We start from the raw sequence: 56,499 nt of genomic DNA, 5'->3' as shown, positions 1-56,499 counted from the left end.
CAGGCGCTCGCACCCGCCTTATCCTCCTACGACACGGTCTTCCTCGGCTTCCCGATTTGGGGGACGACGGCGCCTTCGATCATCCGGTCGTTCCTGTCGAACCACGATCTCTCGGGAAAGACCTTGGTGCCGTTCATCACGCATGGCGGATACGGGCTTGGCAGCAGCCTCGACGTGGTCGCCGAACACGCGCCGGGCGCCCGCATCATCGAGGCGTTCTCCAAGGCGTGCGACCAGGAGCGCGAGACCCTTGCGGAAGTGACGCAGTGGCTCGAGACCACTGGAGTGCCACGTTGATCGAGGCATAGGTTTCCATCCAAACAACCGCGAGAACCGACATGGACATCAAGCGCAACGGCAGCCAGCCCTCGTCGCCGGGGCCAGCCGATTACTTCACGGGCACGGTGCGCCTGGACCAGCCGTTCAAGGGAAGCGAACCCGCGCGCGTCGCCGGCGCCATCGTCACCTTCGAACCCGGCGCCCGAACGGCCTGGCACACCCATCCCCTCGGTCAAACGCTGATCGTCACCGCCGGTCTCGGTTGGGCGCAGCGCGAGGGCGGTCCCGTCGAGGAGATCCGCCCCGGAGACATCGTCTGGTTCCCATCCGGCGAGAAGCATTGGCACGGGGCAACGGCATCGACGGCCATGACCCACATCGCCATAGCGGAAGCCGAGGGCGGCAAGAGCGTCGACTGGCTCGAGAAGGTGGCGGACGACCAGTACCGCGCTCCGGAGAGCGGTGGCTGAAGCCGCGTCAGGAAGGGCGAGAAGCGTCAGGAACTTCGAGGACGCTGACCGGTTGGGTATCGAAATCGGCAGGTCGCCGGCGCTGTGGTGTGGCATCGGGACGAGAAGCGAGGTGCTGGCGTGGCTCCAAGGGCGAACTGGAAGGGCGTGTTGAAGGTGGGCGAGGTCGCCTGTCCCGTTGCCCTCTACACGGCGGCTTCGACCTCCGACCGCATCGCGTTCCACACGATCAACCGCGCTACGGGCCATCGCATCCACCGCCAGTTCGTCGATGGTGAGACGGGAAAACCGGTGGAGAAGGACGATCAGGTCAAGGGCTACGAGGTGAGTTCGGGCGACTACGTCGTGCTCGAACCCGAGGAAGTGGCAGCCGCCGTGCCGGGCAGCGACAAGGTGCTGGACGTGTCGGCCTTCATACCGGCCGCCGAGATCGACAACGTCTATTTCGACAAGCCCTACTATCTGGCGCCCTCGGACGAGCATGCGCACGAGGCCTTCGTCCTCATCCGGGAGGGTCTGCGCGCCAAGAAGGTCGTCGCGATCGCGCAGACGGTGCTGTTCCGGCGCGTGCGCACGGTGCTGATCCGCGTCTACGGCTCCGGCCTGATCGCGACCACGCTGAACTTCGACTACGAGGTTCGCTCCGCCGACAAGGCCTTCGGCGACATGCCGGAGCTGACGGTCAAGGGCGAGATGCTGGATCTGGCCGAGCACATCATCAAGACGAAGAGGGGCAAGTTCGATCCCTCGGCGTTCGAGGACCGCTACGAGGCGGCGCTCGCCGAAGTGGTGAAGGCAAAGGTCGAGGGGCGCAAGATCAAGGCTCCCGAATACGAGAAGACCGACAAGGTCATCGACCTCATGGCGGCGCTGCGCGAAAGCGCGGGCGCTGCGAAGAAGAAGCCGTCCGAGACGAAGGCAAAGCCGAAATCGAAGGCCGCGCCGCGCCGCGCGAAGGCTGAGCCGGCGAGACGCAAGGCAAGCTGATGGCCGCTGCGCTCGAGCCCTACCGCAAGAAGCGCAACTTCGCCGCGACGTCGGAGCCCGAAGGCGGCGATGTCCGGAGCGGCGGCCAGAGCTTCGTGATCCAGAAGCACGATGCCACGCGCCTGCACTACGATTTCCGGCTCGAACTGGATGGCGTTCTGAAAAGCTGGGCCGTCACGAAGGGTCCGAGCCTCGTGCCCGGCGAAAAGCGCCTTGCCGTGCATGTCGAGGATCATCCGCTCGAATATGGCGACTTCGAAGGCACGATCCCGAAGGGCGAGTATGGCGGCGGAACGGTCATCGTCTGGGACCGCGGGACCTGGGCGCCCCTTCACGACGCAGCCAAAGGTTACGCGAAGGGGCATCTGGAGTTCGAGCTTTCGGGCGAGAAACTCTCGGGGCATTGGCATCTCGTGCGGATGCACGGCAAGCCCGGCGAGAAGCGCGAGAACTGGCTCCTGATCAAGGGCGAGGATGCGGCCGCGCGCGAGGCGGGCGATCTGGACATTCTCGAAGAGCGGCCGGAATCGGCCAAAACGGGCCGGATGTTGGACGAGGTCGCCGGCGAGGCACCCGGCTGGTCGTCGCGGACCGGCAAGATCGGCGCGAAGAAGCCCGCCACGAAGAAGGCGGCGAAGCCCCGTCGGGCCGCCTCGTCGCCTGCCGCGGACGAGCCGCCGGGCACCGCCCCGGATGCGTCCGGCATCGAGGGCGCCACTAAGGCGACTCTGCCCGATTTCGTCGAGCCCAGCCTCGCCACGCTCGTCGCCAAGCCGCCCGCCGGCAAGCGCTGGCTCCACGAGATCAAGTTCGACGGCTATCGCCTGCAGGCCCGGATCGAGGCCGGGCGCGTGAGGCTGTCGACGCGCAGCGGGCTCGAGTGGACGAAGAGGTTCGGCAAGCCGGTCGTCGAAGCTCTGCAAGCCTTGCCGGTCGGCACGGCCGTCATCGACGGGGAGCTGGTCGTGGAGACGAGCGCGGGAGCGTCGGACTTCTCGGCCCTCCAGTCCGACCTCAGCGAAGGGCGCTCCGACCGCTTCTCCTTCTATGCCTTCGACCTCCTTCATCTCGATGGATACGATCTGCGGCAGGTGCCGCTGGTGCAGCGCAAGGCGGTGCTGCAGGAGCTCGTCGGCCCCGACGGCGCAGTGCTGAAATATAGCGGCCACTTCGAAGAAAACGGTGCCACCGTGCTGCGCCACGCCTGCCGCCTCGGCCTCGAAGGCGTCATCTCCAAGCTTGCCGACGGCCCCTACCAGTCCGGCCGCGGAAAAGGCTGGGTGAAGTCCAAATGCTCGTCCCGCCAGGAGTTCGTCATCGGCGGCTACGTCCCCTCCTCCACATCCAGGAAGGCGATCGGCTCGCTGCTTCTCGGCCTCTACGACGGCGACCGGCTCGACCATGTCGGCCGCGTCGGCACCGGCTTTTCCGGGGCGGTCGCCGAGGATCTGTTCGAAAGGCTCAACCGGCTGAAGGCCGAGGCGAGTCCCTTCGGCGCCAAGCTCACGGCGGAGGAGGCGCGTCTGGCACGCTACGTCCGGCCGGATCTCGTGGCGGAGGTGGAGTTTCGCGCCTGGACGGCGGACGGCCATCTTCGGCACGCTTCGTTTCGCGGCCTTCGCGAGGACAAGTCGGCGCGGGAGATCGTGCGCGAGGTCGCGGCGACGCGCCCGAAGGCCGCGGCGTCGCCGAAGCCCTCCGTGGCGCTCACCCATGGCGATCGGGTCTACTGGCCGGATGTCGGGGTCACGAAGGAAGGGCTGGCGGACTATTACAGCGACCTCTGGCGCTACATGGCCCCCTTCATCGCAGACCGCCCCCTCGCCCTCCTGCGATGCCCGAGCGGGATCGCGGGTCCGTCCTTCTTTCAGAAACACGCCTGGAAAGGCCTCAGCAAAAGCATTCGGCTCGTGACGGACCCTTCGGCGGAGACGGAGGAGCCGTTCGTCGCCGTCGGGAATCTCGACGGCCTGATCGGGCTCGTTCAGGGGGCCGTCCTCGAGATCCACCCCTGGGGCTCGACGGTCGCGGACTGGGATCGGCCGGACACGATCACGATGGATCTCGACCCCGGCGACGGCGTCGACTGGACCGATGTCATCGCGGCCGCCGAAGAGGTGCGCGAACGCCTGAAGCTCGCGGGGCTCGAGCCTTTCGTGAAGACGTCGGGCGGCAAGGGGCTGCATGTCGTGGCGCCGGTGAAGCCGAGTGCCGACTGGCCGGCCGTGAAGGCCTTCACGAAGGCGATGGCCGACTCCATGGCCGCGGATGCTCCCGACCGCTACGTCTCGACGATCACCAAGTCGAAACGGCACGGCAAGATCCTCATCGACTACCTGCGCAACCAACGAGGCATGACGGCCGTCGCGCCCTATTCGACGCGGGCACGGCCGGGCGCGCCCGTCTCCATGCCGCTCGACTGGTCGGAGCTGAGCCCGGCGATCGGTCCGGCCTATTTCACCGTCGAGAACACGCCGACCCGCATGGCTGCCCTCGCCTCCGACCCTTGGGCGCATTTCAGGGCAGCGGAGGCCCCGATCGGGGATGCGCCGAAGAAGCGCCGCAAGCGGAGCTAAGGCGCCTTCCTCGGCGTCTTGTCGGAGGAGATGCTGCGGCGCAGGGCGTCCATGATGTTGACGACGTTGGAGGGCGCGGCGGGCTCGGCCGCCTTGGCCTTGGAAGGCCGCTTCCGACCCTTCTTCTTCGAGGCGATGAGATCGAGCAGGTTCGCCTGGACGGGGTCGTCGACCATTTTCGGGTCCCAGGGCTTCGACCGCTCCTCGATCAGCTTCTTGACGAGCGTCATCTGCTTGGCGTCCGGCTTTCCGGCCTTGATCTTGCCGAAGTAGAGATCCTCCGCCCGCACCTCGTCGCCGTAGCGCAGGGTCCAGAGGACGATTCCCTTGCTCCTCGGCTCCAGCATCACGGCCCGCTCCCGGCTGTACATGACGAGGCGGGAGATGCCGACCATGCCCGTCGAGGCCATGGCATCGCGGATGACGGAGAAGGCCTCCTCGCCGACGGAATCGTTCGGGGTGAGATAGTGGGGCTTGTCGTACCAGACCCATTCGATGCTGTCGGCGGGCACGAACATGTCGATATCGATCGTGCGGGTGCTTTCGAGGGCGACCGCTGCGATCTCATCGTCCTCCAGGAGGACGAAGTCGTCGTCGCCGCGCTCGTAGCCCTTCACCTCGTCGTCCTCTTCGACCGGCTCGTCGGTGACCGCATCGACGTTTCGCGTGACGATCCGGTTGCCGGTCTTGCGGTTGAGAGTGTGGAACTTGACCTTCTCGCTCTCGGAGGTCGCCGGCGACATCACCACCGGACAGGTCACCAGGGAGAGCTTCAGATAGCCTTTCCAGAACGAATGGGTCGCCATCTCGATCTCTCTCCTTCGACGAAAGACCGAACGGCCGGCCCGATGCCTGGTTCCTCATCGAGACGAAGCCTCGCCGGTGAGAGAGATCCAGACCGGCGCGTGGTCGCTCGCATGGTCCCATCCCCGGACATGGCGGTCGATCTCGGCCGCGGCGAGCCGTCCGGAAAGGTTCGGGCTGAGGAGGAGATGATCCAGGCGAAGGCCGGCGTCCCTCTCCCACGCCGTCCGCAGATAGTCCCAGAACGTGTAGAGGCGCTCGCCGGGATGGAGCGCGCGCACCGCATCCGTCCACCCCTGCCCGGTCAGACCCTCGAAGGCCTCGCGCACTTCGGGGCGAAACAGCGCGTCGTCGGTCCAGCGTTCGGGTCTGTGGACGTCGAGATCGGTCGGCATGGTGTTGTAGTCGCCGGCCAGGATCACCGGGGCGCCGGAGGCGAGAAGCGTGGCGGCATGTTCCGTGAAGCGCCGGAACCAGTCGAGCTTGCGCTCGAACTTCGGGCCGGGCGCCGGATTGCCGTTCGGCAGGTAGAGACAGCCGATCAGAACCCCTTTGACGGCCGCCTCGATGTAGCGGCTGTCGCTCTCGGCATCGTCGCCGGGAAGCCCCCGCCGCGTCTCGATCGGCTCCGACCCCCTCGACAGAATGGCGACGCCGTTCCAGCGGCTCTGGCCATGCCAGACCGCCCGGTAGCCGGCCGCCTCGATCGCGCCGAGCGGAAACTTGCCCTGGGGGGCCTTGAGCTCCTGCAGGCAGACGATGTCCGGTGTGGCCTCCTCCAGCCATCGCAGGAGCAAAGGCAGCCGGCCGTTGACGCCGTTGACGTTGAAGGTCGCGATCTTCACCGCGCCGGGGTCTCCGTCCTCCGGCTCCGCGCTCGGCCGCCCGCGGCTCGACGGTTTGGCACGGGTGGCCATCGATCACTCCGCGTCCGGCTGCACGTCAAGCCGCGGCTTCGAGGGTGCGGGACGAAGCGGTCTTGCCGGCCTTCGATATTTCCGCGGAAAGGCGGGCGCGCAGGAGGCCCATGACGGCCGCCTCTTCCGGCGTCAGTCCCGTCAGGCTCTCGCGCAGTTCGGCGTCCACCTCTTCCTTGATCTCCAGGAGCAGCGATCCGCTGAGATAGGTGTTGAGGATTTCCGGGTGGACGTAGCACTTGCGGCAGACCGTCGGCGTGTTGCCGAGACGGGCGGCGACACGCTCGATCGCCGCGCGCACGTTCTTCCGGGCCTTGGCGTCGGTATCGAACTCCTCGAACTCGCGCAGCGCCAGCGCGGCGAGGACCGTTCCGGCCCAGGTGCGAAAGTCCTTCGCCGTGATGTCCTTGCCCGTGATCTCCCGCAGATAGGCATTCACGTCGGCCGAGGTCACGTCGCGGGTCGCGCCGTCCTCGTCCACGTATTGGAGAAGTTCCTGGCCCGGCAGGTCCTGGCAGGCCTTGACGATCCGGGCGATCCGTTTGTCCTTCACGTCGAGGTTCCAGGTCTTGCCGCTCTTGCCCTTGAAGCGAAAGCGCAGCGCCGATCCCTCGATCTTCACATGCTTGTCCTGCAGCGTGGTCAGGCCGTAGCTCTGGTTCTGCTTGACGTAGTCGTCGTTGCCGACGCGGATCAGGGTCGTCTCCAGAAGGTGGACGGTCGTCGCGAGCACCTTGTCGCGCGGCAGGCCCTTCAGCGACATATGGTTCGACACGGTCTCCCGGATCTTCGGCAGGCAGTGCGCGAATTCCATGACATGCTCGAACTTCACCCCGTCCCGCACCTCCCGAAACTTGGGATGGTAGCGGTACTGTTTCCGGCCCTTGGCGTCGCGGCCCGTCGCCTGGATGTGGCCGGCGGGATCGGACGAGATCCAGACGTCGGTATAGGCGGGAGGAATGGCGAGGGACCGGATACGGGCGATCGTGTCCTTGTCCTTGATCGTCTTGCCATCCGGGGCGGCATAGCTGAACCCCTTGCCCGACTTGCGCCGCCGAATGCCCGGCTCCTCGTCGGAGACATAGACGAGGCCGGCGGACTCGGCGGCGTCGCGGGGGTCGACGACGGTCTGGACGTCGTCGTCTGCCGATGCTGCCATGGACCGCCTCCCGTGTTCGGTTTTGGGTCCTCAACCCGCTCCCTTCGGCCTGGTTCCTGAGGGCGGCGCGCTGCGTGCATGTGCCGCTGCTCGACCCGGCTGGCCCTCCTCGCAACGTCTCGACGATCATCCCGTTATGCTTCGTCGAGCAAGGAGGAGGCCGAGATGGCAAAGGATCAGACGAGCCGCGGACGGGCACAGGATCGAGCCCGGGTCGCCGGCGGGCAGGACCACGAAGTGCGCTACGAGGCGACCAAGGAGGGCGTCGGCGCAAAGGACGTGAAGGACGCCGTGAAAGCGGTGGGAAACAGCCGGAAGAAGGTCGAGGATCGGCTGGAGTCCGGCAAATAGCGGGACGTCAGGCGGCTGGCGCTTTCCGGAAGCGTCCGGCCGCCCGGTCGAACGATCGCCCGCACGCGACGCGGGAGGGCGTCGCGAACGAGAAAAGGGCAGACGCGATGTCGATCGCGCCTGCCCTTTGTTTTGCTTCGTCGGTTTCGTCGGACCGGTCAGCCCTCGTGCGCCAGCGGCTCTCGGGAGCCGGAGTCGCGATGGCCGAGGGCTGTCAGCCGCGTCCGTGGCGGACGGCGCGGCTGATGTCGCCACGGCTCACGCCGATGTCGGCGAGGGCGTGGTCGCTCATCCCGCGAAGGAGGTTGATCGACTTGCGCTGAGCGCGGAAGTTCTGGATTTCGGAGGTGAGGAAGCGGAACATTCGGGGTGGCCTTTGGGAAGCAATTCGATAAGCTATATTTAAAGGCATGACCTGCCTCTTAGTAGTGCACCTCATCGCACCTCTGCCGTGCGCATGACGCATGTCGGAAACTTCGAGCGCAGTTAGCGAATTCTTAATGGCGGTTTCGAGCACCGCAAATGCAGTAAGTTTCAGCGTTGCGCCGCTGGTGACGACGCCATTCTCGCGCTGAAATCCGATGCAACGGCTCCTGCGCGGCCCAGCCGCCCTGCATGCTCATTCGATAGGCACTGACCTTACCAAGACAGCTCCCCCGGCTTTTGGCGAGGTGGATTTCCTGCCGACCGTCCGACCCGCCGAGACGTCCGATCGATCGGATCGGGCTTCGTCGAGGCCCATTGCCTCCCGACCAGGAACCGGACATAGCCCGATCCGTTCGGGCTCCGTGCATTCGGGTCGTCGGACGAGCGCGACAGCACGCGCCGGTTTACACCGCTCGTTCGGCGCATCCCGAGGGCGACGCGCGGTTCGGACGTCCCTCTTCCCGCGCTGCGCACGCGGATGCGGGTCGGACGGATGAGACGGCATCGGAACGATCGCAGTAAAGGAGTTGGCATGACGGGACGTGAAGGACGGGACAAGCCTGAGACCGTGACCGATGCCGTCCCCTCGCCCCTCGTACCCGGCCGAAACTGCCAGCGGATCGAGCGCGCGACCCGGGCCTCCGTGATCGTCGACGCCGACGACTACTTCCGTTTCGCACGCGCCGCGATGCTGAAGGCCCGACGGCGGATCGTCCTCATCGGATGGGACTTCGACGGCCGGATCACGCTCGGTCGCGGCGGAGGGAAAGACGAAGCGCCGGAAAAGGTCGGGGACTTCATCTACTGGCTGGCGCGCAACCGGCCCGAACTCGAGGTCTATCTGCTGCGCTGGGATCTCGGAGCGCTGAAGACCCTGACGCGCGGCTCGACCATCTTCACCGTGCTCAAATGGATGAGCCATCCGCGCATCCACACCAAGCTCGACGGCGCCCATCCCTTCGCCGGCTCGCATCACCAGAAGATCGTCGTCATCGACGACAGCTTCGCCTTCTGCGGCGGCATCGACATGACCGAGGACCGCTGGGATACGCGCCAGCATGTCCACGAGGACGACCGCCGCCGCCGGCCGAACGGCACGCGCTACAAGCCCTGGCACGATGCGACGACGGCGGTGGAAGGGCCGATGGCGGAGGCGCTCGCGGCCGTCTCGCGCGACCGCTGGCACCACGCGGGCGGACGGAGAATGGAGCCGGTCGAGGCCATGCCCTCCTGCTGGCCCGACGACCTTCCCGTCCACTTCAACGACATCGACATGGCCGTCTCCCGCTCGGCCCCGGACATGCCGGGCGAAGAGGCCATCACGGAGATCGAGACGCTCTATCTCGACCAGATCGCCGGGGCGCGGCGGCTGATCTACGCCGAGAGCCAGTACTTCGCGTCGCGGCGCATCGCCGAGGCCATCGCCAAGCGGCTGGACGAGGAGGACGGGCCGGAGATCGTCGTCATCAATCCGCTGACCGCGCAAGGGTGGCTGGAGCCGATCGCCATGGACACGGCACGCGCGCGGCTGTTCGAGACGCTGCGGCGGCGCGACCGGCACGGGCGCTTCCGCATCTACCACCCGTTCACCGATGGCGGCGAGGCGATCTACGTCCACGCCAAGATCCTGATCGTCGACGACCGGAGCCTTCGCATCGGCTCCTCGAACATGAACAACCGGTCGCTTCGTCTGGATACCGAATGCGACGTGACGATCGACGCGGGTCTGCCGGGAAACGAGGGGCTGGGGGCGACCATCCTCGACATCCGCGACGATCTCCTGGCCGAGCATCTCGGCGTCGATGTCGAGACGGTGACACGCTCGATCGCATCGACCGGGTCGCTCATCCGGACCATCGAGGCGCTGCGGGGGCCGGGCAAGAGCCTTCGCCCCTACGAGACGCCCGATCTCACCGCCGTCGAGGAATGGCTGGCCGACAACGAGGTGCTGGACCCCGAAGGGCCCGACGAGATGTTCGAGGCGCTCAGCGAGCGGGGCCTGTTCCGGCGGCTTCGGTCGCGGCTGCGAAAGGCACCCTGAAGCTCGCGGGGTAAGGCGGCGGACGAAATGCTTCGGCGCGGCGGCGGATCGATACCGCGGGCGGGCAGTTCCCTGCCATGGACTTCGCCCTTAACCTCAGCCCCGACCCTTATATCCTTGTTCTGACAGGCGCCGGGCTGCTCATCGCGCTCGTCGCCTGGCTGCCTCTGGCGCTGCGGCGGCTGCCGCTTTCGCTGCCGATCGTCTGCATCGGCATCGGGGCCGCGATCTTCTCGCTGCCGCAGATGACGCTTCGGCCCCTGCCCGCCCTCTATCCCGAGATCACCGAGCGCTTTTCCGAGTTCGTGGTCATCATCGCGCTCATGGGCGCAGGCCTGAAGCTCGACCGGGTTTTCAGCTTCCGCAAGTGGGCGATCACCTGGCGCCTCATCGCGATCACCATGCCGCTCAGCATCGCGGCGATCACGCTCATCGCGGGATGGTGGATGGGCCTGTCCTGGACGCTCGCGCTGCTTCTGGGAGCCGCGCTCGCCCCGACCGACCCGGTTCTGGCCGCCGACGTTCAGGTCGGCCCGCCGAAGTCCGGCGAGGAGGACGAGGTGCGGTTCGGGCTGACCTCGGAGGCCGGCATGAACGACGGCTTTGCCTTCCCCTTCGTCCACCTCGCCATCGTCCTCGCCGCCGCAGCATCCACGGGCGAGGCTTGGTTCACGAAGTGGCTGACCTACAACGTTCTCTGGGAGATCGGGGCCGGCGTCGCCGGCGGCTACGCGATCGGTCGCGCCTTCGGCTGGCTCACCTTCCACGTTCCGGCGAAGACCAAGCTCGCCAAGACCGGCGACGGCCTCATCGCGCTCTCCGCGACCTTCGTTTCCTATGGCCTCACCGAACTCATCCACTGCTACGGCTTCCTTGCCGTCTTCGTGACCGCGCTGACCTTCCGCCATGCCCATCGCGACCACGACTTCCAGCTGGAAATGCACGAGCTGACCGAGCAGGTCGAGCGCATCGCCATGATGGTGCTGCTCATCCTCTTCGGCGGTGCCCTCGTCGGCGGCCTGCTGGCGGCGCTTCAGTGGATCGACGTCGCCGCCGCGCTCGTTATCCTCCTCGTCGTGCGGCCGGTCACGGGGCTGATCGGCCTCGTCGGGCATCGGGCGAACCTGCGGGAGAGACTGACGCTGGCCTTCTTCGGCATTCGGGGCGTCGGCTCGATCTACTATCTCGCCTATGGCCTCAACGAAATGGGGTCGGTCGAGTGCGGCGACCGCCTCTGGGCGATCGTCGGGCTGATCATCCTTGTCTCGATCCTGATGCACGGCATCACCGTTACGCCCATCATGCGCGAACTCGACCGAAGCCAGGGCCGCGACCCCGATGCGGAGGACGCGGCCCCGCCGCCGGGGCTGCTGGGACCGGCCTCCAGTGCCCCTCCCACGTCATAGCCTCCCAGCCGCCGCGAGACCGGGCCGGCGACGAACGGGACCGGCCGTCGCGGGCTGGACGATCAGGATGCGAGCATCAGGTCCATGTTCTGCACGGCCGCGCCGGACGCGCCCTTGCCGAGATTGTCGAGGAGGGCGACGAGGTTGACATGGCCCGCCTCGGGATTGGCGAAGACGAAGAGCTTCATCGTGTCCTTGCCGGCCAGCTCCGTCGCGTCGATGCGCGGCGCCGACCGCGTCTCTTCCTCGGATGCGACGGTGACGATGTCCTGGCCGGCATAATGGGCGGTCAGGGCCTCGCGAATGGCCCCGACGGTCGCGCCTTCGGCCAGACGATCGAGATGAAGCGGGACCTGCACGATCATGCCCTGCGCAAAGAGCCCGACGGAGGGCGAGAAGATCGGCGCCTTTTCGAGAAGGCCATGGATCTTCATTTCCGGCACATGCTTGTGGCTGAGCGTCAGCCCATAGAGGAAATGCGGCGCGGAGATCGCGTCGGGGCGGCTTTGATCCTCCATCTGCCCGATCAGCTGCTTGCCGCCGCCGGTGTAGCCGGACACGGCATTGACGGTGACGGGATAGTCGCCCGGCAGAAGCCCGGCCTGCCGGAGCGGGCGCAGGAGCGCGACGGCGCCCGTCGGGAAGCAGCCGGGATTGGACACGAAACGCGACGCACGAATGGCCTCGCGCTGGGCCGCATCCAGCTCGGCGAACCCGTATGCCCAGCCCGCATCCGTGCGATAGGCGGTGGAGGTGTCGATGATGCGCACCTTGTTGTTGCCGGCGACCATCGCGACGGCCTCGCGGGACGCGTCGTCGGGAAGGCAGAGGATGGCGACATCGGCCTCGTTCAGCATGTCCTCGCGAAGCGCGGCGTTGCGGCGCTCCGCTTCCGGCAGCGACAGGAGCTCGACGTCTCGGCGCCCTTCCATCCGCATGCGGATCTGCAGGCCGGTCGTGCCGTGCTCGCCGTCGATGAAGATTTTCGGAGCCATCTCTCTGCCTCGCTCGTCCAGGGTCGCGCCGGCGCGCGAACTCGCTCCGGCTGCCGTCCACATCTCGCCTCATCCGGTCGGCCTGCATCGAGGATGCCCGCGCGCCGGATCGAGGTCCCTTCCCGAATGTCAGCGAACGGCCGGGTCTGCAAGCGCTATCCCGCGCCGCACGCAGGAAAGAAGCGAGGTGCGCCGGCTGGACGGCACAGGGTGCGGCGACGCGGGTGAAAGCGACCGGCCATGTCAGCGTTTGGCCCGGCACAAGGCTTGCCCGGGGCGCCTATTGTGCAATGCAGCTATGCGTCGGACGCGATAGCTCGACGGCGAAGACCATCCTATCTTCTTCTCGGCGCCGCAGACGTGGCGCTAAAGAATTTTAAAGTTTCGCAGTGGCCATCCTCCTCCCAAAGGCCATTGCGGATCGTCCGCGACATCCTCCTCCCAAAGTCGCAGGGCACCCAAACGACGCCCGCCGGTCCTCCCCCGGCGGGCGTTGTCATTTCCACCGATCGAAGACACTGCCGCTTCGGCCGTCTATGCGCACGGGGAAAGCGAGGAGCACAAAACTCCCTGCACGGAAGCGCGAGTTCGGTCGCACCGGCCGGTCGAGGCGCGCGAAACACCCGTTCCGTCATTTCAGGTCAAGCCCCGGCGCCGCAGGGCGATGTCGTCCCGCTTATCAGCCGAGCTGCGAACGCGGGCCGAGCACCGAGACGGCGTCGAGGGTCGCGCCGTCCCAGTGGCGCCGAGGTGCCGGGGATCGGTCGATCCGCCCGCGTAGGCCGTCGGCGATCGTCCGCGCGTCGTCCCAGGGGCCGTAGCCGCTGGCAATGTTGACGTGGCCGGCCTCTCCAAGATCGACGAGGGCCGATCCCCAGCGGGCCGCGAGCCGCGCCGCGCCCGCGTAAGGCATGAAGGGATCGTTGCGGCTGGCGACGAGGATCGAGGCGAAGGGCAGAACCTCGTCCCGCGCGGCAGCTTGCGCCACGGCGAACTCGCGGATGGTCGGGTGAAGCTCCGCCAGCGAGCCAAGATCGGCGGGAGCCACGAGAAGCGCGCCGCCCACATGCGACGCGGCGGGGCGGCCGGCCAGGATGCCGACGAGCGCACAGCCGAGACTATGGGCGACGAGGATGACGCCGGGTGCGCTGGCCTCGATCCGGGCCTCCAGTGTGTGAAGCCAATCGGTGAACCGGGGCTTGGACCACTCCTCCTGCTCCACGAGCTCGGACGAAGCGTCGCGATGCGCCCAATGGCGCTGCCAGTGCCCTTCGGGCGAGCCGTTCAGGCCGGGAACGATCAGCGTTTCGATCATGTGTGCCTCGGGTTCGGGTCCGAGGAGACGCTAGGCGGCGCGGTGCCGGGGGTGAAAACACAAAAAACTAAATTCGGGGACCGCCGGGGAAGACGATTCCGAACGGTCCGCAAGGCTTCCCCGGTCGACGGACGACCCTTGCCGTGCCAGCCGCCTTGAGACGCTTCCCTGGCCCCTCACGCTGCCACGGCCGCGGCGGTCTCGCCCCGGTGTCGATCCTGAGCCGGCGGCATTCCGTCCACCCCCGGACGCGCCGGGCGCCCGATCAGGTAGCCCTGCACGGCATCGCAGCCGAGCGAGCGCAGGAGGCTGAGTTCGCCTTCGCTCTCGACGCCTTCCGCCAGGGTCTGGATGCCCAGCGTCTTGCCGATCTGCGTGATCGCCACGAGGAGGGCCATGGAATGGCGGTCGCCCTCCGCTCCCGCCACGAAGCTGCGATCGATCTTGATGCGGTCGAGCGGAAAGTCGCGGAGGTGGGCCAGGGACGAGTAGCCCGTGCCGAAATCGTCCATCGCGATCTTCACGCCGAGACGCCTCAGATCGGCGAGGATGCGCGCGACCTCCGCGCCATCGGCGACCATCGCCGTCTCCGTCAGTTCGAGCTCCAGGCGGCTGGGAAGAAGGCCGCTCTTGGAAAGGGCCGAGGTGACGTGGGAGACGAAGAGCGGCGAGCGCAGCTGCACGGGCGAGACGTTGACCGCGACATGCTGGTCCGGCGCCCAGCCGGCGGCCTGAAGGCAGGCCTCCTCCAGAACCCAGCGGCCGATCTCAAGGATCTGGCCGGTCTCCTCGGACAGGGGAACGAAGTCCACCGGCGAGACCATCCCGCGCTTGGGATGGTTCCAGCGGATCAAGGCTTCGTATCCGACGATCCGGTCGTCGGCGAGCGAGAGGAAGGGCTGGTAGACGAGGTGGAATCCGCCATTCGCGATGGCCTGTCCGATCTCCATTTCGAGGCGGTTGCGCTCCACGACGGCTTCGATCATGCCCGGCCGATAGAGCGAGGCCTGACCGCGACCGCTTCGCTTGGTCTCGTAGAGCGCGATGTCGGCCTGCTTCATCAGCTCGTCCGGATTCTCCGCGTCGTCCGTGGAGCAGATACCGATGCTGCAGCCGATCGTCAGCGAGATCGCGTCGATCTGAAACGGCTGGGAGAGCCGGAAGACGATCTCGCTCGCGCGGCTCTTGGCCAGATCGAGATCGCCGAAGACGAGGATCGCCATCTCGTCGCCGCCGATCCGGGCGACGAAACCCGCCTCGCCCACGATCCCGCGAAGTCGATTTGCGACCTCGACGAGCAGGCGGTCCCCGACGCCGTGTCCATGGGTGTCGTTGACGGACTTGAAGCGATCGAGATCGAGGAGAAGAAGCTTGTAGCCGGGCTTCAGGCTGAAGCCCTCTTCCATGCGCAGCTGCAAGGCGCGGCGATTGCCGAGGCCCGTCAGCGGGTCGTGGAAGGCGAGATGCGCGATGCGCCCTTGCGCCTCTCGGTCGCTGGTCACGTCGTCAAAGGTCAGGACCGCGCCGCCGCCGGGCACGGGCCGCACCTCGATGTCGAGGATGCGCCCATCCGCCGTCGCGCCGTCGCAGCGGGTCGAGCGGACGGATGTGACCGCATCCATGATGTCGCGGTGGATCCTGATCTGCAGCCGATCGTCCCAGCCGTTGACGCTGCCGACCGTCTGCAGCAGCGCATCGAGCGGCATTCCGTTGACGAGCTGCTCGCGCGTGACGGCGAACATTTCGAGATAGCGATCATTGAAGAGGCCGACGCGCCGGTGCTGGTCGATGAAGAGCAGGCCGTTCGACATGTTGTGGAGAGCGGTCGAGAGGATCGTGGAATGGGCCCTCTCCTGCGCCTCGAAGCGCTTGGCGGCGATCACGGTGAGGAAGGCGCCCATGAAGATCACGATCGCGCCGGCGGCCGTGAAGATGCTGAGCGTCACCGTGTCGCTCGATCCGGTCTCGAACCCGCCGATACGAACGAAGCGCGTGCCGGAAATGGCGATGAAATGCGTGCCGCAGACGCCGAGCGTGAAGAAGCCGCAGGTCATCCAATGCGAGTGCTTGGCCGTCGGAAGGCCGCGTGCCAGGGCAAGACAGGTTGCGCCGACCATGCAGGCCAGAAGGCTCGCGGTATGGGAATGGACCTGGAGGCAGCCCTGGATCGCGTCCATGCCGGTATAGTGCATCGCCCCGATGCCGAGGCCCGAAAGAGCGCCGAGGGCGGTACGCACCCGGCGCGACGAGACGACGGCCGAGATCGTGAGCGGCAGGCCGACGGCGAGGATGCCGAGCACGGCCGACCAGGCGGTCGTGACGACGCCGTAGTCGAGGATGATGTCGGACCTGTAGCCCAGCATGGCGATGAAATGCGTCGTCCAGACGCCGAGGCCCGCGACGACGGCGGTTCCCAGAAGCCACCAGCGGCGCGCCAGAATCGAAGAACTGCTCGACTGATCGATGAGCACCGAGAGGAGCCAGCCTGCGACGAGACAGATGATCAGCGCCGTCGCGACGAAGCCGAGAGAGTGATGCTGTGCAAGCTGCAGGATCGTGACGGTCATGCCGGCTTATCACTCGATTTCCCTCACCATTTGGCAAAAGGAGATAGTGAACATTTGGCAACCGAGCGCTCGGAGGCGTTCTGCCGGATGTTGCCGCCTTATCAAGGCGTTCACGGATCGGTGAGGTCGTCCGGAGGAAGGCTCGGAGGAGCCTTTCGCCCGCTCCCCGCGATAGCTGGATGAACGCGGGGGTCCGATCCTACTGCAGGCTGCCGACGAGCACGTCGCGGTTGTCCTCGATTCCGACCCAACGGCCGGCATTGGAGTCGGACTGGCGCTTCACGTAGGTGTAGGGCGTCTCGTCCCAGGGCAGGATGCGGTCGTCGAGATTGTCGAGGATCACGTCGCCCTTGTCGGTGCGCACGGTGAGCACGGCGTGGCCGCTGCCGTTCACCTGCCGGACAACGGTGATGAGGAGGGCGGAGGCGGGCAGACCGGCCTTCTCGAGTTCGCGCTGCTTCTCGAGGACGTAGTCCTCGCAGTCGCCCTCGCTGGTCGGGTAGGACCAGACCTCGGGAAGGCCGTACATGTCCTCGTCGGTGCGGGGCGAGATCGAGCCGTTAACGACCTCGTTGACGGCCATCATGCGCTTCCAGGCGATGTCGGTCAGCTTGACGACGGCCCGGCGGGCGTTCGCGCGGCACTCGCTCGGATAGCGTTTGCAGAAGTCGAAATGCCCGACCGGCTGGCTCGCGGCACCGGTGGTCGGCATGAACGAGCCGGCCAGAGCACCGGAGGTTCCCGCGAAGATCGTCGCGACGAAAGCCAGAACTGCAAGGTATTGAACGACATTTCGCACGATTGTCTGCCCTCTTTCCACCTGTCGGACCCGGTATGCGAACTAGATCAGCTCGTTCTTCGATACCGAGATCTGCGGCGGGGTGCCGGCTTCAGAGGCGAATGCTTGGCAGGCGTGGCGAAGACGATCGATCTGCATCGTTGTATTCGGCATCTGTCAAGCTCTCGACACAGTTCAGGACTGCTTCTGCCTCATTGTTGTAGCATTGCGGGACAGGCTGCGGGAGTCGGTTCCTTAAGAAAGGGTTAACGACGGTTTTTGTCCCGTTTTCGGACGGTCGGCGGGGCTGAGCTCCACCATGAGATGGCCGGATTGTCGGCCTTTGAAGAGGCCCGGTTCCCGTCGCCGCGACAGGGCGCCGGACCGACATGCGGGCGTGGCCATGTCCGCTCCAGCGTGCCGTCGCATAAAGGGCGTCCCGATCGCCCGCCCTGTTCAGCCGCCATCGATCCGAAGGACGTTTCGCGCATGCTGCCTCGACGCCTCGCCCTCGCCGCCCTTCTGGCTCTCGGCTCGCTGTCCGGCTGCGTCTCGATGACGGAGGACACCTACGACAAGCTCGTTCCGGCGGCGGCCAGCATGAAGGTGCGGCCACAGGGCTCGATCCTCGTGCGGATCTTCAAGGAGGAGAGCGAGCTGGAGGTCTGGAAACGCGGGGCGGACGGGCGCTACGCGCTCCTGAAGACGCATCCGATGTGCCGCTGGTCGGGCAAGCTCGGGCCGAAGAAGGCGCTCGGCGACCGGCAGGCGCCGGAGGGCTTCTATCGCGTGACGCCCGCGCTGATGAACCCGAACTCCAAGTATCACCGGTCCTTCAATCTCGGCTATCCGAACCCGCTGGAGGCGGCGCTCGGCTATAGCGGCGATGCGCTGATGGTGCACGGCGCCTGCTCGTCCGCCGGCTGCTTCGCGATGACGGACAAGGGTGTGGAGGAGGTCTTCGACGAAGCGATGCGAGCGTTCGGGCTCGGTCAGTCGGACTTCCAGGTCCAGGCCTATCCGTTCCGCATGACGGCCGAGCAGATGGCGCGGCACCGCTCCGATCCGAACTATGCCTTCTGGAAGAACCTGAAGCTCGGCTACGACATTTTCGACGTGACGCGCCGCGAGCCGGAGGTCGCCGCCTGCGGCGGACGCTACGTCTTCGACGCCAAGCCCGTCGTCGCCTCGGCCGAGCTGAAGCCCGACGCTGCCTGCCCCGCCCTTCGGACGAACACCGCGCCGGAGGTGGCCGAGCGGCGGGCCAAGGACGAGGTCAAGCTTCGCGCGCTTCTGGAAAGCGGTCAGGCGGGCAGCGAGCTGGCCTATCAGGACGGCGGCATGCATCCGCAGTTCCGCGAGATCCTCGGACGGCTCGGCGCGGACGCGCTGGCCAAGACGACCTCGGCCGACGCCGTTCAGATCAGCCGACCGGACGCGGCGCTCGCCGACCCCTATTCGCCGCCCGCGCCCACCCAGACCGCGACGCGCTGACGGCGCGAGGCCTCAGAAGCGTCCGCGCAGAGAGGTCATCTGAGCCAGCGCGCCCGATCGGAACCAGAGCGATTGCGCGAGGGCCCCGGCGACGTGCAGCCCGATGAGAACGAGAAGCGGCGTCCAGAGCAGCGTGTGGAGATCGGCTGACGTCTCGCTTCCGGTGATCCAGGCGAGGAGGCCGAGCGCCGGCATGGCGAGAAGGACGACGTAGAGCAACGCATGAGTCGCGCTCGCGAGCCAGCGCGCCCAGCCGGGCTCGGCGGCTCCATGGGGCGGGCGGCCGCAGGCGATGCGGTCGACGAGGCGGATCGCCATGGCGCCGAGGATCGCCGAGCCCACGGCGATATGCGTCCAGCCGAGCACCATGTCGAAGGTCTGGATCGACCGGCCCTCGAAGGTCGCGTCGAACAGCGTCTCCATCGATTCGCGATCGACGTACTGGACCGCGATCAGCACGACGACCAGCCAGTGCAGCACGACGTGGAGACGCGACCAGCCGCGGGGCCGAGTCCGGGTGGCGGGCGCATGGTCCTGAAGAAGGGCGTTCATGGGAGCGGCTTTCGCAAGGGGACGTTCCCTCGCCTCCTAGCCGCCGGACATCTCGGCCGGATGATCCCGCCTATACGGATCGTCCATCTACCGCCGCGACCGGCTGGAAACGCAGACGCACGCTGAGGCCGGGATCGGCATCGCCGACCTCGCGGCGGGCATCGTGCAGTTCGGCGATGGACGCGACGAGCGCGAGGCCGAGGCCGTTTCCGGGCGTCTCGCGGCTTCGGTCCAGCCGGTAGAGGCGGCGGAATACCTTCTCGCGCTCCGCTTCGGGAATGCCCGGCCCGTCGTCCGCCACCTCCAGCACGATGTCGCCGCCCTCGCGCGCAGCCACGAGACGGATCTCGCCAGGCGCGGGCACATGATGGATGGCGTTCTCGACCAGGTTGGCGAGCGCCTGGATCAGAAGATCGGCATCGCCGACGATAAAGAGACCGGGCTCGATCTTCGCGCGCAGCCGGTGGCCGGCATCGACGGCGACCTCGCCATAGGCATCCGCGATCCGCTCGGCAATGCCGGCGAGATCGAGCGGCGCGAAGCGCGATTTGCGGGCGCCCGCGTCGATCTGGGCGATGCGCAGAAGCGCGTCGAAGGCCGCCGCGATGGCGTCGCTTTCGGCCAAAGCCGCATCGACGGCCTTCTCCAGCGCTGCGCCGTTCTGCGCCTCCCCGATCCGCTCCAGCCCTTGGCGCAGGCGGGCGAGCGGCGTTCGAAGATCGTGCGCGATGTCGGTCGAGACCTGCCGGAGGCTGTCCACCAGCGTCTCGATCCGGCCGAGCATGTCGTTGATGTCGGAGGCGAGCCGGTCGAGCTCGTCGCCGCGGCGGGAGATGGGAAGGCGCAGGTCCAGCCGTCCGCCGACGATCGCCCGCGTCGTCGCCGCGATCGCGTCCACGCGCTTGGTGGGGCCGATGCCGACGAGATAGCCGCCGACGAGCGCGAGAATCAGCGTCACCACGCAGCCCGAGAAGAGCGCGGACAGGAGGATGCGTCTGATATCGTCGAGAATGTCGGAGCGGCGGGCGACGAGCAGCCGGTTGTCGCCCATCGTCACGCCTTCGGCATAGAGCCGCGAATGGCTCGACGGGGCGGCGCCCGCGCCCGCGCCGTCGCCCGCGACGGGATAGGGCTGGACCGTCGAGCCGGGCTTCCAGGCCTCGGCCGGCAGGTTGCCGCCGAGGCGGGCGCCGTCGGCCGCCAGAAGCAGGAAATGACGGTCGGAGGCCGCGCTTTCCGTCCGCTCCTCGACCTCCTCGATCAGCGTCGCATCGCCGCCCTCGGCAAAGGCCTGGCGGAAGAGCGTCATGTCCTCCGCGATCGAGGCCCGCACGATGCCGCGCATCTGGGAGAGCGTCGCGACATAGGTGACGCCCATGATGACGAGGACGGAGGCGACGAAGAGGAGGCCGTAGCCGACGGCAAGGCGGAACGAGGTCGTGCGGAAGCGATCAGGAAGCCGCATCGATCGAATATCCAGAGCCTCGCACGGTGCGGATCATCTCCGCGCCGAAGGGACGATCCACCTTGGCGCGCAGTCGGCTCACATGCGTTTCCACCACATTGGTCTTCGGATCGAAGTGAAACTCCCAGACCCGTTCGAGCAGCATGGTGCGCGTGAGGACGCGGCCCTTGTTGCGCATCAGGCATTCGAGCAGGCGAAACTCGCGCGGCTGGAGCTCGATCGGCTGGCCGGACCGCGAGACGGTGCGCGCGATGAGGTTCATCTCCAGTTCGCCGACGCGCAGCACGGTCTCCTCCCGGCGGCCGGGCGTCGCACGGCGGGCGAGAGCGTTCAGCCGCGCCATCAGCTCGGAAAAGGCGAAGGGCTTCAGAAGATAGTCGTCGGCACCCGCCTCCAGGCCCTCGACCCGGTCGTCCACGCCGCTGACCGCCGTCAGGAAAATGGCGGGCACGCGGTTTCCCCCGGCCCGGAGCGCCCGGAGCAGCGACAATCCGTCGAGCCCCGGCAGCATCCGGTCCACGACCATGACGTCGTAATGCCGGGTGAAGGCGAGTTCGAGCCCGATCGGGCCGCTGGAAGCATGATCGGCTTCGTGCCCCTCCTGCCGCAGGCCCGTCGCCACGAAGGAGGCGGTGGAGGCATCGTCCTCGATCAGCAGAACCTTCAACGGGCGTCCTTTCACGGATGAGGCGCCCTCCTGCCGGACGGACGAGGGCGCGTTCGGAACGACTATACCAAACCGTATAGGCGCGGCGACGTCTCTCCGAGACCGGCGCGATAGGAGATGCGTCTGCCGGAGCGTCCCGGCGTCCAGCTTGTGCGGCCCCCATGCGCCTGTTCCGACCGCGTCTCGGCACGATCCAGCTCGTGTCGATCGTCTCCGCCTATCTCGTCCTCCTCACCAACGAGACGTTCTGGCGCAAGGGCTTTGCCTATTTCGCCGGGCACGAGGTCCAGCTGGTCGGCCTCGGCCTCGCCCTCTTCCTTCTCTGCTTCGCGGCCCTGACGACGTTTTCGGTGAAGTATGTGGTGAAGCCGCTTCTCGTCTTCGCGATCGCCGTCTCGGCGCTCGCCTCCTACTTCGTCGACACGTTCGGCCTCGTCATCGACCGCGACATGATCACCAACGTCGTCCTGACCACCCCGGCGGAAGCCGGCCACCTCATGACCGGCAGCTTCTTCCTCCATCTTCTCCTCTTCGGCGCGCTCCCTTCGGTCCTCGTCGCCCTCGTGCGCGTCGAGCACCGATCCTTCCGGGCGAAGGTGAGGCGGCACAGCGCCTTCATCTTTCCGAGCCTCATCGCGGCGGCGGCGATCGTCTACGCCTTCTATCCCGGCTTCTCCTCGATCTTTCGCAGCCATGGCGACCTCATGGCGAGCTTTCATCCCGCCGCGCCCATCGTCGCGGGCGTGAAAGTGGCTCTCAGCGACATGGCCGAGCGCAACATCGTCGCCGCGCCGCTCGGAACCGACGCGAAGCGGGGCCCGATCGCCACCGCCTCGGCGAAGCCGATCGTGACCGTCGTCGTGGTCGGCGAGACCGCGCGGTCGATGAACTTCGGGCTGAACGGCTATCGGCGCGACACGACGCCGGAGCTGGCCGCCCGCGACGTCGTCTCCTTCCAGAACGTGACGAGCTGCGGCACCTCGACGGCAGTGTCCGTGCCCTGCATGTTCTCCAACCTCACCAAGGCGAACTATTCGAGCAAGGCGGGACGCTCGGTCGAGAACCTGACCGACGTGCTCGCCCATGCCGGCCTCGACGTGCGCTGGTTCGACAACGACACGGGCTCGATGCATGTGGCGGATCGCAGGGACTACGAGTTCCTGCCGGCAAGCAACGATCCGCGCTTCTGCGCGGGCGGCGAATGCCACGACGATATCCTGGTCGAGCGCCTGCGCCTGGCGCTCGACGACATCCACCGCGACACGGTGATCGTGCTACACCAGCTGGGCAGCCACGGACCGGCCTATCACGAGCGCTACCCGCAAGCCGCCGAGCGCTTCCAGCCGGCCTGCCGGAGCGCCGAGTTCACCGACTGCACGCGGGAGGAAATCGTGAATGCCTACGACAACACGATCCTCTACACCGATCACGTTCTGTCCGAGGTGATCGACCTCCTGGGAAGCCGCGAGGATCTGGCATCGTCGATGCTCTATGTCTCCGACCACGGCGAGTCGCTCGGTGAGAACGGGCTCTACCTGCACGGCATGCCCTACTTCCTCGCGCCCTCCACGCAGACGCATGTGCCGATGATCGCCTGGTTCTCCAAGCCCTACGAGGCCCTCACCGGCCTTCAGGCGGCCTGCCTCGAAGGGCGCAAGGGCGAGGCGCTCTCCCACGACAATCTCTTCCACACCGTGCTCGGGACGGCCGATGTCGTGACGAGCGTCTATCAGACGGGCCTCGACGCCTTCGCGCCGTGCCGCTCGCGGCAGAGCTCCACCCATCTCGCCGCCAACCCCGCCGAGCCGCACGAGGTGCTGAGATGACCCTCACCTCGACCGAGCCGGGTTTCGTGCCGCCGAAACATGCAGGGCTTCGCCATCTGGCGGAGGCCGCGGGCTACTCGCTCGGCGGGTTCAAGCGGCTCGTGCGCGAGCCGGCCTTCCGCCACGAGATCCTCTTCGGCGGCCTGCTTCTCGGGCTTCTGGCCGTGCTCGACGCGCCGCTTGCCGCCTTTCTGGTACAGGGCGGGCTCCTCCTGATGCTCGCGGCCTTCGAGGCCGTGAACACCGCGATCGAGCTGATCGTCGACCGCGTTTCGCCGGAATGGTCGGCCTTCGCCAAAAACGCCAAGGATCTCGGCTCGCTGTCGGTCGCCTGCGCGATCCTCGCCAATCTCGGCCCCCTCGCCTATGTCGCGGCTTCGCTCCTCGGCTACAGCTGAGAGACGCGCCGACCCCCGCGCAGCGCCGAGAGGCCGATCCTCTTCCCCCGCTCCCAGCCCGTGCGGACCGTCGGCTCAGAAAAGCGGCCGATGCTTAAAATGCCCGGCTGAAGATTCAGCAAGCCCGCAGACCGCGCATGCGAGCGTCCCGGCCTGGACGCATCGATGGAGCGGGCACGATGGCAGACGCAAAGATCACGGAAGAAGCGACATCCGAGCCGGCGGCGGAGGCAGACGCTCCCGATGCGGCGGCTCCGCCGAAGCGCTCCAAGATCAAGCTCCTCGCCATCGGCGGCGTCGCGCTGACAATCTGCCTTGGAAGCGGCGGCTACTTCGCCCTGCCGATGGCGATCGCCATGTTCGCGCCGGCCGGCGGGGCCGCGGCCCACGAGGCCGCCGCCGCCGAACCCGAAACCGCGACCGAAGAGGCCAGCGCGTCGGGCGGCCATGGCGGCGGCGCAGCCGCAGCGGCCTTGCCGGAGGCGCTTCCGGTGAAGATGCTGGTCATGCCCGACCGGGCGGCGTCCGACTATCAGATCGTCTCGATCTACGATGGCGAGGCGTTTCTGGCGACGAGCGACGCGGTGATCCGCGTTCAGGTGGGCTCCACGGCTCCGGGGCTCGGCGACATCCTGGCGATCGAGTCGACGGGAAGCGGCGGAATGGTCAAAGGCTCGCTGGCGACGCTGAAGACGTCCTGACCCGGCAGCGTCGCTTGATCGTTCGAAGGCCGCGGGGATCGCTCCCCGCGGCCTTCTTTTCTATCAGGCCTCGTCGAAACCGCCGAAATCCTCTTCGACCTCGGCGACCTCCGTCTCCACGGCCTCGCCCGCATCGGCGACCGCGCCCTCCACGGCCGCTGCGGGATCGCTGAAGGCATTCGACAGCATGGAGCCGAGCATCATGCCGCCGGCGACGCCCATCGCGGTCTGCGCGGCACCCGCGAGGAAGCCGCCGCCGCCACCTGGACGACCCGCAGCGTAGGCGCCGGCGCCGGGTGCATTGCCGCCCCAGGGGCCGGGGGCCTGGCCCTGCTGCGGCGCGCCCTGCCCTTGGGGCTGGCCGTAGGCGCCCTGCGGCGCATAGGGAGCCCGGGCTGGCTGGCGGGACGCCTGGGAGGCGCCGCCGCCGAAGAGCGAGCCGAAGAAGCCGCCGGAGCTCTGCGGCCGGCTGGTCTGCTGCTCCAGCTGCTGGATGCGGGCGCTGGCAGCTTCGAGCGCCTGCTCCTGCATGATAATGGTCTGCGCCATGTAGTAGGGCGCGCCGGGCTGGCGGCTGACGCTGTCGTTGATGAAGCGCTCGGCCTCGGCCTCGCGGGGCGGCGCATTGCGCTCGGCGTCCGAGAGCTTGCCGAAGAGATTCTGGATCAGGCTCTGTTCGTCGCGGTTCATGGGATCGCTTGTCCTTGGCTGGTTCGACGGAAGGAGCGAGGTCCCGCTCCCTCCAGGGCAGGTTCCGCTCTCCCCACGAGGGGAGAGGGGATCGCGGCTTTGAGGATTACTCCTCGCGCTGGCCGGTGAGGTTCAGCAGCAGCTGGAAGAGGTTGATGAAGTTCAGGTAGAGCGAGAGGGCGCTCATGACGGCCATCTTGCCGGCGGCCTCGGCGCCGTAGTGCTCGGAATACTCTTCCTTGATGCGCTGCGTGTCGTAGGCGGTGAGGCCCGTGAAGACGAGGACGCCGATGATCGAGATCGCGAACTGAAGCGCGCCCGACTGGAGGAAGAGGTTGACCAGACTCGCGATGACGACGCCGATGAGGCCCATCATCAGGAAGGAGCCCATGCCGGACAGGTCACGCTTGGTCGTGTAGCCGTAGAGGCTCATCGTGCCGAAGACGCTGGCCGTGATAAAGAAGGTCTGGGCGATGCTGGCGCCGGTGAAGACCAGGAAGATCGAGGCCATGGAGAGGCCCATGATCGCGCAGAAGCCGAAGAAGAGCATCTGTGCCGTCGCGAAGGAGACGCGCTCGATCCGGAACGACAGGAACATGATGAAGCCGAGCGGCGCCAGCATGACGACCCACTTCAGCGGCGAGGAGAAGATCGGCACGTAAAGCGCCGGCGTGTTCGCCACGAGGAAGGCGACGAGGCCGGTGATGACGAGGCCGATGCCCATGTAGTTGTAGACGCGCAGCATGTGCTTGCGCAGGCCCTCGTCGAAGAGAACCTGTGACTGGGCCGGCGCGGCGTTGACACCGAAGCCGCGGAAGGGTGTGTTCATCGATCTGTCTCCGTTGGGTTGATGGACGTCGGGACGCTTCAGGCGCCCGGTATCAGTGGAGGCTCGCCTCGATCGAGGCCGCCTCGCGTTCGAGCGCACGCCGGTCCGCGCCGGTAGAGACGAGCGCGTAGGCCACCTCGCCGACCTGCCAGTAGGCCGCCGTCGCCGCCCCTTGCGTCACCGCGCTCGCGCGGAGCACGTCGAAGGAGCCGGGCCGGACGGCGAAGAGCGACAGCGTGCCGAACTCCTTCGTCGCCAGCGACATTTCGAGGCTCGGCCCGAAGGTCGAGGGAAAGAGCTGCACGTCCGTCACCGTCCAACCCTTCGGCAGGCCGGGCACGCGGATCGCGGTCGCCGAGAGGATTTCGGCGGGATCGTAGCGCGCGGTCTCGGGCTGCGACCTCATGCCGGCCCGCAGCTCGCTCGTGCCATGCGCCCGCACGGCATCGGCGACGAAGGCCGGCGTCGGCGCGGAGGCGACGCTCTGGCGCACGCTCAAGGCGTTGAACTCCGCATGGGCGATCCAGCCGGCGCCGAGCATCAGGACGAGGGCGGCGGCGCGCGAGAAGCGGCGGGCGACGCCGCGTCGCTTCAGGCTGCGCTCCAGCCGGCCCGCAGCCTCGCTCGTCGCCACGCTGACCGGCAGCGGCTCGGTCGAGAGCGCGAGCCTCAGCTCGTCGCGGGCCCGCAGATCGGCCATGAGGCGCGCGGCCTCCTCCGGCCTCTCGGCCAGATGGGCCTCGACCTCGATGCGGCGGGCCGTGCCGAGCTCGCCGTCGATATAGGCGGCAAGATCCGCCTCGGTGATCGGATCAGGACTTGGGTGCATCCGAGCCTCCTTTCGCCCGCAGGCTCACGATGTTGGAGGAGCTACCCTCGTCCGCCTCGCCCTCGTCGATGGCGCGAAGGCGGGCGCGACCGCGCGACAGGCGCGAGACGAGCGTTCCGACGGGAATGCCGAGCGCAGCGGCCGCCTCCTCGTAGGACAGGCCCTCGACCGTCACGAGATGCAGCGCGGCGCGCTGCTCGTCAGGAAGCGCCATGAAGGCCCGGCGGACATCGGCAAGACGCGAGGCGCTTTCCTGCGAGGCGGCGGTGGACGGATCGACGCGAAGCCCGATCTCGGCATTGCGCACCGCCTCCGCCCGCTGCGTGCGCAGCCGGTCGACGAAGCCGTTGTGAAGAATGGACATAAGCCACGGACGAAGGCTCTTGCCAGAGCGGAACTGCTCCCGGCGCTCGAGGGCGCTGACCAGCGTATCGTGGACGAGGTCCTCGGCATCGGCGGAATTGCGCGTCAGGGACAGCGCATAGCGCCGCAAGGGCCCCAGCAGTCCGATGACGTCGATCTCGCGCTTCTGCTCGCTCATGCCCCGTATACGGACGACCCGCCGGTTTTCATCCATGCGCTGGCGAAAATTTTTGCGGAGTCCGAAACCGCGCCGACTTCAAGGCCCGCCGCCCCCGCGACGGACCGGCGCTTCCGGAGTCCACAAGGCGCGCGACTCCCACGCCGACCCAGGCAGCAAGAGGATGAAGGGATCACGAATACTGCAACTATTTTTATTTATGTGCGTCGCCATCATTGCTGCATAGCAGCAAAGCGTTCAGCCGGATTTGTTTTCGTCGCCTAGTCCAGGCTTTCGACTTCGAGAGGACGCTGCTTGACCTCGTCAACGGTTTTTTAGCTCCCGTTTGGGAAACTACTGGTCGCAGTCGTCTCCCGACGCCGAGGATGTCATGTTCAATCCCTTCCGCCAGAAAAAGACGTTTCGTGAGCAGTTCGCAGACGCCATCATGAAGCTCTCGCCCGATGGCTACTACGTCTTTCAGGACGGGGTGATCCGCGACTGCAATCCCGCGACCGAAGCGCTTTTGCGCGGTAGCTTCGAGCAGATCGTTGGACTGTCGCCGGAACAGATCGCCCCGGAATTCCAGGCCGACGGCTCGCGCAGCGCCGATCGGACCGTCGGCATCGCGGAGGAGATCAAGAAGAACGGCATCGCGCGCTTCGAGTGGACGATGAAGCGGCTGGACGGCACGACCTTCCCGAGCTTCGTCACGCTGATCGGGAGCCTCATCGACGAGAAGCCGGCCGTCCTCACCTTCATCGTCGACATGAGCGTGATGGTCGCCATGCGGGAAGAGGGCGACAAGGCTCGGCAGGCCGAGGAGCGCACCAAGCAGGCGCAGAGCCAGGCGATGGACGCGCTGGGTGGCGCTCTCAGCCGCCTCGCGAACGGCGATCTCACGGTGACGGTCGCCCATGCCATGCCGCCGGCCTTCGCCAAGGTCGGCGCCGATTTCGATCTCGCCATCGAAACGCTGTCCTCGGCCATGAGCGACGTCGCGACCACGGTCGGAAGCGTCGACGCGGCGACTCGCGGCATCGCGGATTCCTCCAACGACCTCGCCCAGCGCACCCAGCAACAGGCCGCCTCCCTCGAAGAGACCGTCGCCGCGCTCAGCGAAGTGACGCGGGCGGTCAACCAGACCGCCGAAAGCTCAAGCAACGCCCAGAAGGTCGCGACGTCCGCGCGCCAGAAGGCCGAAAAGGGCGGCGACGTCGTCTCCCAGGCCGTCGAGGCCATGAGCCGGATCGAGACCTCCTCGCAGAAGATCAGCCAGATCATCGGCGTGATCGACGAGATCGCCTTCCAGACCAATCTTCTGGCGCTCAACGCGGGCGTCGAGGCGGCGCGCGCCGGCGAGGCGGGCCGGGGCTTTGCGGTCGTCGCGCAGGAAGTCCGCGGTCTCGCGCAGCGGTCCGCGGAAGCGGCCAAGGAGATCAAGTCGCTGATCTCCACCTCGGCCGACGAGGTGCGGACCGGCGTCGATCTCGTCACCGCCTCCGGACGCAGCCTCAAGGACATCGTCGAAGAGGTCGAGACGATGACCGGCGTCATCGGCCGGATCGCCTCCTCCGCCAAGGAGCAGGCGGCGAGCCTCAAGAGCATTTCGAGCTCCGCCGACCAGATGGACAAGGCGACCCAGCACAATGCCGCGCTGGTGGAGGAGACGACCGCGGCCGTCCAGGCCCTCGCCTCCGACGCCGACCATCTCGCCCGCATCGTCGAGCGCTTCCGCACGGACGAGCGCTCGACCGGCTACGGTCATTCCACCGAGGCCTATCGCCGGGCCGCGTAAAGCTCGAAGGACAGAAGGAGCCCGGGCTCCCTGCCCGCTCGCTCGAGACACGAAAGGCCGGACGTCGGAGGACGCCCGGCCTTTCGCGTTCGGGATAAGTGGGAACCGGTTATCCCGAAAAGACAAACGACGACAAAGGAATCGAGGGCGTGTCTGGTTCAGCATGAACCAGACACGCCCTGAAAGATCACTTCATGACGGGCATCGAGAACTCGGCACCCGACTTGATGCCGGACGGCCAGCGCGAGGTGATCGTCTTCGTCCGCGTCCAGAACTTGATCGAGTCCGGGCCGTGCTGGTTCAGATCGCCGAAGGACGACTTCTTCCAGCCGCCGAAGGAGTGGTAGGCGAGCGGCGTCGGGATCGGCACGTTGATGCCGATCATGCCGATGTTGATGCGGCTGGCGAAGTCGCGCGCGGCATCGCCGTCCCGCGTGTAGATCGCGACGCCGTTGCCGTATTCGTGCTTCATCGGTAGGGCGATCGCGTCCTCGTAGGTCGCGGCGCGCACGACGGAGAGGACAGGGCCGAAGATCTCCTGCTTGTAGATTTCCATATCGGGCGTGACATGGTCGAAGAGCGAGGAGCCGACGAAATAGCCCTCCTCGTAGCCCTGCATCTTGAAGCCGCGGCCATCGACGACGAGTTCGGCGCCCTCGGCGACGCCCTGGTCGATCAGCCCGTTGATCTTGTCCTTCGCGGCCTTGGTGATGACCGGGCCGTAATCGGCGGAAAGGTCCGTCGCGGGTCCGATCTTCAGCGATTCGACCTTGGGGCTCAGCTTGGCGATCAGCGCGTCCGCGGTTTCCTTGCCGACCGGCACGGCGACCGAGATCGCCATGCAGCGCTCGCCCGCCGAGCCGTAGCCGGCGCCGATCAGCGCATCCACGGCCTGATCGAGATCGGCGTCGGGCATGATGATCATGTGGTTCTTGGCGCCGCCGAAGCACTGGGCGCGCTTCCCGTTGCGCGTCGCCTCGGCATAGACGTAGGAGGCGATCGGCGTCGAGCCGACGAAGGAGACGGCGCCGATATCGGGATGGGTCAGGATCGCGTCCACCATCTCCTTGTCGCCGTTGACGACCTGCAGGATGCCCTTGGGCAGGCCGGCCTCGATCATCAGCTCTGCAAGGCGCATGGGCACGGACGGATCGCGCTCGGACGGCTTCAGGATGAAGGCGTTGCCGCAGGCCACGGCCGGCGCGAACATCCACATCGGGATCATGGCGGGGAAATTGAACGGCGTGATGCCGGCGCCGATGCCGACCGGCTGGCGGATCGAATACATGTCGATGCCGGGGCCGGCGCCTTCCGTGAACTCGCTCTTCATCAGATGCGGGATGCCGATGACGAACTCGCAGACTTCGAGCCCGCGGACGATGTCGCCCTTGGAGTCCTCGACCGTCTTGCCGTGCTCGGCCGAGAGCATTTCGGCGAGTTCCTGCATGTTCTCGTTGAGGAGCGCGACGAACTTCATGAAGACGCGCGCCCGGCGCTGCGGGTTGGTCGCGGCCCAGGCGGGCTGGGCGGCCTTGGCGCGCTCGACCGCGATCTCCAGCTCCGGCAGACCGGCCAGCGACAGATGCGCCGACACCTGGCCCGTCGCGGGGTTGAAGACCTCGGCCTTGCGGCCGGACGTTCCGGCGACGCGCGCGCCGTCGATGAAGTGACCGATCTCGTTCATGTTCGCTCCCCTTGGTGGTTGCGGCGGACTTGAAGCCATTTCGGACTTTCGTTCAACGTGCGAGAATGCGTATCCGTTGTGCGCGGTTTATAGTCCTCGGAAAGCCTCACGATGAACTGGGACGATGTCCGCGTCTTTCTCGCCGTCGCGCGCAGCGGACAGATCCTGGGCGCGTCCCGGCGGCTCGGGCTGAACCACGCGACCGTCGCCCGGCGGCTCGACCAGCTGGAAGCCGGGCTCGGCGCCCGCCTTCTGGAGCGCCGGCCGAACGGCTGCACCCTGACGGACCAGGGCGTCGCCTTTCTCGACCGGGCCGAACGCATGGAGGCGGAGATGGACGCCGCGCGGGCCGCCGTCTCCGACGAGCGGCTGGATCTGGCGGGCACCGTGCGCGTCGGCGCGCCCGACGGTTTCGGCACGGACTTCCTGGCGCCCCGCCTCGCCCCCTGGCTGGCGCGCCATCCGCGCCTCAAGGTGCAGCTCGTGCCCGTGCCCCGCGCCTTCTCGCTCTCGCGCCGCGAGGCCGACATCGCGATCACCGTGGACCGGCCCGAGCAAGGCCGCGTCATCGCCCGCAAGCTCATCGACTACTCGCTCGGCCTCTTCGCCTCCAGCGCCTATGTCGAGGCATTCGGGGCGCCGGAGAGCCTCGACGACCTCGCCCGGCACCGGCTCGTCGGCTATGTCGAGGATCTCGTCTACAGCGCCTCGCTTCACTATGCCGAGGACCTCGGCGGCGTCTGGCCGAGCCGCTTCGAGATTTCCACGGCCCTTGGGCAGACCGTCGCCGTGGAGGCCGGCGCCGGCATCGGCATCCTCCACACGTTCATGGCCGCCCGCCGCCCTCATCTGATCCGCATCCTCCCCGACCAGACCATCCGCCGCACCTACTGGCTCCTCCACCACGAGAGCACACGCGGCCTTGCCGGCGTCGAAGCCGTCTCCAAAGCCATCACCGACCTCGTCGGCGCGGAACGGGCGATCTTTCGATGAAGGAAGGGAGATTACAGGACGCCGGAGGCGGCACGCGGCATACATCACTGCGGGGGAAAGGCGCACCGGGGCCGAAAGCCGTCGGGTGTCGCTTTTGAGCGGTCAGGAGGATGGGAACCGACCGAGGGCTTCAGTCTGGGAACAGTCAGCAGCTGATGAGCCGACAAGTCCAAGGCCCTGAAAAGGATGGTGCTGCGAGAGAGGATTGAACTCTCGACCTCTCCATTACCAATGGAGTGCTCTACCACTGAGCTACCGCAGCCGGTCGCTGAACGCGGGTGCCTTCTGCCACACAGGAGGGGGGAGCGCAAGCGGACTTGGCCAGCTTTGTGCAGCTCGGGACAAGGTTCGAGAGCAGGTTCACGAAAGCGTCTTTTAGCGCTTCGAATGGGGTGGACAGAGCCATTTTCGGATTCTATAAGCGCCACACCTTGCAGGGGCCGCTCGCCGGTCTCGGCGACAATGTCGCCATCGCAACGGCGCCCAGGTAGCTCAGTTGGTAGAGCATGCGACTGAAAATCGCAGTGTCGGCGGTTCGACTCCGTCCCTGGGCACCAGTCTCGTTTCGTGTCGTCCAAATGTTCTATCGGCGTGCTCGATATCGCATCTCCACGGACGCACCGGTGCTGTTCTTTGACGTCGTTCACCCGCCGCGCCAAACATTTTTCCGTCGCTCCATTTCGCCAGACCAACTCGCCAGATTTCAGCTGCGCGATCTGCCGCTCTGATGTGGATTTTGCTCGGTCTTGCGACGTCTGCCGGTTCGGCGGCTTTGGAGGGATCGGGGGGTTCAAGGCGCGCCATTCAGTGACGCGACACCTTCCTTGCGCCGACACCATTCCCAGACGGATGGGCGATACACACTGGCGCGGGCAGACAGGGAATCGCTTGAACGACTTCCGTCGAAGTCTTCGATCTCTGCTGGAAGCTTAAGAGCACAAGGTCCGCGGCGGGCGCGTGGCTTTCCTTTCGCAATGTCATAGCACCGGGATTCAACCAAGCTGGAATTGCCCCCCGCCCCGCGCGAGGCGAGGCGGTTGCAGGTGTAGCCGCGGCTCTGATGCGCTTGCTTACCGCTTCCGCCACTCGATGCCGGGCACCTTCAGGTCGATCGCGTGGACCGAGTCGGTGGCCGTGACGAACAGTCGGCGGCCGTCGGGGCCGCCGAAGGCGAGGTTGGCGGCGGGTTTGGGCGTGGGGATCAGGCCGAAAGGTCGCCCGGCTTCGTCGAAGATGCGCACGCCATCGATGGATCCGGCGTAGAGCCGGCCCTCGATGTCGAGCGCCAGGCCGTCCGGCACGCCCTTGTCGTAGAGGGCGAAGACTTGCCTGTCGGCCAGGGCTCCATCGTCGCCGATCGTGAAGCGGACGATGCCGTTCGGCGCGGTGGCGTCTCCGCCGGTCTCGCTGACATAGAGGGTCCGGCCATCCGCCGAGATGGCGATGCCGTTGGGCTGGCGGAGCGTATCCGTCTTGGCGTCGAGTCGACCGGACGGGTCGATGCGGTAGACGCGCCGGGCAGACTGTTCGGGTTCGGCCGGAATGCCCTCCTCGGGTTGCGTGATGCCGTAGGTCGGATCGGTGAACCAGATCGCGCCGTCGGGCGCGAGGACGGCGTCGTTCGGCGAGTTCAGGCGCTTGCCGTCATAGCGGTCGGCCAGAACCGTGATCGAGCCGTCCGGCTCCTGGCGAACCACCTGGCGTCGCCGGTGCTCGCATGTCACGAGGCGCCCTTCCCCGTCGAGAACATTGCCGTTGGCATTTTCGGACGGATCTCGAAACGTCTCGGTCGATCCGTCGTCGCCGAGCCGCCACATGCGGTTCGTCTTCACGTCGCTGAACACGAGGCTCTCGAGGTCCGGCAGGTAGCAGGGACCCTCCAGCCATCGGCCGCCCGTGAAGAGCGTCTTCATCTCGGCTGACGGGTCGAGGATCGTCTCGAGCGCCGCCCGTTCGGCATCGACCGTCGGCGCAGCGTGGGCTCGGTCGAGAGTGGCGCCTGCGACGATGCCCCCGACAAGACCCTTCAGGACCGCACGCCTCTGCCAGTTCGCCATCTCGCTCATTCCCACTTCTCGCAACACCTCCGCCAAATAAGGTGTGAGGAGCCGCGAGCGTTCCCCACCTCCAAGGAGGCGAGACCGAGACTTCGATGCCGGTCACTGCTGCAAAGCTGTGTCCAGGCAGGCCCCGCTCGCCAAGCTGCCGACGAATGGTCCGAGGCCTGCGATCAAAGCGGCGGCGAGAAGGGTGCGGCCTTCGCGATCAGTCGAACGGACACGGCCAGTTCGCGGGCGGGTTGAGGCCCGTGGGGAGCTTGGTCGCCTCGTCGCCGCAGGCGAGGTCGATCTGCGGCTGGGTCAGGCCCTTGGCCGCCGAAAGGTCCGCGCCTTCGATCCGGGTGAGGAACATATAGGCGCGGGAGAAATCCAGCGGGCTCTCGATCCGGGCGTTCTTGAAGCTCGCGCGGGCAAGGTTGGCGAAGGCGAAGCCGTTTTCGCCGAGGATCGCGCCGGTGAAATCGGCGCGCCCGAGTTCGGCCTTCTCGAAGCTCGCTCCTGTCAGGACGGCGCCGTTGAAGTTGGCGCGCTGGAGCTCGGCGCCGTCGAAGGACGCGCCCTTGGCGGAAAGGCCGGAAAAGTTGGTCCGGTAGCCCTCGATCTGCGTGAAGTCGGCGGCATCGGCGATGGCGCCGGCAAGCGACGTGCGCGCGAGTTTCGCGCCTTGCGCGTTGGCGCCGGCCAGGACGGCGCCGCTGAGATCGCTGAGGCTGAAATCGGCCCCGCGCAGATCGGCCTTTTCGAGATTGGAGCCGGGGATCATGATGTTGCTTCGGTTGCAGCCGCCCCAGTCCAAACCGGGCTCGGGATCTGCCCGGCAGTCGGCCGCCATGGCCGCAGCCCCCGACGAGAGAAGCGCGACGAGTGTCGCGGCCATCTTGAGACCGTGGGCCCGAAGCCGCATTCCGGCCGATTGCCTTGGCTCACGCATCGTCATGGCGATCCCCTCTTCCGCGTCTCGAAGGAAAAGAGGTGTCCTCCGAATTCGTTGCCGAAGGCAAGGCGACTTCTTCGAGAAAGCGAGCGACCGGCGAGGCCCCCGCGGGCGACGGCGGCTCGTTCCGCGGTCAGGTCTGACCCCCAAAAACGACGACGCCCGCCGGGGGAGGACCGGCGGGCGTCGTGTCTTGAAGTCCTACGGCTGGGAGGAGGATGCCGTCGAACGTCTGCGCTTCGGCCTCGGGGAGGAGATCGGCCGGAGCGAAGCTTAGAATTTAGCGGGTGGCCTGGCGGGCCACGGCCGGGATATCCGAGCGCGAAATGCCGAGGTCGGAGAGTTCGCGGGCCGAAAGGCTGTTCAGCTCCGAAACGGTGCTGCGATACTGGCGCCAGGACTTCAGGGTGCGGGAGATGCTCATCTTGGTGATCCTTCAGCGCTCCTCGTCGGTGGGAGCGGCTCTGTTCGTTTCGACAAGCTCTACATACGCGCCCTGCCCTTCCTTCAGTAGCGCTGGTTGTGCATGGCAGGCCGACCCGTTTTCGATATCTTCTCCCCGCCGATCAGGCGTGCATCAGCTGCATGGCTCGAGCCCGGAGCTTCGGCGAGCGGCATGGCCAGCCGGCGGATTTCCCCTGGGCGCCCTGCTCGGATCCATCGTCCGAGCGTCGTCAGTAGACCGGGCCGGCAATGGCCTCCGTGCCCTCTCCGACCAGACCGGTGTGCCGGGCGGTCGCGACGTCGCGGCGATGCTCCTGGGCCGCCATGCAGTCCAGATAGACCTGCGACTTCCGATCGACGCCGTAGCGCGAGCAGATCTCGGCATCGGTGCGCAGGGCGAACTGGCGCTGGTTGTAGGCGGTCGTGCAGCCGCCGGACGAAAGCAGCGACAGCATCGCCAGGCTCAACATCACCTTACGCATCTCATCTCCGCTTCCAGAACGACGGGCCATCGCTCTTCCCTGAGGCAAGAGGCTTGTACGAACCATGCCGATCGCGTTTCGCGCGGAAACGGGACGAGGCGCCCTCGCCTTGGCCGGGCCCAAGCGTTGTCGGGGGCGGCCAGCGGCGGTATAGCGGCGGGCGATTTGCGGAACGGGGACCTCGACCGATGAAGACGCTCACCATTTCCACCCGCACGATCTGCGGCATCGAGGAACTGCCGAGCCATGGAACGGCCGGCGTGACGCATGTCCTCTCCATCGTCGATCCCGGCTTGCCCGAGCTCGAAGCCTTCCGATCCTATGGCGACCATCGGCGCACGCTTCTGGAGTTCCACGACATCATCGACCCCTATCCCGGCCAGGTCATGCCCGCGCCGGAGCATCTGGACGCGATCCTGCGCTTCGGGGCCGAGCTCGACGCGGATGCGCGCGAAGGCGCGTCCGGCCATCTCCTCGTCCATTGCCACATGGGCATTTCGCGCTCGACGGCAGCCATGGTCACGCTGATGGCGCAGGGCGACCCGGAGGCCGGCGAGGACGAGCTGTTCCACCGCCTGCGCGACATCCGCCCGAAAGCTTGGCCGAACTCCGTGATGATCGGTTTCGCCGACGAGAAGCTCGACCGCGGGGGCCGGCTCGTCGAGGCGCTGCGCCGCCACTACGGGTATCAGATCCGTCACGAGCCGCGCATGCCGGTCTGGATGAGTGAACTGCGGCGGAGCCGTGAGGTGGAGATGGCCCTTCCCGTCTGACGCCGGCTGCCGGCTACCGGCTGAGGGCTCACGGCTTCGGCCCGATGCCGGACGAGACGCACTGGAAGAGCTGACGGTTCGCAGAGATGAGAGGGCTGCGACAATGCGGCCGGATCGAAGCGCCATGCCCGCCGTTTGCCTGTCACAACCAGGAGATCGACGACATGGCAGACCTCAGCGACAAAGCCCGCTCCATCCTCGCCTTCGCCGCCTATCATAGCCTCACCAGCGGCGAAGTCGTGCGCGAGGTCGTGCTCGACGACGGCAAGGGCCACAAGGCCGATCACGAGGGGGTGGAGGAGCTGTCCTCGGCCGGCCTCATCGAGGCGGAGGGAGCGCGGGGGCGTCTGACCGACGCGGGAAACGAGCTGCTCGGCAGGGTTCTCGACGCGATTCGACAGGCTTAGAGTTTGTCGACGATAAGCTGACCCGCTTATCCGAAACGACAAACGACGAAATCCAGATGAATCCGGCTCAGAATGAACCTGACAAAAATCTGGAAGGAATGGGGGCGAGAGAGGCGCATCGGCTTCCCCCCCCCCCACTGACCTTGCGAACCGTCGCGATCAGGCGGCGACGGACGCGGTGTCCCGGGCTTCATCGTCCGTGCGCACGCTGGGGGCGGCGAGCAGCGCGCGACCCTTTCCGTTGGATTTGACACGGTAGAGGGCCCCGTCGGCTGCGGCCATACAGCTTTCAAGCGTTCCGCTACACTCGCTCCACTTGGCCGCTCCGACGCTGGCTCCGATCAGGGCGAGGCTGTTACCTTCGATGGAATAGGGAACGGAAAGAGAGTGGATGATTCGGGCGCCGCAAGCGCGGATTTCGTCGTCGCCGACGAAGGAGCCGAGGATCAGAAACTCGTCGCCTCCCAGCCGGCTCACGGCCGCCTGCGCTCCGAAGAGTTCTTTCAACCGAAGGCCGACCTCCTGCAGGAGGCTGTCGCCGGCGGCATGTCCGAGACGGTCGTTGACGTTCTTGAAGCCGTCGAGGTCGATGTAGAAGAGGACGAGCGAGGGGTGCTTCTTCGCCAGTCGATCCGCCTCCTCGGCCAGCCCGCGCCGATTGAGGAGCTGCGTCAACGGATCGATGACGGCCTGCTCGCGGCTGACGATCTCGGCCTTCAGCGCCTTCAGCGCCATCTGCCGATGCTGCTTGAGGATCGACAGGTTGTAGGCCGCGAAGAGAACCGCCTGCACGAAGATCAAGGGCATGAAGGAGGGGTGGCTGAACAGAAAGGCCGTTTTGAAGGTCAGGTCGATGATCATGACCTGCGCGAAGGCATAGCGTGGCGTTGCGAAGTTGCGGGCGACGATGCCGCCGATCACCGCCAGGCTCGTGCCGAGAACGATGATCATGCTGACCAGATCGCCGGAAAGGACAATGACCCAGATGGTCGCGGCCTGCAGAGCGGCCCAGACCAGTCCCATCGCGAAGAGCGGATCGGCCGGCTTGTCGTATCGCCTCGTCAGCCGGAGCCGCACGGCGAGCAGCAGGCATTCCAGGATCGCGAAACCGACGAGCAGGGAGCTGTTCAGGCGATACGCGGCGACCAAGGTGATGGTCAGGCTGTTGATCGCGCCCATGACCAAGGGCACTTTCGTGGCGAAGGGAGTGGCCTGCAGACGCGCCCGCAATTCGAGAGGCACTTCGGCGCCGACGTCGGAAAGCCAGCGAATCGCCGAAGTTCTCGATTCGCCATAGGTCGACGTGACAGGCATCTGATTTTCCCCAACCCCATTTTTGCGACGTTGACTGAAATCTCTTTCCGCTTTCTTTCATGCAGCCTAAGACTTTAATGTTGCGATGCTTTCGAAAACGGGGATCGGCAGCTCGTTCGGGGGGCTCTTTGGTCGTTCCGTTACGTCGGCCGCTTCTGGAGGATCGTGGACGATGAAACGCATCTGGCTGGCGACCCTGGCAGCGTTACTGATGACGACGGAAGCGATGGCCGCGCCGGACGATAGACTCGACGCATCGAAGCGCGTGCTGCTCGTCTTCTCAAACGCGAGCGACCCCGCCCTCGCCGAACAGTCCAGGCTCCTCGACGCCGCAGGACCGAACGCCTTCGAGGAGCGCGATCTCCTCGTCCTCCTCGTTCCCGCCGCCGGGAAGACGCGCGTCCTCGTGGGCGGACCGGCCGATGCCTACGAGGCTGCGGCGCTTCGCCGGAGCCGGAACGTGGCGCCGGAGGCAGGTTTCACCGTGCTCCTCGTCGGCAAGGACGGCGGCACCAAATGGCAGGCGAAGCGGCCGGCGAGCCCGGAGGCGGTCTTCTCGATCATCGACGCGATGCCGATGCGTTTGGACGAGATGCGGCGGAACAGGCCGTAGGCTTGAGAGTTCAAGGCGGCAACCCGTTCCAGCATCGAAGGGATACGAAATGACCTCCTCACCATCCGGCGACGGCGATCGCGCGATCGCCGACATCGCCGAGCGCCACGGCTTCAAGCCGGAGGCCGCCAAGGTCCTCGCCGAGGCGCTGAAGCGCTCGGGCGGCAGCATGGCGCAGTTCAACCACCCCGATCTCGGCGGCATGGGCCAGTGGTCCAAGGGCGGCATGATGATGATCGGCGATATGAACAACGGCGATCTGAAGGCGCGCGTCGGCGACCTCGCGCGGGATCTGTCCGACGCCGTCCAGTCGGGCAAGATCGGCGACGAGGCGCAGGAATCGTCCTTGTCGAAACCGTCCTCGTCCTCCCACTCGTCGTCTTCGTCCTCCTCGTCGTCGTCGGGCGGGTCGTGGTGGCCGGGAGATCTCGGCACCCCGTCCTCGACGGGTTCGCAGAACAATTCTCGCTATGCCGTCTTCCCCGACAAGCAGCGCCTCGCGATCGACGACGGCGGGCATGTCACCGTCTACGACACCGGCGACGAGCGGATCGAGGGCGCTTCGCAGCAGCAGGGCGGCGACAGCTCGATGCGCTTCTCGACCCGCTCGGGCTCCGTCCGCGTCGAAGACCTGAAGAAGGTCGGCGACGGGGATTCGCAAGACGACGTCCGGGCGAAGCGGCAGGCCGGGCCTGCTTCGCCCGTTGGATCATCACCCACGCCCGGCCGTAACGAACTGACCTCGGTGCCCTCCCACTCCCGGGATCGGTCCCAAGGCAGCGGCGATCCGATCGATCTTCTACGCCGGCTCGCGGCCCTGCGCGACGAGGGCATTCTCACCGAGGCGGAATTTTCGGCCAAGAAGACCGAAATCCTCGCGCGGCTTTGATGCCGATGCCGCTGGGCGGACTCACCCGCCCAGCGGCCAGAAATAGGCGATGAGCGGCGTTCCGACGACGACGACGATGACCGAGAGCGGCAGGCCGAGGCGCCAGTAGTCGCCGAACCGATAGCCGCCGGGCGCCATGACGATCGTGTTGCACTGGTGGCCGATCGGCGTCAGGAAATCGCAGGCCGCGCCGAGCGCCACGCCCATCAGGAACGCATCGGTGCTCAGCCCGAGCTTCTGCGCGACCGAGGCGGCGATCGGGGCCATGACCAGCACCGTCGCCGCATTGTTCAGGAACGGCGTGATCGCCATCGCGATCAGGATGACGACCGCGAGCGAGCCGATCGGCGGCAATCCGTGCAGCACGGGCGACAGCCAGACCGCGATGAGATCGGTTCCGCCCGTCGTCTGGATCGCCTCGCTGACGGGAATGAGAGCTGCGAGCAGCACGATCACCGAGGCTTCCACCGTGTGATAGGCGTCGTTCATGCTCATCACGCGCAGAAGGAGCAGCACCACCGCCGCGCCGAAGAAGGCCATCGTGGCATTGGCGAGTCCGAGCGCCGTCAGCAGCATGGCGACGGCGAGGACCGCGATCGGCACCCAACTCCGCCGGTTGCGCCCCAGCACGATCTGGCGCTCGGCGAGCGGCAGGATCTTCAGGGCTCCCAGCGCGTCCGGCACGCTTTCGACGGTGCCTTTCAAGACGACGACATCGCCGACGCGAAGGCGCAGCGAAGCGAGGCGCTGGCTGATCGGCCATCCGCCGCGGCTGACCGCCAGCAGCGAGACGCCGTGCTTCTCTTCCAGCCCGAGCCGTCCCGGCGTCTGGTCCACGACCGGCGAGCCGGCGGAGACGACGCCCTCGACGACCGTCTCGCTCTCCACGTCGTGCTCGGTCTGGAGATCGGCGGAAAGGTGGAGGCCGGCAAGCGACACGGCGCGCTCGAGATCCTCGGGATCGCCGCCGATCAGAAGAATGTCGCCGACCTCGACCTTGAGGTCGGGCGCGGGGACGAGACGGCGGAAGCGCTCGCGGAGCACCCAGCGGATGGTGATCTCGTCATCCGCCATGCGCTGGATTTCGGCGACCGTCCGCCCGGCGGCGGCCGAGGTCTCGCTGACCGTCGCCTCCGCCGTGTAGGCGTCGAGTGCGAAGGAGGCGCCGAGGGAACTCGCTGGCTTCCGCTTCGGCAGGAGGCCCGAAGCGAGCGAGAGAAAGACGAAGCCGCAGAGCGCGATGCCGAAGCCGACCGGCGCATAGTCGAACATACGGAAGGGCTCGCCCGAGACGTCCATGCGGATCTTCGAGACGATGATGTTCGGCGACGTGCCGACGAGCGTCACGAGGCCGCCGATCAGCGAGGCGAAGGACATGGGCATTAGGAAGCGCGAGATCGAGGTGCCCGAGCGCTTGGCGACCTGCGAGGCGACCGGCATGAAGATGGCGAGCGCGCCGATGTTCTTCGTCACCATCGACATGAGCATCGTGGCGCCGACGAGGATCGGAACCTGCGTCCGGGCGGTCTTCATGTAGGGCATGAGCGGTCGCATGATCGTCTCGACGAAGCCGGACCGGGCGACCGCCGTCGAGATGATGAGCGCTGCGGCGACGATCACCACCACGTCGTCGGAGAAGCCGGAGAACGCCTTGTCGATCGGAACGAGCCCGAGCACGATCCCGGCGAGCAGCGAGGCGATGGCGATCAGGTCGTAGGGGAGCCTCCCCCAGACGAAGCCCGCGACGGTCAGGATCACCAGGCCGAAGGCGAGAGCTTGGTCGAGGGTCATGGGCTTTGGAACTCGCGAAGGTCGGCGGACATGCCGGACGCTCGTTCGCAAAGGCGGGCGCCCGAGCGCAAAAAGGTTCGGGAAAACAGGCCCGGCAACCTTCCCACGATCTCGAACGACGCCACCTTCCGAACGCGGGCCGGACTGGGTCTGCTCACAGAGGTGTTCGCAATGCAGTATGGTGCCCGGTCCCGTTCCGGCAATCCCTCCAAGGACCAGCGCCGGCGCAAGGACCAGCGCGAGGGGATCGGCAGAGGCACCATGCTGACGGGGCTTCTCCTCCTCGTCGCGATCGGCGCCTTCGGCTGGACCGTGATGGAAAGCCGCACCCGCACGGCCGAGATCGCGCATCAGTCGGCGCTGGTCATCGACGTGCAGCGCCTCGTCGCCTCCGTCACCACCGTCCAAAGCAGCCAGCGCGGCTATGTGCTCAGCGGCTCGGAATCCTTCCTTGAACCCTTCAACACGGGCCTTGCCGAGTTCGAGCGCGACGTCGCCGCGATCGGCGAGCATGGGGAGGCAAGCGGGGTGGACCCGAAGCGTCTCCTGGCGCTCCAGAGCATCGCCAGGGAGGAGATCGCCTATTGCGGCCGCGTCGTCGATCTGCGCCGCAGCCAGGGCTTCGATCCCGCCGTGGAGCTGGTGCGCCAGGGCGAGGGCAAGCGGCTGATGGATGCGCTGAGGGGCGAGGCCAATGCCATCATCAACACCGCGAACGGCGTCATCGGCGCCGAGCAGGCCGAGGTCGAGCGCGCCTCGGCCATGCAGGCGGCGACCTTCGCGGCGACGGTTCTCGCCGCCCTGATCCTCGCCGCCCTCGCCTTCCGGCGGCAGCGCGAGAACCGGGCCAATATCAAGCTGATGACCGGGCTTCTGGAAAACGCCCCGGTCGGCATCGGCTTCCTCGACGAGGACGGCAAGATCCTGCGGGCCAACGCGCCGTTCCACGCGCTCGCGACGGACGGAACAGGCAATCTCGCCTGGTCCGCGGCCGGCTCCGAGCAGAGCTCCATCGAACCGATCATCGCCGACGTTCTGGCGAAGGGCGCGACCGTGTCCGATGTCGACGTCACCATCCCCGCGACCGGCTCGGGCAAGACCGAGCGTTCCATGCTGGTCGCGGCCTTTCCGGTGGAATGGTCGGGCGTCAAGTCCGGGCCGGCGGTCGGGCTCGTCGTCCTCGACACGACGCAGCGCATCCTCGCCGAGCGGCAGCTGGAGGAGAGCGAGGAGCGCTTCCGAACGCTGATCGACGCGACCGCCTCGATCGTCTGGACGACGCCGCCGAACGGCCGCTTCGTCAAGCCGCAGCAGGGCTGGATGCAGTTCACCGGCCAGAACGAGGCCGAGCATCTGGGCAGCGGCTGGCTGGAGAAGGTCCATCCCGACGACCGCGACACGACGTTCAAGTTCTGGGCCGCCGCTCTCCAGAACCGCACGCCCTACAAGCTGGACCATCGCGTGCGCCGGGCCGACGGCGAATGGCGCAACATGAGCGTCACGGCCGTCCCGATCCTCGACGAGCGCGGCGAGGTGGCGGAATGGGTCGGCACGCATACCGACGTGACCGATCTTCGCCGCATCGAGGAGAAGCTCGGCGAGACCGGACGGCAGCTCACCACGCTCGCCGACAACATCCCCCAGCTTGCCTGGATGGCCGATCCGACCGGCGACATCTTCTGGTACAACAAGCGTTGGTTCGACTATACCGGCACGACGCCGGAGGAGATGCAGGATTGGGGCTGGACCAAGGTCCATCATCCCGACCACGCGTCCCGCGTGCTGGAGAAGTACAAGCGCCAGATCGCCGAGGGTGACGTCTGGGAGGACACGTTCCCGCTGAAGGGCGTCGACGGCACCTTTCGCTGGTTCCTCTCGCAGGCCGTCCCGATCCGCGACGGCGAGGGCCGGATCCTGCGCTGGTTCGGCACGAACACGGACGTCACGCGCCAGCGCGCGGCGGAGCAGGAGCTGGAAGCCGCCAAGGAAGCGGCCGAGGCGGCCAACCGGGCCAAGAGCCAGTTCATCGCCAATATGAGCCACGAGCTTCGCACGCCGCTTTCGGCCGTCATCGGCTATGCCGAGATGCTGGAGGAAGAGGTGGAGGATCTCGGCGAGGAGCATCTCCTCTCCGACCTGCGCAAGATCGAGGGGAATGCACGCCACCTCCTCAGCCTCATCAACAACGTGCTCGACCTCTCCAAGATCGAGGCGGAGCGGATGGAGATCTATGCCGAGACGATCGAGGTCCGCACGATCCTCGACGAGGTGACGTCCACCGTCGGCTCGCTCATGGCCAAGAAGAACAACCGCATCGAAATCGACATCGAGGGCGATCTCGGCGAGGCCCATACCGATCAGGTCAAGCTCCGGCAGTGCCTCATCAATCTACTCTCCAACGCCTCGAAGTTCACCGAGAACGGCGTCGTCACGCTGCGCGCCGGCCGCATGTCGGACGGCGGTCGCGACTGGCTGAGCTTCGAGGTCGAGGACACCGGCATCGGCATGAGCCAGGAGCAGATCGAAAAGCTCTTCGAGCGCTTCACGCAGGCGGATTCCTCGACGACGCGCAAGTTCGGCGGCACCGGCCTCGGCCTCGCCATCACCCGCGCCTTCTGCCGGCTTCTCGGCGGCGACATCGGCGTGCGGTCGCAGGAGGGCAAGGGCTCGGTCTTCACGATCCGCATTCCGGCCGAGGCGGTGGAGACGGTCGAGGAGCAGGAGATCCTGCATCTGGCCGGCGAAGGCGACGGCGGCGGGGCTGGTCTCGTTCTCGCCATCGACGACGATCCGAACGCACGCGAGCTCCTCACGCGCTTCCTCAGCCGCGAGGGCTTCTCCGTGCGCACGGCATCGGACGGCGTGTCGGGCCTCGAAATGGCGCGGGCGATCCGCCCGAACGTCATCCTCCTCGACGTCACCATGCCACGGATGGACGGCTGGGCGGTCCTGACGGAGATCCGCGCCGATCCCGTGCTCGGCGCCGTGCCCGTCATCATGGTTACGATCATCGACGAACACAGTCTCGGCTACTCGCTTGGCGCCTCCGACTATCTCCTAAAACCCGTCGAATGGGACAAGCTGAAGGAGGTGATGTCGCGCTACAAGGCGGATGGCGAAGGGCTGATCCTGGCGATCGACGACGATACGGACACGCTCGCGCGCTTCGCCACCATGATGTCGCGCGAGGAGGTGAAGGTGCCGGTCGTCACCGCGCCGAACGGACGCATCGGGCTCGAGCGCGTGGCGGAACGCATTCCGACGCTGATCCTTCTCGACCTCGTCATGCCCGTCATGGACGGGTTCGAATTCCTCGACCAGCTGCGCGCCAAGCCCGAATGGCGGAACATTCCCGTCGTCGTCCTCACCTCGAAGGATCTGACAGCGGACGAGTGGCGCCGGCTGCAGTCGGACGCCGATCAGGTTCTCGCCAAAAGCGATGTTTCGTTGAAGGAGCTAGTTGGCGAGATCCGCGTTATTGCGAAGCGCGGCGTGGTGGGCAACCCTCCGCTCGACCTGCCGACGCCAAAAGTGGAGCCACGGGCATGACACGCATACTCCTCGTCGAGGACCATGAGGAAATCTGGGACTTCCTGTCGCGGCGGCTGAAGCGGCGCGGCTACGACGTCGTTCTGGCGCATGACGGGCAGGACGGCGTCGACAAGGCCCGCGCGGCCAATCCCGACATCATCCTTCTCGACATGAACCTTCCCGTCATGGACGGCTGGACCGCCGCGCGCACGATCCGGGCGGACTCCTCGCTGCCGCGCATGCCGATCATCGCGCTCACCGCGCATGCGATGTCCGGCGACCGCGAGAAGACGCTGGCCGCCGGCTGCGACGACTACCATGCCAAGCCGGTGGATTTCTCGCGCCTGCTCGGTCAGATCGACGCGCTCCTGCCCGCCGCCGCCTCGACCGAATCCGTCGCCTGATGCTCGACTGGTTCCGCGGACGGAACAATGCCGAGACGGGCCCGCGCGATGGCGAGGCGCCCGTCCTGGAGCTGATGGCTCTGTCCGAGACGGACGCAGCGCCGGTGCCTTCGCGCGCCGGCGAGCCCGTTCTGGGGCCACGCGACCGGCAGCGCGACATCCTGCTGCGCACCCTTTCGGCGAAGGTGCTGAACGTCCATCTGGCGAACCGATTCCAGACGTCCTACCCGCTGGCCCTCAACTTTCAGTCCCTGGAGCCGGGTGCCGCGGCGCTTCTGGTGGAGGTCGCGGCCACCGCCATCCTCGCCGATCCCCGCACGGCGTCGCAGCCTCAGGCCGTCCGATCGCGCATGGTCGAGGCGCAGGCCAGCGAGACTCTGCTCGCCGCCTTCGACGAGGCGCTCATCCGTCCGAGGGCGCTCAGTCTCGTTCTGCCCGAGATCGTCGCGGCGGGGCTTTCGTCCCACGCCTATGCCGCCTCGCTGATCGCGCTTGGCCGCCCGACGGCGACCGGGCGGCATCATCTGGCTTATCTCGCGGCCCGCCTCGGGCTCGGCGAGGAGATCGTCGCCAGCCTCAGGCGGCGTTATCAGGGTTGAGTTCGCGCAAGGCCGCCGGCACCGCCTGCGTCTCCAGAAGGAGGACACGGGATACGTCGGAAAGGGTGACCCAGCCGACGAGCGGCCCCTCCCCGCGACGCACGCCGAGGCGGCGCACATGGTTCACCGCCATCAGGTCCATCGCCCGGTCGAGATCGTCGTCGGGGCCGCAGGTGACGAGCGGCGCGGAAAGAATGTCGCTCGCGACCGTCTCCTTCGGATCGAGGCCCTTGGCGACGACCCGGTACAGAATGTCGCGGTCCGTCACGACGCCGAGCGGCTCTTCCAGCGTTCCGATGGGCAAGGCGCCGACGTCGAGATCGCCCATCAGTTCGGCGAGCGCCGTCGCGCTCTCGCCCGGCCCGGCGAATTCCACGAACCGGCTCATGATATCGGACACTTTCAAGACGTCACCCTGATCTCTCGGCGCAAAAGTCGGCAGGGCCGCCTTCCGGCCGATCCGGCCCTGGGCCCTGCGGTGTGACAACGACGCAACTGCGAAAACGTTCAGTGGACGCAGGGGAACGAGTCCGCCCCTTCGACACTTCCTCGACGTCTCGTTTCTCCTTCAAGGGCGTATTTCCCGGTGACGATCCACATATCTCCCAACACCGCATCTTCAGCGCTCCCGAAGCCCGGCTTGAAACGCACCCGCATCCAGGAAGGCCGCCCCTATCCGCGCGGCGCCACCTGGGACGGTCTTGGCGTCAACTTCGCGCTCTTCTCGGCCAATGCCACCAAGGTCGAGCTCTGCATCTTCGATCAGGACGGCACGACCGAACTCGAACGGATCGAGCTGCCGGAATATTCCAACGAAATCTTCCACGGCTATCTGCCGGAAGCCCGTCCCGGCCTCACCTACGGCTACCGCGTCTACGGCCCTTACGAGCCTGAGGCCGGCCATCGCTTCAACCACAACAAGCTGCTGCTCGACCCCTATGCCCGCCAGCATGTGGGCGAGGTGAAGTGGGACCACGCGCTGTTCGGCTACACGATCGGCCACAAGGATGCCGACCTCTCCTTCGACGAGCGCGACTCCGCCGCCTTCGTGCCGAAGTGCCGCGTCGTCGATCCCGCTTTTACCTGGGGCGGCGAGCGCAGGCCGAACATTCCGTGGGAACGGACGATCTTCTACGAGACCCACGTCAAGGGTTTCACGGAGATGCATCCCGCCGTTTCGGCCGAGGATCGCGGCACGTTCGCGGGCATGATGAACCCGGAGATCGTCGCCTACATCAAGAGCCTCGGCGTCACTTCGGTCGAGCTTCTGCCGATCCATTCCTTCGTCGACGACAGCTATCTCGTCGAGAAGGGCCTCCGGAACTACTGGGGCTACAACACGATCGGCTTCTTCGCGCCGGACCAGCGCTATTGCTCCTCGCCCTTCGTGAACGAGTTCAAGGAGATGGTCTCGCAGTTCCATCATGCAGGCATCGAGGTCATCCTCGACGTCGTCTACAATCACACGGCGGAAGGCAACGAGCTGGGACCCACGCTCTCCTTCAAGGGCATCGACAACGCCACCTACTACCGCCTGATGCCGGACAACAACCGCTACTACATTAACGACACCGGCACGGGTAACACCGTCAACACCAGCCATCCCCGCGTCATGCAGCTCGTGACGGACAGCCTGCGCTACTGGGCCGGCGAGATGCGCGTCGACGGCTTCCGCTTCGATCTGGCGACCATCCTCGCCCGCGAGCCGACGGGCTTCAACGAGGAGTCCACCTTCCTCCACGCCTGCATGCAGGACCCGCTCCTCGCCAGCGTCAAGATGATCGCGGAGCCCTGGGACTGCGGTCCGGGCGGCTATCAGGTCGGCCGCTTCCCGCCCGGCTGGGCCGAGTGGAACGACGGCTATCGCGACACGATCAAGTCCTACTGGCGCGGCGACGAGGGCAAGGTCCCGGCGGTCGCTTCCAAGTTCAGCGCGTCGGCGGAGATCTTCGACAAGCGCGGTCGCAAGCCCTGGGCGTCGGTGAACTTCATCACCGCGCATGACGGTTTCACCATGCACGATCTCGTCTGCTACAACGACAAGCACAACGAGGCGAACGGCGAAGGCAATCGCGACGGCCACTCGCACAACCTCTCCAACAATTACGGCGTAGAGGGTCCGACCGAGGACAAGGAGATCACCGAGACGCGGTTCCGCCAGCTGCGGAACTTCTTCGCCACGCTCCTCTTCTCGCGCGGCACGCCGATGATCCTGGCCGGCGACGAGTTCGCCCGCACGCAGAACGGCAACAACAACGCCTATGCGCAGGACAACGAGATCGGCTGGGTCAATTGGGACGTGACGCCCGAGGGCCGCGACCTCGCGGAATTCGTGCAGAAGCTCATCATGCTGCGCCAGTCGCTGCCCATGCTGCGCCGGGGCAAGTTCCTGCATGCCAATTACGACGAGGAACTGGGCGTCAAGGACGTGTCCTGGCTGACGCCCTCGGGCACCGAGTTCGACGAGGAGCATTGGAGCGACGCCGGTGCGCGCTGCTTCGGCGTTCTCCTCGACGGCCGCGCCCAGTCGACCGGCATCCGCCGGCCCGGCACGGACGCGACGATGCTGATCATCATGAACGCGCATCATGACGTCGTGAACTTCACCTTGCCGGAAGCGCCGGGCGGCGTCCGCTGGCGCTGCGTGATCGACACGAACCTGCCGACCCGCGAAGAGCTGGTGCCCTTCGAATTCGGCACCGACTACATGACGACCGGCCGCTCCTTCCTCGTGTTCCTCCTGGAGCCCGTGGCCGGCGACGATGGTCACGAGGAAGCCCAGCGCTCCTTCGCCCACGTCTCCGAAGCCTTCGCCCGCGCCGCGATCGACCGGGTGCACCTGCCGCACAAGGACTGAGTTCGCTCGGTCGCATCACGATGAAGGCCCGCCGTGGAGACACGGCGGGCCTTTTGATTTGGAGGTGGTGGACGCAGGAGCGATGGCCGCCGGCTTGGTGCGGGACAGTGTTCGGGGGAAAATAGCTGAGCTGAGTGGGGAGGATGGTGCGCACATCGCAGGATTGGCGCTCACTCGGCGAGACCTTGCGCGAGGCGCCCCCCTCTGTCCTACCGGACATCTCCCCCTCAAGGGGGGAGATCGGCAGCTTGAGCGGCTAAGCATTATCTTGCGACGTTTGCGATTGGCCTGATCTCCCCCCTTGAGGGGGAAGATGCCGGTAGGCAGAGGGGGGCGACGTCTGGCGGCCATCCTTTCAAATGGCGGCCAACATATCCTACGCCGCGAGCTGCTTCTTCTCGCCTGCCGTCGCCTCGATCTGCGCGACGCCCGGATCGCTCGAAATCTCCAGCACCGCCTTCAGCGCCATGGTGAAGGTCGTGGCGATGACGTCGGCGTGGACGCGGCGGCGGAGCTGCTGGAGGGCGGCGGGGTCGCGTTCGCGCCAGATGCCGATGACGATGCGCGCGTTCGGCGCGATCCGGTGAGCGGCGCGGACGGCTTGGCGAAGGTGCACGGTGCTGAGCGGCTCCAAGAAGGAAAGCACGATGAGCGCGACGCCTTCGGCATCGGCGCGCGTCGGCTGGCGCTCGGCCAGTTCCTTCCACGTCACCATGCGCGCGCCGAGCCCGTGCTTGCGGATGGTCTGGGCGAGCATCGAGGTCAGCGGCGCGTCGAGTTCGCTGACGCCGGCGACGCAGACGACCGGCGCCGAACCGCGGAAGGCGGGAGCCAGCTCGTTCGCCTGCTTCACGACGAGGGCGACGGCCTGATCGGGACCGGCCGCATCGACCGCGGCGGCGGCTTCCGCGTCCAGCTGGCCGCCGCTCGGCAGCGGGCTCTTCACCCGCTCCAGCCGCTCGACCAGTTCCGAGGTCGAGGAGCGCAGGAGATCGAGACGTTCGCCGGCAACGGCAAAGCGCGCGACATCCTCATGCGCCAGACGCAGGCCCTCGAGCGCGATCTCGTCGTAATAGGTGACGAGCGCCCGCTCGCGCAGGAAGGTTCGGGCCTGATCGGAGGCTTCGCGGACGGCACCGGCCAGCATGCGCTGGTAGAAGATCTGCTGCGGCGAGAGCGCAGGGCGGTCGCCGAAGAGAACGTCGATCGTCGCGAGGCGCGGAACGTGGCGGCCGAGGACGACGAGGCAGATGGTGAGCGGCGTCGCCAGAACGAGGCCGACGGGACCCCAGAGAAAGGCCCAGATCGCCGCCGCGAGGATCACCGACAGAGGCGAAAGGCCGCTCGTGTGGCCGTAGAGAAGCGGCTCGATGACGTGGCCCAGCACCGGCTCCACGACGACGAAGAGCAGCGCGACATAGATCACCATCGACCAGCCGGGATCGACGGCGAAGGCGAGAGCCAGCGGCAGCGCCGCGCCGACGAAGGCGCCGATATAGGGAACGAAGCGCAGGATGCCGGCGAGAATGCCCCAGAGATACGGGCTCGGCACGCCGATCAGCCAGAGCCCCGTGCCGATGACGACGCCGAACACGGTGTTGACGAGGAGCTGCGTCAGGAGAAGCCGGCTGAGGCGGCGCGCCGCGTCGTCGATGGCCCCGGTCGTCTGCTGAAGGTCGTCCGTGCCGGCGAGGCGGATGAAGCGGTTTCGAAGATCCTCGCGCTGGGCGAGGATGAAACAGGCGAAGACGAGCACGATGCCGACGGTCGCCAGCGGATGAAGCAGCGGCGAGACGATGGAGGAAACAGTCTCCAGCTTGTTGGCAGGCGTCGCGATCTCCACCAGCATCGGCTTCGCCTCGGCTGCCGACTGGAGGGTCTGGCTGCCGCCGAGCGTCTCGAAGTCGCCCATCAGCTCCTGGATCGTGCGCGCGGCCCGCGCCATGGCGCCGTTGCCCTCGGTCGGATCGGAGAGGCCCTGGATCTTCTCCTGCATCGTGATGCGATAGGTCGGAAGGTCGGTGGCGAGCGTCGCGAGCTGGTTGGCGATGACGAAGCCGACGAAGACGATGGCGACGATCGCGACCGTCACCGCGCCGATGATCGCGACGCTCTGGGGCACCGCGAAGCGCTGGAGCCCGTTGACGATCGGCGCGAGGGCGAAGCTGAGGAGAATGGCGAGCGCGAAGGGCACGAAAATCTCGCGCCCGAGATAGAGGATCGACGAGATGCACAGGACGAGAACGCCGATGGCGAGCGCCGTGAAGAGCGGTAGCGCCCTGCGCAGATTTTCTGACGTGACGATATCCAACGCTAACTCTCCGGCTTCGCTCGCTTCTTGTCGGGAGACATAGGACGTCCGGCCGACTTGGATATGGCCGGCGCGAAACTTGAATCACTGAGCTTTCCTGCGCTCGCCATTTCACGGGCGCGCGCCAGTTTGGAAGCCATGGCTCAGCATCCCCATCGCGACCCGATCGGCCCCGGACAGGAGAGCGTCTGGGATTTTCCGCGGCCCGCGCGGCTGGAAGCGAACACCCGGCATCTGAGGGTCGAGTTCTGCGGCCGCGTCGTTGCGGAAACGCGCGGCGGGTTTCGCGCGATCGAGGCGAGCCATCCGCCCGCCTATTATTTTCCGCCCGAGGACGTCGACCTGTCGCTGCTCGTCCCGGCCTCCCGCCGAACTCTGTGCGAGTGGAAGGGCGGCGCGGTCTATCACGACCTCGTCCTCGGCGCGCAGATCTCGCAGGAAGCGGGCTGGTCCTATCCGAGGCCGACCCCGGATTTCGAGGCGGCCAGGGATCACATCGCCTTCTACGCCTCGCGGGTCGATGCCTGTTTCGTCGACGGCGAGCGCGTCGTGCCCCAGGAGGGCGGCTTCTACGGCGGCTGGATCACGAGCGGCGTCGTCGGCCCCTTCAAGGGACCGCCGGGCACGATGGGCTGGTAACGGCGCTTCTCAGGCGAGCAGTTCGTCCGAGAGGGCCCGCACGACGCCCGCCGCCTGCATGTCGTTCAGCGCCCGTTCGCGCGAGCCGTCGAGATCGATCGCCCGGCAGGCATCCTCGATCAGAACCACGTCCAGCCCGTGCCGGCGCGCGTCCAGCGCGGTCCAGGCGACGCAGAAGTCGAGCGCGAGGCCCGCGACGAAGACGCGGCGAATGCCGCGTTCGGTGAGATAGCCGCCGAGCCCGGTCGGCGTCGTCCGATCGGCCTCCACGAGCCCGGAATAGCTGTCGATCTCCGGCCGATAGCCTTTGCGAATGACCGCCTGCGCATGCGGCAGCCGAAGACCGGGGTGGAACTCGGCGCCTGCGCTCCCTTGCACGCAATGATCGGGCCAGAGGACCTGCGTGCCGTAGGGCAGCTCGATCGTCTGGAAGGGCTGGAGACCGTGCGTCGAGGCGAAGGAGACGTGGCCCTTCGGATGCCAGTCCTGCGTCGCCACGACATTGGCGATCCGGGCGGCCAGCCGGTTGACGATCGGCACGACCTCGTCCCCTCCGGGCACGGCCAGCGCGCCGCCCGGGCAGAAATCGTTCTGAACGTCGATGACGAGAAGGGCGTCGTACTGGCCGAAGGTCTGCATGCTCGTGATCCCCTCAAACATCATCAGCTCGATGGGCATGGAGGCGCGCCTTCGAGCCAAACGAAAGATGCAGACGAACACGGCGTCGGTCCAGCGATCAAAAAGGCGGGCGGATGCTTCTTCTTGCGGGAGGCGCTCTTGAAACTGAAGCGCGTCGTCCCGTTTAGCGAGACATGAACATCACCGCCCCGTTCCGCTCCCCCCGCCATCCCCTCACCGGCCCGACCGTCTTCGGGGCCATCGTCGTCTGCGCGGCGATCTGGGGTTTCGTCGCCCTGGCCGGCGAGGTCATGGAGGGCGAGACCCACGCCTTCGACACCTGGCTCCTGCTCTCGCTGCGCGACGCGGCGGACCCGGCCAATCCCTACGGGCCGGGCTGGCTGCGAGAGCTGGTGCGCGACTTCACCGCGCTCGGCGGCACCGGCATCCTGACGCTCCTGACGATCGCGGTCGCGCTCTTCCTGCGCCTTCAGGGCAACAAGCGCTCCATGTGGGTGGTGATCGCGGCGATCGGCGGCGGGTTTCTCATGTCCTCACTGCTGAAACACGGCTTCAGCCGCCCTCGCCCGGAGCTCGTGCCGCACGGCTCGATCGTCTACACGACGAGCTTTCCGAGCGGCCATGCCATGGTCTCCTCGGTCACCTATCTGACGCTCGCGACGCTGATCGCGCGCGTCCAGCCGCGCCGGGCGATGAAGATCTACGTCTTCACGGTGGCGATCCTCATCACGCTCGCCGTCGGGTTCAGCCGCGTCTATCTCGGCGTCCACTGGCCGACCGACGTCGCGGCCGGCTGGGTCGCCGGCTCCGCCTGGGCGGTCATGTGGTGGGCCATCGCCAACTGGATGGAGACGCAAGGGGTCGTCGAGCCGGAACTGAACGAGGAGCGCCCGGCCCTCGACGAAAAACGGCGCCTCCCGGAGGAGACGCCGCAGGTCGAACGCATCGCCGTGGAGTAAGGGCGATCAGGCCTTGTTGCGGTTGTAGACGTCGAAGCAGACGGCTGCGAGCAGCACGATGCCCTTGATGACCTGCTGGTCGTCGATGCCGATGCCCAGGATCGACATGCCGTTGTTCATGACGCCCATGATGAAGGCGCCGACGACCGCGCCGATCACCTTGCCGACACCGCCATAGGCCGAGGCGCCGCCGATGAAGCAGGCGGCGATGACGTCGAGCTCGAAGCCGACGCCGGCCTTCGGCGTCGCCGAGTTCAGGCGGGCGGCGAAGATGAGGCCGGCGAGCGCGGCCAGCACGCCCATGTTCACGAAGGTGAAGAAGGTCAGCCGCTCGGTCTTGATGCCGGACAGCTTGGCCGCCTTCTCGTTGCCGCCTACGGCGTAGATGCGCCGGCCGATCGTCGTGCGGGTCGTCATGAAGCCATAGACGGCGATCAGCAGCGCCATGACGATGAGGACGTTCGGGAAGCCGCGATAGGTCGCGAGCAGGTAGGAGATCAGCATGATCGCGGCGGCGATGAAGAGATTGCGCCCGACGAACATGCCGAACGGCTCCTCGGCCTTGCCGAAGCGCGCCTGCTTCTGACGCTTGCGCATGGACAGGACGATGATCATCACGGAGGCGAAGACGCCGATCAGAAGCGTCGTCAGATGCAGCCCGAAGCCCGGCGCGAAGTCCGGGATGAAGCCCTTGGAGAGAAGCTGGAAGGTTTCCGGGAAGGGACCGACCGAGGCCGAGCCCAGCACCTTCAGCGTCAGACCGCGGAAGACGAGCATGCCCGCCAGCGTCACGATGAAGGACGGCACCTTGAAATAGGCGACGAGATAGCCCTGGACCGCACCGATGACGCCGCCGACGAAGAGGCAGATCGCGGCGGCCGAGAAGCCGTCCATGCCCTGCTGCACCATCAGGACGGCGCCGAGACCGCCGATGAAGCCGGCGATCGAGCCGACCGAGAGGTCGATATGGCCGGTGATGATGATGAGAAGCATGCCGATCGCCATGATGACGATGTAGCTGTTCTGGAGGACGAGGTTGGTGAGGTTGACCGGCTTCATCAGGACGCCGTCCAGGAAGCCGCCCGTCATGATCTGGAAGAAGGCCATGATCACGACGAGCGCGATCAGCATGCCGTATTCGCGGATGTGGCCCTTGAAGAAGGACAGGTCGAAGCCGCCTTTCGGCTCGCCGGCCGGCGCCTTCTCGTCGATCGTCTTGATGCTCATTGCGCGTTCCCTCCCGCAGGTTGCGTCGCGGCGTCCTGTCCGGCCCGGATGATCGCGCGCATGATCTTTTCCTGGCTCGCCTCGTAGGCCGGCATTTCAGCCACGAAGCGGCCCTCGTTCATGACGTAGATCCGGTCGCACATGCCCAGAAGCTCGGGCATCTCGGAGGAGATGACCACGATGCCCCGGCCCTCGTCGGCCAGCTTGTTGATGATGGAATAGATTTCGAACTTCGCGCCGACATCGATGCCGCGCGTCGGCTCGTCGAGGATCAGAAGCTCGGGCTCGGAGAAGAGCCACTTCGACAGGACGACCTTCTGCTGGTTGCCGCCGGAGAGGTTCAGCGTCTTCTGGAAGATGCCGGAGCAGCGGATGCGCAGCTTCTCGCGGAAGCTCTCGGCCACCTCGCGCTCGCGCTCGTTGTCGATGATGCCGCCCTTGGAGATGCCCTCCAGATTGGCGAGCGAGATGTTCTGGCGGATGTCGTCGTCGAGCACGAGGCCGTAATGCTTGCGGTCCTCCGTGACGTAGGCGATGCCGTTGTCGATCGCCTTGGAGATCGTGGAGACGTCGATCGGCTTGCCGTGCATGCGCACTTCGCCCGAGACGTTGCGCCCGTAGGACTTGCCGAAGACGCTCATCGCCAGCTCGGTGCGCCCGGCGCCCATCAGGCCGGCAATGCCGACGATCTCGCCCTTGCGTACGTTGAAGGAGACGTCCTTGATCACCTGGCGCTGGGCGTTCAGGTGGTGGAAGGCGTTCCAGCCCTTCACCTCGAAGAAGACCTCGCCGATCTTCGGCTCGCGCGGCGGATAGCGGTCTTCGAGGCTCCGGCCGACCATGTCGCGGATGATGCGGTCTTCCGAGATCGGCTCGGCGCGGCAGTCCAGCGTGGAGACCGTGGCGCCGTCGCGGATGACGGTGATCTTGTCGGCGACGCGGGAGATCTCGTTCAGCTTGTGCGAGATGATGATGGAGGCGATGCCCTGGCGCTTGAACTCCAGGAGGAGGTCGAGAAGCGCCTGGCTGTCGGTCTCGTTCAGGCTGGCGGTCGGCTCGTCGAGGATGAGGAGCTTCACGCGCTTGGCGAGCGCCTTCGCGATCTCGACGAGTTGCTGCTTGCCGACGCCCAGATCCTTGATCAGCGCGGTCGGCGCCTCGAAAAGGCCGACCTTGGCGAGCAGCTCGGACGTGCGGGCATGCGCCGCGTCCCAGTCGATCACGCCCCAGGTCTGCACCTCGTTGCCGAGGAACATGTTCTCGGCGATCGAGAGGAGCGGCACGAGCGCCAGCTCCTGGTGGATGATGACGATGCCGATCTTCTCGGAATCGGAAATGCTCTTGAAGTGGCGGACCTCGTCCTCGTAGCGGATCTCGCCCTCGTAGGAGCCGGCGGGATAGACGCCGGACAGGACCTTCATGAGGGTCGACTTGCCTGCGCCGTTCTCGCCGCAGATCGCGTGGATCTCGGCCTCGTGGACCGCGAGATTGACGTTGTCGAGCGCACGGACGCCGGGAAAGGTCTTCGTGATGCCACGCATTTCGAGAATGGGCGTCTTCATCGGTCTCCCCACCGAACTCGCTCGCTTGACGAGCATCCTGCATGTCTCAGATCCGGCATTTCAGACGCCGGAACAAGGTCTGCGATGCGCCCTGCCCGCCCGATCACCAGAACGTGCCCGGCCGGCGGGCAGGAGCTGCGTTCGCGATCGGGCCCGGCGGGCGACATGGATCGGAAAATGGATGGCTCGGGGCACCAACGGGCACCCCGAGCCATTCGACCGGTGTCGGTCTTACTTCAGCTGGTCGGCCGTGTAGTAGCCGCCGCCGACGAGGACTTCCTCGAGGTTGGACTTGTCGACCGCGACGGGCTTCAAGAGGTAGGACGGAACGACCTTGACGCCGTTGTTGTAGGTCTTGGTGTCGTTGACCTTCACCTCGGTGCCGGCGGCCATGGCGTCGACCATGTCGACGGTGACCTTGGCGAGTTCGCGGGTGTCCTTGTAGATCGTCGAGTACTGCTCGCCGGCGAGGATCGACTTCGCCGACTGGACTTCCGCGTCCTGGCCGGAAACGATGGGCATCTTGAGATCGCCCGAGCCGTAGCCG

Annotated in this window: 51 protein-coding genes and 2 tRNA genes (2 of these 53 only partly in view); 24 read left to right on the top strand and 29 right to left on the bottom strand. The window is 66.7% G+C overall.

The features are described 5' to 3' along the window. The 4 genes from ASG62_RS22570 to ligD all read left to right on the top strand — a co-directional run. Positions 1-297, top strand: partial view of a flavodoxin gene (locus ASG62_RS22570; RefSeq protein WP_056690841.1) — the 3' portion only. 318 nt of this gene lie to the left of the window's left edge; 297 of the gene's 615 nt are visible here — the last part of the coding sequence; the start codon falls outside the window, past its left edge; it ends in the stop codon at positions 295-297. 41 nt (positions 298-338) lie between these two features. Further along, a complete protein-coding gene (locus ASG62_RS22565; protein WP_056690704.1) occupies positions 339-749 on the top strand; it encodes a cupin domain-containing protein in 411 nt (136 codons plus the stop codon). Between the two features lie 120 nt (positions 750-869). Next, complete coding sequence (locus tag ASG62_RS22560; RefSeq protein ID WP_056690702.1) at positions 870-1,736, top strand: Ku protein; 867 nt, start codon at positions 870-872, stop codon at positions 1,734-1,736. Then, positions 1,736-4,312, top strand: a complete 2,577-nt coding sequence (gene ligD, locus ASG62_RS22555) for a DNA ligase D (RefSeq protein WP_056690699.1) — start codon at positions 1,736-1,738, stop codon at positions 4,310-4,312. Before ASG62_RS22560 ends, ligD begins: the two co-directional genes overlap by 1 nt. Here ligD and ASG62_RS22550 read toward each other — a convergent pair. From ASG62_RS22550 to ASG62_RS22540, 3 genes are all read right to left on the bottom strand, one after another. Further along, positions 4,309-5,118, bottom strand: coding sequence for a Ku protein (locus ASG62_RS22550; RefSeq protein WP_056690693.1), 810 nt, complete (start codon positions 5,116-5,118; stop codon positions 4,309-4,311). The two genes, ligD and ASG62_RS22550, sit on opposite strands and share 4 nt — an antisense overlap. Before the next feature lie 54 nt (positions 5,119-5,172). Continuing rightward, positions 5,173-5,961 (bottom strand): exodeoxyribonuclease III, encoded by a 789-nt coding sequence (locus ASG62_RS22545; protein ID WP_056690690.1) that lies wholly within the window; start codon positions 5,959-5,961, stop codon positions 5,173-5,175. Positions 5,962-6,058: 97 nt separating this feature from the next. Beyond that, positions 6,059-7,192: a DNA topoisomerase IB gene (locus tag ASG62_RS22540; RefSeq protein ID WP_056690687.1), complete on the bottom strand. Its 1,134-nt coding sequence runs from the start codon at positions 7,190-7,192 to the stop codon at positions 6,059-6,061. Between the two features lie 165 nt (positions 7,193-7,357). On the opposite strand from ASG62_RS22540, the gene ASG62_RS22535 reads away from it, so the two are divergent. Further along, the gene (locus tag ASG62_RS22535) at positions 7,358-7,543 is read left to right on the top strand and encodes a DUF3606 domain-containing protein (protein WP_056690686.1); all 186 of its coding nucleotides are present in this window, start codon (positions 7,358-7,360) and stop codon (positions 7,541-7,543) included. 214 nt (positions 7,544-7,757) lie between these two features. Here the strand turns inward: ASG62_RS22535 and ASG62_RS26810 are convergent, their stop codons facing one another. Continuing rightward, positions 7,758-7,907, bottom strand: a complete 150-nt coding sequence (locus tag ASG62_RS26810; protein ID WP_156382315.1) for a DUF1127 domain-containing protein — start codon at positions 7,905-7,907, stop codon at positions 7,758-7,760. 594 nt (positions 7,908-8,501) lie between these two features. Between ASG62_RS26810 and ASG62_RS22530 the strand changes: the two genes are divergently transcribed. Together ASG62_RS22530 and ASG62_RS22525 are read left to right on the top strand one after the other, a co-directional pair. Next, positions 8,502-10,010: a phospholipase D-like domain-containing protein gene (locus ASG62_RS22530; RefSeq protein WP_056690683.1), complete on the top strand. Its 1,509-nt coding sequence runs from the start codon at positions 8,502-8,504 to the stop codon at positions 10,008-10,010. A gap of 77 nt (positions 10,011-10,087) precedes the next feature. Further along, positions 10,088-11,416, top strand: coding sequence for a cation:proton antiporter (locus ASG62_RS22525; RefSeq protein ID WP_056690680.1), 1,329 nt, complete (start codon positions 10,088-10,090; stop codon positions 11,414-11,416). 62 nt (positions 11,417-11,478) lie between these two features. Here the strand turns inward: ASG62_RS22525 and argC are convergent, their stop codons facing one another. The 4 genes from argC to ASG62_RS22505 all read right to left on the bottom strand — a co-directional run bounded on the left by argC (position 11,479) and on the right by ASG62_RS22505 (position 17,095). Next, positions 11,479-12,411, bottom strand: a complete 933-nt coding sequence (gene argC / locus ASG62_RS22520) for an N-acetyl-gamma-glutamyl-phosphate reductase (protein ID WP_056690674.1) — start codon at positions 12,409-12,411, stop codon at positions 11,479-11,481. 679 nt (positions 12,412-13,090) lie between these two features. Continuing rightward, a complete protein-coding gene (locus ASG62_RS22515) occupies positions 13,091-13,726 on the bottom strand; it encodes an alpha/beta hydrolase (protein ID WP_082536998.1) in 636 nt (211 codons plus the stop codon). A gap of 176 nt (positions 13,727-13,902) precedes the next feature. Next, positions 13,903-16,293 (bottom strand): EAL domain-containing protein, encoded by a 2,391-nt coding sequence (locus ASG62_RS22510; RefSeq protein WP_056690672.1) that lies wholly within the window; start codon positions 16,291-16,293, stop codon positions 13,903-13,905. A gap of 199 nt (positions 16,294-16,492) precedes the next feature. After that, positions 16,493-17,095, bottom strand: a complete 603-nt coding sequence (locus ASG62_RS22505) for a transglutaminase-like cysteine peptidase (RefSeq protein WP_056690838.1) — start codon at positions 17,093-17,095, stop codon at positions 16,493-16,495. Positions 17,096-17,560: 465 nt separating this feature from the next. Between ASG62_RS22505 and ASG62_RS22500 the strand changes: the two genes are divergently transcribed. Then, positions 17,561-18,565: a L,D-transpeptidase family protein gene (locus ASG62_RS22500; protein WP_056690670.1), complete on the top strand. Its 1,005-nt coding sequence runs from the start codon at positions 17,561-17,563 to the stop codon at positions 18,563-18,565. Between the two features lie 12 nt (positions 18,566-18,577). On the opposite strand, the gene ASG62_RS22495 is transcribed toward ASG62_RS22500, so the two are convergent. The 3 genes from ASG62_RS22495 to ASG62_RS22485 form a co-directional block, all read right to left on the bottom strand. Then, positions 18,578-19,117: a cytochrome b gene (locus ASG62_RS22495; RefSeq protein ID WP_056690667.1), complete on the bottom strand. Its 540-nt coding sequence runs from the start codon at positions 19,115-19,117 to the stop codon at positions 18,578-18,580. A 70-nt stretch (positions 19,118-19,187) separates the two neighbouring features. Next, the gene (locus ASG62_RS22490) at positions 19,188-20,582 is read right to left on the bottom strand and encodes a sensor histidine kinase (protein WP_056690665.1); all 1,395 of its coding nucleotides are present in this window, start codon (positions 20,580-20,582) and stop codon (positions 19,188-19,190) included. After that, entirely contained in the window at positions 20,569-21,249 is a 681-nt protein-coding gene (locus ASG62_RS22485; RefSeq protein WP_056690664.1) for a response regulator transcription factor, read from the bottom strand. The genes ASG62_RS22490 and ASG62_RS22485 overlap by 14 nt, the downstream gene beginning before the upstream one ends. Positions 21,250-21,410: 161 nt before the next feature. Between ASG62_RS22485 and ASG62_RS22480 the strand changes: the two genes are divergently transcribed. From ASG62_RS22480 to ASG62_RS22470, 3 genes are all read left to right on the top strand, one after another. Further along, complete coding sequence (locus ASG62_RS22480) at positions 21,411-23,075, top strand: phosphoethanolamine transferase (RefSeq protein ID WP_056690661.1); 1,665 nt, start codon at positions 21,411-21,413, stop codon at positions 23,073-23,075. After that, entirely contained in the window at positions 23,072-23,473 is a 402-nt protein-coding gene (locus tag ASG62_RS22475; RefSeq protein WP_056690659.1) for a diacylglycerol kinase, read from the top strand. Before ASG62_RS22480 ends, ASG62_RS22475 begins: the two co-directional genes overlap by 4 nt. Before the next feature lie 179 nt (positions 23,474-23,652). Further along, entirely contained in the window at positions 23,653-24,174 is a 522-nt protein-coding gene (locus ASG62_RS22470) for a hypothetical protein (RefSeq protein WP_056690658.1), read from the top strand. 63 nt (positions 24,175-24,237) lie between these two features. On the opposite strand, the gene ASG62_RS22465 is transcribed toward ASG62_RS22470, so the two are convergent. From ASG62_RS22465 to ASG62_RS22450, 4 genes are all read right to left on the bottom strand, one after another. Then, positions 24,238-24,864: a DUF2076 domain-containing protein gene (locus ASG62_RS22465; RefSeq protein WP_056690656.1), complete on the bottom strand. Its 627-nt coding sequence runs from the start codon at positions 24,862-24,864 to the stop codon at positions 24,238-24,240. A 106-nt stretch (positions 24,865-24,970) separates the two neighbouring features. Next, positions 24,971-25,693: a Bax inhibitor-1/YccA family protein gene (locus tag ASG62_RS22460; protein ID WP_056690653.1), complete on the bottom strand. Its 723-nt coding sequence runs from the start codon at positions 25,691-25,693 to the stop codon at positions 24,971-24,973. A 52-nt stretch (positions 25,694-25,745) separates the two neighbouring features. Continuing rightward, entirely contained in the window at positions 25,746-26,522 is a 777-nt protein-coding gene (locus ASG62_RS22455) for an anti-sigma factor family protein (protein WP_056690652.1), read from the bottom strand. After that, positions 26,506-27,063: a sigma-70 family RNA polymerase sigma factor gene (locus tag ASG62_RS22450; protein WP_056690650.1), complete on the bottom strand. Its 558-nt coding sequence runs from the start codon at positions 27,061-27,063 to the stop codon at positions 26,506-26,508. Before ASG62_RS22450 ends, ASG62_RS22455 begins: the two co-directional genes overlap by 17 nt. Positions 27,064-27,433: 370 nt before the next feature. Here ASG62_RS22450 and ASG62_RS22445 point away from each other — a divergent pair, with 370 nt between their 5' ends. Next, positions 27,434-28,840 carry a methyl-accepting chemotaxis protein gene (locus tag ASG62_RS22445; RefSeq protein WP_056690646.1) on the top strand — a complete coding sequence of 469 codons (1,407 nt, stop codon included), beginning with the start codon at positions 27,434-27,436 and terminating at the stop codon, positions 28,838-28,840. Positions 28,841-29,027: 187 nt separating this feature from the next. Here the strand turns inward: ASG62_RS22445 and ASG62_RS22440 are convergent, their stop codons facing one another. Continuing rightward, entirely contained in the window at positions 29,028-30,524 is a 1,497-nt protein-coding gene (locus tag ASG62_RS22440; RefSeq protein WP_056690644.1) for a CoA-acylating methylmalonate-semialdehyde dehydrogenase, read from the bottom strand. 111 nt (positions 30,525-30,635) lie between these two features. Here ASG62_RS22440 and ASG62_RS22435 point away from each other — a divergent pair, with 111 nt between their 5' ends. Continuing rightward, positions 30,636-31,517 (top strand): LysR family transcriptional regulator, encoded by an 882-nt coding sequence (locus ASG62_RS22435; protein WP_056690642.1) that lies wholly within the window; start codon positions 30,636-30,638, stop codon positions 31,515-31,517. A gap of 187 nt (positions 31,518-31,704) precedes the next feature. Here the strand turns inward: ASG62_RS22435 and ASG62_RS22430 are convergent. Next, positions 31,705-31,779 (bottom strand) — tRNA-Thr (locus ASG62_RS22430). Positions 31,780-31,998: 219 nt separating this feature from the next. Here ASG62_RS22430 and ASG62_RS22425 point away from each other — a divergent pair. After that, positions 31,999-32,074, top strand: a tRNA-Phe gene (locus ASG62_RS22425). A 513-nt stretch (positions 32,075-32,587) separates the two neighbouring features. Here the strand turns inward: ASG62_RS22425 and ASG62_RS22420 are convergent. From ASG62_RS22420 to ASG62_RS22410, 4 genes are all read right to left on the bottom strand, one after another. Further along, positions 32,588-33,583, bottom strand: a complete 996-nt coding sequence (locus tag ASG62_RS22420) for an SMP-30/gluconolactonase/LRE family protein (protein WP_056690640.1) — start codon at positions 33,581-33,583, stop codon at positions 32,588-32,590. Between the two features lie 199 nt (positions 33,584-33,782). Then, entirely contained in the window at positions 33,783-34,454 is a 672-nt protein-coding gene (locus ASG62_RS22415; RefSeq protein WP_244487479.1) for a pentapeptide repeat-containing protein, read from the bottom strand. A gap of 337 nt (positions 34,455-34,791) precedes the next feature. Continuing rightward, on the bottom strand, positions 34,792-34,935 hold the full coding sequence (locus tag ASG62_RS26000; protein ID WP_082536997.1) for a DUF1127 domain-containing protein: 144 nt from the start codon (positions 34,933-34,935) through the stop codon (positions 34,792-34,794). 250 nt (positions 34,936-35,185) lie between these two features. Then, positions 35,186-35,437 (bottom strand): hypothetical protein, encoded by a 252-nt coding sequence (locus ASG62_RS22410; RefSeq protein WP_156382313.1) that lies wholly within the window; start codon positions 35,435-35,437, stop codon positions 35,186-35,188. 188 nt (positions 35,438-35,625) lie between these two features. On the opposite strand from ASG62_RS22410, the gene ASG62_RS22405 reads away from it, so the two are divergent. Then, positions 35,626-36,210, top strand: a complete 585-nt coding sequence (locus ASG62_RS22405; protein WP_056690631.1) for a tyrosine phosphatase family protein — start codon at positions 35,626-35,628, stop codon at positions 36,208-36,210. A 164-nt stretch (positions 36,211-36,374) separates the two neighbouring features. Next, entirely contained in the window at positions 36,375-36,617 is a 243-nt protein-coding gene (locus ASG62_RS22400; protein WP_056690630.1) for a hypothetical protein, read from the top strand. 159 nt (positions 36,618-36,776) lie between these two features. On the opposite strand, the gene ASG62_RS22395 is transcribed toward ASG62_RS22400, so the two are convergent. Further along, positions 36,777-37,931: a sensor domain-containing diguanylate cyclase gene (locus ASG62_RS22395; RefSeq protein ID WP_056690627.1), complete on the bottom strand. Its 1,155-nt coding sequence runs from the start codon at positions 37,929-37,931 to the stop codon at positions 36,777-36,779. A 172-nt stretch (positions 37,932-38,103) separates the two neighbouring features. Between ASG62_RS22395 and ASG62_RS22390 the strand changes: the two genes are divergently transcribed. Together ASG62_RS22390 and ASG62_RS22385 are read left to right on the top strand one after the other, a co-directional pair. Further along, a complete protein-coding gene (locus ASG62_RS22390) occupies positions 38,104-38,544 on the top strand; it encodes a DUF4174 domain-containing protein (RefSeq protein WP_056690624.1) in 441 nt (146 codons plus the stop codon). Between the two features lie 49 nt (positions 38,545-38,593). Further along, the gene (locus ASG62_RS22385; RefSeq protein ID WP_056690621.1) at positions 38,594-39,433 is read left to right on the top strand and encodes an SHOCT domain-containing protein; all 840 of its coding nucleotides are present in this window, start codon (positions 38,594-38,596) and stop codon (positions 39,431-39,433) included. Positions 39,434-39,454: 21 nt separating this feature from the next. On the opposite strand, the gene ASG62_RS22380 is transcribed toward ASG62_RS22385, so the two are convergent. Then, positions 39,455-41,224 (bottom strand): SLC13 family permease, encoded by a 1,770-nt coding sequence (locus ASG62_RS22380; protein WP_056690618.1) that lies wholly within the window; start codon positions 41,222-41,224, stop codon positions 39,455-39,457. Positions 41,225-41,395: 171 nt separating this feature from the next. Here ASG62_RS22380 and ASG62_RS22375 point away from each other — a divergent pair, with 171 nt between their 5' ends. The 3 genes from ASG62_RS22375 to ASG62_RS22365 are packed head-to-tail and all read left to right on the top strand — an operon-like array spanning position 41,396 to position 45,758. Beyond that, a complete protein-coding gene (locus ASG62_RS22375; RefSeq protein ID WP_162245991.1) occupies positions 41,396-44,773 on the top strand; it encodes a response regulator in 3,378 nt (1,125 codons plus the stop codon). After that, on the top strand, positions 44,770-45,159 hold the full coding sequence (locus tag ASG62_RS22370; RefSeq protein WP_056690612.1) for a response regulator: 390 nt from the start codon (positions 44,770-44,772) through the stop codon (positions 45,157-45,159). Before ASG62_RS22375 ends, ASG62_RS22370 begins: the two co-directional genes overlap by 4 nt. Continuing rightward, the gene (locus ASG62_RS22365; protein WP_056690609.1) at positions 45,159-45,758 is read left to right on the top strand and encodes a hypothetical protein; all 600 of its coding nucleotides are present in this window, start codon (positions 45,159-45,161) and stop codon (positions 45,756-45,758) included. The genes ASG62_RS22370 and ASG62_RS22365 overlap by 1 nt, the downstream gene beginning before the upstream one ends. Here the strand turns inward: ASG62_RS22365 and ASG62_RS22360 are convergent. Next, the gene (locus tag ASG62_RS22360) at positions 45,736-46,146 is read right to left on the bottom strand and encodes a CBS domain-containing protein (protein ID WP_244487478.1); all 411 of its coding nucleotides are present in this window, start codon (positions 46,144-46,146) and stop codon (positions 45,736-45,738) included. The two genes, ASG62_RS22365 and ASG62_RS22360, sit on opposite strands and share 23 nt — an antisense overlap. Positions 46,147-46,398: 252 nt before the next feature. On the opposite strand from ASG62_RS22360, the gene glgX reads away from it, so the two are divergent. After that, positions 46,399-48,615 (top strand): glycogen debranching protein GlgX, encoded by a 2,217-nt coding sequence (glgX, locus tag ASG62_RS22355; RefSeq protein WP_244487477.1) that lies wholly within the window; start codon positions 46,399-46,401, stop codon positions 48,613-48,615. Positions 48,616-48,991: 376 nt separating this feature from the next. Here the strand turns inward: glgX and ASG62_RS22350 are convergent, their stop codons facing one another. Beyond that, positions 48,992-50,926: an AI-2E family transporter gene (locus ASG62_RS22350; protein ID WP_056690603.1), complete on the bottom strand. Its 1,935-nt coding sequence runs from the start codon at positions 50,924-50,926 to the stop codon at positions 48,992-48,994. 138 nt (positions 50,927-51,064) lie between these two features. On the opposite strand from ASG62_RS22350, the gene ASG62_RS22345 reads away from it, so the two are divergent. Beyond that, entirely contained in the window at positions 51,065-51,565 is a 501-nt protein-coding gene (locus tag ASG62_RS22345) for a DUF427 domain-containing protein (RefSeq protein WP_056690602.1), read from the top strand. Between the two features lie 9 nt (positions 51,566-51,574). Here ASG62_RS22345 and pncA read toward each other — a convergent pair whose 3' ends face one another. Then, positions 51,575-52,243, bottom strand: a complete 669-nt coding sequence (gene pncA / locus ASG62_RS22340) for a bifunctional nicotinamidase/pyrazinamidase (protein ID WP_244487476.1) — start codon at positions 52,241-52,243, stop codon at positions 51,575-51,577. Between the two features lie 134 nt (positions 52,244-52,377). On the opposite strand from pncA, the gene ASG62_RS22335 reads away from it, so the two are divergent. Continuing rightward, a complete protein-coding gene (locus ASG62_RS22335) occupies positions 52,378-53,163 on the top strand; it encodes a phosphatase PAP2 family protein (protein WP_082536995.1) in 786 nt (261 codons plus the stop codon). A gap of 6 nt (positions 53,164-53,169) precedes the next feature. On the opposite strand, the gene mmsB is transcribed toward ASG62_RS22335, so the two are convergent. The 3 genes from mmsB to chvE form a co-directional block, all read right to left on the bottom strand. Continuing rightward, the gene (gene mmsB, locus ASG62_RS22330) at positions 53,170-54,390 is read right to left on the bottom strand and encodes a multiple monosaccharide ABC transporter permease (protein ID WP_056690601.1); all 1,221 of its coding nucleotides are present in this window, start codon (positions 54,388-54,390) and stop codon (positions 53,170-53,172) included. Then, positions 54,387-55,952, bottom strand: a complete 1,566-nt coding sequence (gene mmsA, locus ASG62_RS22325) for a multiple monosaccharide ABC transporter ATP-binding protein (RefSeq protein WP_056690599.1) — start codon at positions 55,950-55,952, stop codon at positions 54,387-54,389. Before mmsA ends, mmsB begins: the two co-directional genes overlap by 4 nt. A gap of 231 nt (positions 55,953-56,183) precedes the next feature. Then, positions 56,184-56,499 carry the end of a multiple monosaccharide ABC transporter substrate-binding protein gene (gene chvE, locus ASG62_RS22320; protein WP_056690598.1) on the bottom strand. The gene runs 749 nt beyond the window's last position, so the window shows 316 of its 1,065 coding nt (coding positions 750-1,065); its start codon lies beyond the right edge, outside the window — the gene reads right to left on this strand; the stop codon is at positions 56,184-56,186.

This window comes from Aureimonas sp. Leaf427, from assembly GCF_001425485.1.
Classification (GTDB): domain Bacteria; phylum Pseudomonadota; class Alphaproteobacteria; order Rhizobiales; family Rhizobiaceae; genus Plantimonas.
This window is presented reverse-complemented; position numbering and strand designations above follow the sequence as displayed.

Bases quoted from the DNA above. Each gene is read 5' to 3' on its own strand.
- argC (WP_056690674.1), bottom strand. From the start codon at position 12,411: ATGGCTCCGAAAATCTTCATCGACGGCGAGCACGGCACGACCGGCCTG.
- ASG62_RS22550 (WP_056690693.1), bottom strand. From the start codon at position 5,118: ATGGCGACCCATTCGTTCTGGAAAGGCTATCTGAAGCTCTCCCTGGTG.
- ligD (WP_056690699.1), top strand. From the start codon at position 1,736: ATGGCCGCTGCGCTCGAGCCCTACCGCAAGAAGCGCAACTTCGCCGCG.
- ASG62_RS22450 (WP_056690650.1), bottom strand. From the start codon at position 27,063: ATGAGCGAGCAGAAGCGCGAGATCGACGTCATCGGACTGCTGGGGCCC.
- ASG62_RS22410 (WP_156382313.1), bottom strand. From the start codon at position 35,437: ATGCGTAAGGTGATGTTGAGCCTGGCGATGCTGTCGCTGCTTTCGTCC.
- ASG62_RS22380 (WP_056690618.1), bottom strand. From the start codon at position 41,224: ATGACCCTCGACCAAGCTCTCGCCTTCGGCCTGGTGATCCTGACCGTC.
- ASG62_RS22420 (WP_056690640.1), bottom strand. From the start codon at position 33,583: ATGAGCGAGATGGCGAACTGGCAGAGGCGTGCGGTCCTGAAGGGTCTT.
- ASG62_RS22405 (WP_056690631.1), top strand. From the start codon at position 35,626: ATGAAGACGCTCACCATTTCCACCCGCACGATCTGCGGCATCGAGGAA.
- ASG62_RS22395 (WP_056690627.1), bottom strand. From the start codon at position 37,931: ATGCCTGTCACGTCGACCTATGGCGAATCGAGAACTTCGGCGATTCGC.
- ASG62_RS26000 (WP_082536997.1), bottom strand. From the start codon at position 34,935: ATGAGCATCTCCCGCACCCTGAAGTCCTGGCGCCAGTATCGCAGCACC.
- ASG62_RS22455 (WP_056690652.1), bottom strand. From the start codon at position 26,522: ATGCACCCAAGTCCTGATCCGATCACCGAGGCGGATCTTGCCGCCTAT.
- mmsA (WP_056690599.1), bottom strand. From the start codon at position 55,952: ATGAAGACGCCCATTCTCGAAATGCGTGGCATCACGAAGACCTTTCCC.
- ASG62_RS22440 (WP_056690644.1), bottom strand. From the start codon at position 30,524: ATGAACGAGATCGGTCACTTCATCGACGGCGCGCGCGTCGCCGGAACG.
- ASG62_RS22565 (WP_056690704.1), top strand. From the start codon at position 339: ATGGACATCAAGCGCAACGGCAGCCAGCCCTCGTCGCCGGGGCCAGCC.
- ASG62_RS22345 (WP_056690602.1), top strand. From the start codon at position 51,065: ATGGCTCAGCATCCCCATCGCGACCCGATCGGCCCCGGACAGGAGAGC.
- ASG62_RS22445 (WP_056690646.1), top strand. From the start codon at position 27,434: ATGTTCAATCCCTTCCGCCAGAAAAAGACGTTTCGTGAGCAGTTCGCA.
- ASG62_RS22435 (WP_056690642.1), top strand. From the start codon at position 30,636: ATGAACTGGGACGATGTCCGCGTCTTTCTCGCCGTCGCGCGCAGCGGA.
- ASG62_RS22335 (WP_082536995.1), top strand. From the start codon at position 52,378: ATGAACATCACCGCCCCGTTCCGCTCCCCCCGCCATCCCCTCACCGGC.
- pncA (WP_244487476.1), bottom strand. From the start codon at position 52,243: ATGCCCATCGAGCTGATGATGTTTGAGGGGATCACGAGCATGCAGACC.
- mmsB (WP_056690601.1), bottom strand. From the start codon at position 54,390: ATGAGCATCAAGACGATCGACGAGAAGGCGCCGGCCGGCGAGCCGAAA.
- ASG62_RS22470 (WP_056690658.1), top strand. From the start codon at position 23,653: ATGGCAGACGCAAAGATCACGGAAGAAGCGACATCCGAGCCGGCGGCG.
- ASG62_RS22385 (WP_056690621.1), top strand. From the start codon at position 38,594: ATGACCTCCTCACCATCCGGCGACGGCGATCGCGCGATCGCCGACATC.
- ASG62_RS22510 (WP_056690672.1), bottom strand. From the start codon at position 16,293: ATGACCGTCACGATCCTGCAGCTTGCACAGCATCACTCTCTCGGCTTC.
- ASG62_RS22500 (WP_056690670.1), top strand. From the start codon at position 17,561: ATGCTGCCTCGACGCCTCGCCCTCGCCGCCCTTCTGGCTCTCGGCTCG.
- ASG62_RS26810 (WP_156382315.1), bottom strand. From the start codon at position 7,907: ATGTTCCGCTTCCTCACCTCCGAAATCCAGAACTTCCGCGCTCAGCGC.
- ASG62_RS22490 (WP_056690665.1), bottom strand. From the start codon at position 20,582: ATGCGGCTTCCTGATCGCTTCCGCACGACCTCGTTCCGCCTTGCCGTC.
- ASG62_RS22515 (WP_082536998.1), bottom strand. From the start codon at position 13,726: ATGATCGAAACGCTGATCGTTCCCGGCCTGAACGGCTCGCCCGAAGGG.
- ASG62_RS22375 (WP_162245991.1), top strand. From the start codon at position 41,396: ATGCAGTATGGTGCCCGGTCCCGTTCCGGCAATCCCTCCAAGGACCAG.
- ASG62_RS22530 (WP_056690683.1), top strand. From the start codon at position 8,502: ATGACGGGACGTGAAGGACGGGACAAGCCTGAGACCGTGACCGATGCC.
- ASG62_RS22460 (WP_056690653.1), bottom strand. From the start codon at position 25,693: ATGAACACACCCTTCCGCGGCTTCGGTGTCAACGCCGCGCCGGCCCAG.
- ASG62_RS22360 (WP_244487478.1), bottom strand. From the start codon at position 46,146: ATGAGCCGGTTCGTGGAATTCGCCGGGCCGGGCGAGAGCGCGACGGCG.
- ASG62_RS22540 (WP_056690687.1), bottom strand. From the start codon at position 7,192: ATGGCAGCATCGGCAGACGACGACGTCCAGACCGTCGTCGACCCCCGC.
- ASG62_RS22480 (WP_056690661.1), top strand. From the start codon at position 21,411: ATGCGCCTGTTCCGACCGCGTCTCGGCACGATCCAGCTCGTGTCGATC.
- ASG62_RS22475 (WP_056690659.1), top strand. From the start codon at position 23,072: ATGACCCTCACCTCGACCGAGCCGGGTTTCGTGCCGCCGAAACATGCA.
- ASG62_RS22495 (WP_056690667.1), bottom strand. From the start codon at position 19,117: ATGAACGCCCTTCTTCAGGACCATGCGCCCGCCACCCGGACTCGGCCC.
- ASG62_RS22415 (WP_244487479.1), bottom strand. From the start codon at position 34,454: ATGGCCGCGACACTCGTCGCGCTTCTCTCGTCGGGGGCTGCGGCCATG.
- ASG62_RS22390 (WP_056690624.1), top strand. From the start codon at position 38,104: ATGAAACGCATCTGGCTGGCGACCCTGGCAGCGTTACTGATGACGACG.
- ASG62_RS22365 (WP_056690609.1), top strand. From the start codon at position 45,159: ATGCTCGACTGGTTCCGCGGACGGAACAATGCCGAGACGGGCCCGCGC.
- ASG62_RS22370 (WP_056690612.1), top strand. From the start codon at position 44,770: ATGACACGCATACTCCTCGTCGAGGACCATGAGGAAATCTGGGACTTC.
- ASG62_RS22465 (WP_056690656.1), bottom strand. From the start codon at position 24,864: ATGAACCGCGACGAACAGAGCCTGATCCAGAATCTCTTCGGCAAGCTC.
- ASG62_RS22400 (WP_056690630.1), top strand. From the start codon at position 36,375: ATGGCAGACCTCAGCGACAAAGCCCGCTCCATCCTCGCCTTCGCCGCC.
- ASG62_RS22525 (WP_056690680.1), top strand. From the start codon at position 10,088: ATGGACTTCGCCCTTAACCTCAGCCCCGACCCTTATATCCTTGTTCTG.
- ASG62_RS22535 (WP_056690686.1), top strand. From the start codon at position 7,358: ATGGCAAAGGATCAGACGAGCCGCGGACGGGCACAGGATCGAGCCCGG.